The 57,266-nt window shown below is 47.7% G+C and carries 57 protein-coding genes and 2 tRNA genes (2 of these 59 cut by a window edge); 31 read left to right on the forward strand and 28 right to left on the reverse strand.

Going from position 1 to position 57,266, the window contains the following annotated elements; translation table 11 throughout:
• From AC27N8_RS26610 to AC27N8_RS26630, 5 genes are all read right to left on the reverse strand, one after another.
• On the reverse strand, positions 1–672 hold the 5' portion of the coding sequence (locus AC27N8_RS26610; protein WP_487071098.1) for a carbohydrate kinase family protein. Its footprint begins 627 nt before the window's first position; the window shows 672 of its 1,299 coding nt (coding positions 1–672); it begins with the start codon at positions 670–672; the stop codon falls past the left edge of the window.
• Between the two features lie 203 nt (positions 673–875).
• On the reverse strand, positions 876–1,034 hold the full coding sequence (locus AC27N8_RS26615; protein WP_487071100.1) for a hypothetical protein: 159 nt from the start codon (positions 1,032–1,034) through the stop codon (positions 876–878).
• A 30-nt stretch (positions 1,035–1,064) separates the two neighbouring features.
• The gene (locus AC27N8_RS26620) at positions 1,065–1,421 is read right to left on the reverse strand and encodes a hypothetical protein (protein ID WP_487071102.1); all 357 of its coding nucleotides are present in this window, start codon (positions 1,419–1,421) and stop codon (positions 1,065–1,067) included.
• 414 nt (positions 1,422–1,835) lie between these two features.
• Positions 1,836–2,381: a transposase gene (locus tag AC27N8_RS26625; protein WP_487071104.1), complete on the reverse strand. Its 546-nt coding sequence runs from the start codon at positions 2,379–2,381 to the stop codon at positions 1,836–1,838.
• Positions 2,382–2,468: 87 nt separating this feature from the next.
• On the reverse strand, positions 2,469–3,452 hold the full coding sequence (locus tag AC27N8_RS26630) for a toll/interleukin-1 receptor domain-containing protein (RefSeq protein ID WP_487071106.1): 984 nt from the start codon (positions 3,450–3,452) through the stop codon (positions 2,469–2,471).
• 598 nt (positions 3,453–4,050) lie between these two features.
• On the opposite strand from AC27N8_RS26630, the gene AC27N8_RS26635 reads away from it, so the two are divergent.
• Positions 4,051–4,596 (forward strand): hypothetical protein, encoded by a 546-nt coding sequence (locus tag AC27N8_RS26635; protein WP_487071108.1) that lies wholly within the window; start codon positions 4,051–4,053, stop codon positions 4,594–4,596.
• A 25-nt stretch (positions 4,597–4,621) separates the two neighbouring features.
• Positions 4,622–5,677: a hypothetical protein gene (locus AC27N8_RS26640; RefSeq protein WP_487071110.1), complete on the forward strand. Its 1,056-nt coding sequence runs from the start codon at positions 4,622–4,624 to the stop codon at positions 5,675–5,677.
• 104 nt (positions 5,678–5,781) lie between these two features.
• Here the strand turns inward: AC27N8_RS26640 and AC27N8_RS26645 are convergent, their stop codons facing one another.
• Positions 5,782–6,309 (reverse strand): GNAT family N-acetyltransferase, encoded by a 528-nt coding sequence (locus tag AC27N8_RS26645; protein ID WP_487071112.1) that lies wholly within the window; start codon positions 6,307–6,309, stop codon positions 5,782–5,784.
• Between the two features lie 186 nt (positions 6,310–6,495).
• On the opposite strand from AC27N8_RS26645, the gene AC27N8_RS26650 reads away from it, so the two are divergent.
• From AC27N8_RS26650 to AC27N8_RS26665, 4 genes are all read left to right on the forward strand, one after another.
• Positions 6,496–6,900, forward strand: a complete 405-nt coding sequence (locus AC27N8_RS26650) for an MBL fold metallo-hydrolase (protein ID WP_487071114.1) — start codon at positions 6,496–6,498, stop codon at positions 6,898–6,900.
• An 83-nt stretch (positions 6,901–6,983) separates the two neighbouring features.
• The gene (locus tag AC27N8_RS26655) at positions 6,984–8,591 is read left to right on the forward strand and encodes an ISL3 family transposase (RefSeq protein ID WP_487067938.1); all 1,608 of its coding nucleotides are present in this window, start codon (positions 6,984–6,986) and stop codon (positions 8,589–8,591) included.
• Between the two features lie 38 nt (positions 8,592–8,629).
• Positions 8,630–9,088, forward strand: a complete 459-nt coding sequence (locus AC27N8_RS26660; protein WP_487067937.1) for an NUDIX hydrolase — start codon at positions 8,630–8,632, stop codon at positions 9,086–9,088.
• 60 nt (positions 9,089–9,148) lie between these two features.
• The gene (locus AC27N8_RS26665; RefSeq protein ID WP_487071116.1) at positions 9,149–9,523 is read left to right on the forward strand and encodes an MBL fold metallo-hydrolase; all 375 of its coding nucleotides are present in this window, start codon (positions 9,149–9,151) and stop codon (positions 9,521–9,523) included.
• A gap of 32 nt (positions 9,524–9,555) precedes the next feature.
• On the opposite strand, the gene AC27N8_RS26670 is transcribed toward AC27N8_RS26665, so the two are convergent.
• From AC27N8_RS26670 to AC27N8_RS26685, 4 genes are all read right to left on the reverse strand, one after another.
• Positions 9,556–10,263: an ABC transporter ATP-binding protein gene (locus AC27N8_RS26670; protein ID WP_487071118.1), complete on the reverse strand. Its 708-nt coding sequence runs from the start codon at positions 10,261–10,263 to the stop codon at positions 9,556–9,558.
• A 5-nt stretch (positions 10,264–10,268) separates the two neighbouring features.
• A complete protein-coding gene (locus AC27N8_RS26675) occupies positions 10,269–11,267 on the reverse strand; it encodes an ABC transporter ATP-binding protein (protein WP_487071120.1) in 999 nt (332 codons plus the stop codon).
• 301 nt (positions 11,268–11,568) lie between these two features.
• Positions 11,569–13,725, reverse strand: coding sequence for a branched-chain amino acid ABC transporter substrate-binding protein (locus tag AC27N8_RS26680; RefSeq protein WP_487071122.1), 2,157 nt, complete (start codon positions 13,723–13,725; stop codon positions 11,569–11,571).
• On the reverse strand, positions 13,697–14,296 hold the full coding sequence (locus AC27N8_RS26685) for an RNA polymerase sigma factor (RefSeq protein ID WP_487071124.1): 600 nt from the start codon (positions 14,294–14,296) through the stop codon (positions 13,697–13,699). The genes AC27N8_RS26680 and AC27N8_RS26685 overlap by 29 nt, the downstream gene beginning before the upstream one ends.
• 527 nt (positions 14,297–14,823) lie before the next feature.
• Between AC27N8_RS26685 and AC27N8_RS26690 the strand changes: the two genes are divergently transcribed.
• The 3 genes from AC27N8_RS26690 to AC27N8_RS26700 are packed head-to-tail and all read left to right on the forward strand — an operon-like array spanning position 14,824 to position 17,543.
• Complete coding sequence (locus AC27N8_RS26690) at positions 14,824–15,183, forward strand: DUF2089 family protein (RefSeq protein WP_487071126.1); 360 nt, start codon at positions 14,824–14,826, stop codon at positions 15,181–15,183.
• Positions 15,184–15,187: 4 nt separating this feature from the next.
• A complete protein-coding gene (locus tag AC27N8_RS26695; RefSeq protein ID WP_487071128.1) occupies positions 15,188–15,562 on the forward strand; it encodes an SHOCT-like domain-containing protein in 375 nt (124 codons plus the stop codon).
• Between the two features lie 40 nt (positions 15,563–15,602).
• The gene (locus AC27N8_RS26700) at positions 15,603–17,543 is read left to right on the forward strand and encodes an SHOCT-like domain-containing protein (protein WP_487071130.1); all 1,941 of its coding nucleotides are present in this window, start codon (positions 15,603–15,605) and stop codon (positions 17,541–17,543) included.
• Positions 17,544–17,754: 211 nt separating this feature from the next.
• On the opposite strand, the gene AC27N8_RS26705 is transcribed toward AC27N8_RS26700, so the two are convergent.
• From AC27N8_RS26705 to AC27N8_RS26725, 5 genes are all read right to left on the reverse strand, one after another.
• Positions 17,755–18,984: a cysteine desulfurase-like protein gene (locus AC27N8_RS26705; RefSeq protein WP_487071132.1), complete on the reverse strand. Its 1,230-nt coding sequence runs from the start codon at positions 18,982–18,984 to the stop codon at positions 17,755–17,757.
• A gap of 125 nt (positions 18,985–19,109) precedes the next feature.
• On the reverse strand, positions 19,110–20,021 hold the full coding sequence (locus tag AC27N8_RS26710; protein ID WP_487071134.1) for a carbohydrate ABC transporter permease: 912 nt from the start codon (positions 20,019–20,021) through the stop codon (positions 19,110–19,112).
• A 15-nt stretch (positions 20,022–20,036) separates the two neighbouring features.
• Positions 20,037–20,975, reverse strand: coding sequence for a carbohydrate ABC transporter permease (locus AC27N8_RS26715; RefSeq protein ID WP_487071136.1), 939 nt, complete (start codon positions 20,973–20,975; stop codon positions 20,037–20,039).
• A gap of 171 nt (positions 20,976–21,146) precedes the next feature.
• Positions 21,147–22,499, reverse strand: a complete 1,353-nt coding sequence (locus AC27N8_RS26720) for an ABC transporter substrate-binding protein (protein WP_487071138.1) — start codon at positions 22,497–22,499, stop codon at positions 21,147–21,149.
• 202 nt (positions 22,500–22,701) lie between these two features.
• Positions 22,702–23,706, reverse strand: a complete 1,005-nt coding sequence (locus tag AC27N8_RS26725) for a LacI family DNA-binding transcriptional regulator (protein ID WP_487071140.1) — start codon at positions 23,704–23,706, stop codon at positions 22,702–22,704.
• Between the two features lie 210 nt (positions 23,707–23,916).
• On the opposite strand from AC27N8_RS26725, the gene AC27N8_RS26730 reads away from it, so the two are divergent.
• On the forward strand, positions 23,917–24,870 hold the full coding sequence (locus AC27N8_RS26730) for an aldo/keto reductase (protein ID WP_487071142.1): 954 nt from the start codon (positions 23,917–23,919) through the stop codon (positions 24,868–24,870).
• A gap of 174 nt (positions 24,871–25,044) precedes the next feature.
• Entirely contained in the window at positions 25,045–25,254 is a 210-nt protein-coding gene (locus AC27N8_RS26735) for a TOBE domain-containing protein (protein WP_487071144.1), read from the forward strand.
• A 4-nt stretch (positions 25,255–25,258) separates the two neighbouring features.
• Here AC27N8_RS26735 and AC27N8_RS26740 read toward each other — a convergent pair whose 3' ends face one another.
• On the reverse strand, positions 25,259–26,128 hold the full coding sequence (locus AC27N8_RS26740) for a hypothetical protein (RefSeq protein ID WP_487071146.1): 870 nt from the start codon (positions 26,126–26,128) through the stop codon (positions 25,259–25,261).
• A 214-nt stretch (positions 26,129–26,342) separates the two neighbouring features.
• Between AC27N8_RS26740 and AC27N8_RS26745 the strand changes: the two genes are divergently transcribed.
• The 4 genes from AC27N8_RS26745 (at position 26,343) to AC27N8_RS26760 (ending at position 31,208) form a co-directional block, all read left to right on the forward strand.
• Positions 26,343–28,256, forward strand: coding sequence for a protein kinase domain-containing protein (locus tag AC27N8_RS26745; protein ID WP_487071148.1), 1,914 nt, complete (start codon positions 26,343–26,345; stop codon positions 28,254–28,256).
• A gap of 314 nt (positions 28,257–28,570) precedes the next feature.
• Complete coding sequence (locus AC27N8_RS26750; protein ID WP_487071150.1) at positions 28,571–29,212, forward strand: sigma-70 family RNA polymerase sigma factor; 642 nt, start codon at positions 28,571–28,573, stop codon at positions 29,210–29,212.
• 19 nt (positions 29,213–29,231) lie between these two features.
• On the forward strand, positions 29,232–30,020 hold the full coding sequence (locus tag AC27N8_RS26755; RefSeq protein ID WP_487071152.1) for an anti-sigma factor family protein: 789 nt from the start codon (positions 29,232–29,234) through the stop codon (positions 30,018–30,020).
• A 156-nt stretch (positions 30,021–30,176) separates the two neighbouring features.
• Complete coding sequence (locus AC27N8_RS26760; protein WP_487071154.1) at positions 30,177–31,208, forward strand: hypothetical protein; 1,032 nt, start codon at positions 30,177–30,179, stop codon at positions 31,206–31,208.
• An 81-nt stretch (positions 31,209–31,289) separates the two neighbouring features.
• On the opposite strand, the gene AC27N8_RS26765 is transcribed toward AC27N8_RS26760, so the two are convergent.
• Positions 31,290–32,837, reverse strand: a complete 1,548-nt coding sequence (locus AC27N8_RS26765) for a S1C family serine protease (protein WP_487071156.1) — start codon at positions 32,835–32,837, stop codon at positions 31,290–31,292.
• Positions 32,838–33,191: 354 nt separating this feature from the next.
• Between AC27N8_RS26765 and AC27N8_RS26770 the strand changes: the two genes are divergently transcribed.
• On the forward strand, positions 33,192–34,295 hold the full coding sequence (locus AC27N8_RS26770; protein WP_487071158.1) for a tetratricopeptide repeat protein: 1,104 nt from the start codon (positions 33,192–33,194) through the stop codon (positions 34,293–34,295).
• A 58-nt stretch (positions 34,296–34,353) separates the two neighbouring features.
• Here the strand turns inward: AC27N8_RS26770 and AC27N8_RS26775 are convergent, their stop codons facing one another.
• From AC27N8_RS26775 to AC27N8_RS26785, 3 genes are all read right to left on the reverse strand, one after another.
• Positions 34,354–35,799 carry an HD domain-containing protein gene (locus AC27N8_RS26775; RefSeq protein WP_487071160.1) on the reverse strand — a complete coding sequence of 482 codons (1,446 nt, stop codon included), beginning with the start codon at positions 35,797–35,799 and terminating at the stop codon, positions 34,354–34,356.
• A gap of 82 nt (positions 35,800–35,881) precedes the next feature.
• Positions 35,882–37,198 (reverse strand): hypothetical protein, encoded by a 1,317-nt coding sequence (locus AC27N8_RS26780; protein WP_487071162.1) that lies wholly within the window; start codon positions 37,196–37,198, stop codon positions 35,882–35,884.
• A gap of 234 nt (positions 37,199–37,432) precedes the next feature.
• On the reverse strand, positions 37,433–38,149 hold the full coding sequence (locus AC27N8_RS26785; protein WP_487071164.1) for a class I SAM-dependent methyltransferase: 717 nt from the start codon (positions 38,147–38,149) through the stop codon (positions 37,433–37,435).
• Between the two features lie 158 nt (positions 38,150–38,307).
• On the opposite strand from AC27N8_RS26785, the gene AC27N8_RS26790 reads away from it, so the two are divergent.
• Positions 38,308–38,907 carry a TetR/AcrR family transcriptional regulator gene (locus AC27N8_RS26790; protein ID WP_487071166.1) on the forward strand — a complete coding sequence of 200 codons (600 nt, stop codon included), beginning with the start codon at positions 38,308–38,310 and terminating at the stop codon, positions 38,905–38,907.
• Between the two features lie 830 nt (positions 38,908–39,737).
• On the opposite strand, the gene add is transcribed toward AC27N8_RS26790, so the two are convergent.
• The gene (gene add / locus AC27N8_RS26795; protein WP_487071168.1) at positions 39,738–40,838 is read right to left on the reverse strand and encodes an adenosine deaminase; all 1,101 of its coding nucleotides are present in this window, start codon (positions 40,836–40,838) and stop codon (positions 39,738–39,740) included.
• A gap of 400 nt (positions 40,839–41,238) precedes the next feature.
• Between add and pabB the strand changes: the two genes are divergently transcribed.
• Both pabB and AC27N8_RS26805 read left to right on the forward strand, forming a co-directional pair.
• Positions 41,239–42,777: an aminodeoxychorismate synthase component I gene (gene pabB, locus AC27N8_RS26800; protein ID WP_487071170.1), complete on the forward strand. Its 1,539-nt coding sequence runs from the start codon at positions 41,239–41,241 to the stop codon at positions 42,775–42,777.
• Positions 42,774–43,514, forward strand: a complete 741-nt coding sequence (locus tag AC27N8_RS26805; protein ID WP_487071172.1) for an aminotransferase class IV — start codon at positions 42,774–42,776, stop codon at positions 43,512–43,514. The genes pabB and AC27N8_RS26805 overlap by 4 nt, the downstream gene beginning before the upstream one ends.
• A 75-nt stretch (positions 43,515–43,589) precedes the next feature.
• Here AC27N8_RS26805 and AC27N8_RS26810 read toward each other — a convergent pair.
• Positions 43,590–43,661 (reverse strand) — tRNA-Arg (locus tag AC27N8_RS26810).
• A gap of 389 nt (positions 43,662–44,050) precedes the next feature.
• Here AC27N8_RS26810 and AC27N8_RS26815 point away from each other — a divergent pair.
• From AC27N8_RS26815 to AC27N8_RS26825, 3 genes are read left to right on the forward strand one after another with little or no spacing between them, the layout of a single operon-like run.
• Complete coding sequence (locus AC27N8_RS26815) at positions 44,051–45,232, forward strand: dsDNA nuclease domain-containing protein (RefSeq protein ID WP_487071174.1); 1,182 nt, start codon at positions 44,051–44,053, stop codon at positions 45,230–45,232.
• 13 nt (positions 45,233–45,245) lie between these two features.
• Positions 45,246–45,806, forward strand: a complete 561-nt coding sequence (locus tag AC27N8_RS26820; protein ID WP_487071176.1) for a hypothetical protein — start codon at positions 45,246–45,248, stop codon at positions 45,804–45,806.
• A 10-nt stretch (positions 45,807–45,816) separates the two neighbouring features.
• Positions 45,817–47,736 (forward strand): hypothetical protein, encoded by a 1,920-nt coding sequence (locus AC27N8_RS26825; protein ID WP_487071178.1) that lies wholly within the window; start codon positions 45,817–45,819, stop codon positions 47,734–47,736.
• A gap of 142 nt (positions 47,737–47,878) precedes the next feature.
• Here the strand turns inward: AC27N8_RS26825 and AC27N8_RS26830 are convergent, their stop codons facing one another.
• From AC27N8_RS26830 to AC27N8_RS26845, 4 genes are read right to left on the reverse strand one after another with little or no spacing between them, the layout of a single operon-like run.
• Positions 47,879–48,352, reverse strand: a complete 474-nt coding sequence (locus AC27N8_RS26830; protein ID WP_487071180.1) for a hypothetical protein — start codon at positions 48,350–48,352, stop codon at positions 47,879–47,881.
• Complete coding sequence (locus tag AC27N8_RS26835) at positions 48,312–48,590, reverse strand: hypothetical protein (protein WP_487071182.1); 279 nt, start codon at positions 48,588–48,590, stop codon at positions 48,312–48,314. Before AC27N8_RS26835 ends, AC27N8_RS26830 begins: the two co-directional genes overlap by 41 nt.
• Positions 48,591–48,629: 39 nt before the next feature.
• Positions 48,630–48,806, reverse strand: a complete 177-nt coding sequence (locus AC27N8_RS26840) for a hypothetical protein (protein ID WP_487071184.1) — start codon at positions 48,804–48,806, stop codon at positions 48,630–48,632.
• The gene (locus AC27N8_RS26845) at positions 48,794–48,928 is read right to left on the reverse strand and encodes a hypothetical protein (RefSeq protein ID WP_487071186.1); all 135 of its coding nucleotides are present in this window, start codon (positions 48,926–48,928) and stop codon (positions 48,794–48,796) included. Before AC27N8_RS26845 ends, AC27N8_RS26840 begins: the two co-directional genes overlap by 13 nt.
• A 319-nt stretch (positions 48,929–49,247) precedes the next feature.
• Here AC27N8_RS26845 and AC27N8_RS26850 point away from each other — a divergent pair, with 319 nt between their 5' ends.
• The 3 genes from AC27N8_RS26850 (at position 49,248) to AC27N8_RS26860 (ending at position 51,568) form a co-directional block, all read left to right on the forward strand.
• Positions 49,248–50,336 (forward strand): pentapeptide repeat-containing protein, encoded by a 1,089-nt coding sequence (locus AC27N8_RS26850; protein WP_487071188.1) that lies wholly within the window; start codon positions 49,248–49,250, stop codon positions 50,334–50,336.
• Between the two features lie 295 nt (positions 50,337–50,631).
• Positions 50,632–51,351 carry a YdcF family protein gene (locus AC27N8_RS26855; protein ID WP_487071190.1) on the forward strand — a complete coding sequence of 240 codons (720 nt, stop codon included), beginning with the start codon at positions 50,632–50,634 and terminating at the stop codon, positions 51,349–51,351.
• A gap of 46 nt (positions 51,352–51,397) precedes the next feature.
• Positions 51,398–51,568 (forward strand): hypothetical protein, encoded by a 171-nt coding sequence (locus tag AC27N8_RS26860; RefSeq protein ID WP_487071192.1) that lies wholly within the window; start codon positions 51,398–51,400, stop codon positions 51,566–51,568.
• A gap of 100 nt (positions 51,569–51,668) precedes the next feature.
• Here the strand turns inward: AC27N8_RS26860 and AC27N8_RS26865 are convergent.
• Together AC27N8_RS26865 and AC27N8_RS26870 are read right to left on the reverse strand one after the other, a co-directional pair.
• Positions 51,669–51,744, reverse strand: a tRNA-Arg gene (locus AC27N8_RS26865).
• A gap of 99 nt (positions 51,745–51,843) precedes the next feature.
• Positions 51,844–52,317: an NUDIX domain-containing protein gene (locus tag AC27N8_RS26870; protein ID WP_487071194.1), complete on the reverse strand. Its 474-nt coding sequence runs from the start codon at positions 52,315–52,317 to the stop codon at positions 51,844–51,846.
• Positions 52,318–52,659: 342 nt separating this feature from the next.
• Here AC27N8_RS26870 and AC27N8_RS26875 point away from each other — a divergent pair, with 342 nt between their 5' ends.
• From AC27N8_RS26875 to sufB, 6 genes are all read left to right on the forward strand, one after another.
• The gene (locus AC27N8_RS26875) at positions 52,660–53,355 is read left to right on the forward strand and encodes an alpha/beta hydrolase (protein WP_487071196.1); all 696 of its coding nucleotides are present in this window, start codon (positions 52,660–52,662) and stop codon (positions 53,353–53,355) included.
• Positions 53,356–53,513: 158 nt separating this feature from the next.
• Entirely contained in the window at positions 53,514–54,287 is a 774-nt protein-coding gene (locus tag AC27N8_RS26880; RefSeq protein WP_487071198.1) for a class I SAM-dependent methyltransferase, read from the forward strand.
• Between the two features lie 142 nt (positions 54,288–54,429).
• A complete protein-coding gene (locus AC27N8_RS26885; protein ID WP_487071200.1) occupies positions 54,430–55,044 on the forward strand; it encodes a TetR/AcrR family transcriptional regulator in 615 nt (204 codons plus the stop codon).
• A 90-nt stretch (positions 55,045–55,134) separates the two neighbouring features.
• Complete coding sequence (locus tag AC27N8_RS26890) at positions 55,135–56,340, forward strand: alpha/beta hydrolase family protein (protein WP_487071202.1); 1,206 nt, start codon at positions 55,135–55,137, stop codon at positions 56,338–56,340.
• A gap of 84 nt (positions 56,341–56,424) precedes the next feature.
• Complete coding sequence (locus AC27N8_RS26895; RefSeq protein ID WP_487071204.1) at positions 56,425–56,565, forward strand: hypothetical protein; 141 nt, start codon at positions 56,425–56,427, stop codon at positions 56,563–56,565.
• Positions 56,566–56,731: 166 nt separating this feature from the next.
• Positions 56,732–57,266 carry the start of a Fe-S cluster assembly protein SufB gene (gene sufB, locus AC27N8_RS26900; protein WP_487071206.1) on the forward strand. 866 nt of this gene lie beyond the right edge of the window, so the window shows 535 of its 1,401 coding nt (coding positions 1–535); it begins with the start codon at positions 56,732–56,734; the stop codon falls past the right edge of the window.

The raw sequence follows: 57,266 nt of genomic DNA on the forward strand, positions 1-57,266 counted from the left end.
GACATATGGAAGGGTCGCACTCAAAATCTGACGCCAATCAACACGACTGGCCTCACTATCAGGATCAGGTAGAGAGAAATCCAGCGAAGTCGTCACACCGCAGGCTTTGGCACGTCTAAAGAGATCCACCAGCTCTGCTCCCGCGTCCTGATACATATGGGCCATCAAAGGAGGATAGCCAAAGTGAAAAAGACCAGAAGTCTCCAGAAAATCGTAGCGTATATCATCGGCTCCGAAGGTATCATTGCTGTTGGGAGCGTGAATGATGATACGATCAGTTTTGGGCAGATTGATAATCACCGAATACGAGCTTGCTTCGCCAGGAGCAATCACCATCCCCGAAGCCAGACCGTGTCCAAACGACTCAATTACCTCAAGTGTCGCCTGTCCAAACAGATCATCGCCCACCTTGCCCATCAAGCGCGTACCAATACCAAGCTTATGTAATGCCAGGCCGGTATTCGAGACTGGACCACCGGTCGCGAGAATGGCCTTTCCTGCTTCGATCAAGCGTCCAGGAGCAAAAGATATATCATCACCTCTGAGCGTAGGAATAATATCCAGGCAGATATGCCCGGCCACAACTGCCTCCACCTCCTCCGCCGCCTCCAGTGGCTGCTGCGTCAACTCTATCTTACCCGCATCATCAGAGTTCTGCTCTAAATCGTCCATGCTCGATTGCCCTCAATGTACTTTCATTTGAGCTTCAGCGTATTGTACAAATCTCCTTAAAGGATAGGCAGATTGTACCACAACGCCGTAGAGCAATGACAAAAGTCCTATATCTAGCATACACCATCGCCCCTATCCTGATCCGCATCACATACCGCCACAGTATAATCCCCTCCAAAGGCAAGCAGAGTACAGATCGGGGCTTACTGCATCATCTCGGGATACTGAACCTGCATCCCCTCCTGGGGATTAAGATGATCCTGATAAGGCATTGCTGGCTCGTCCCCTCGATATGATGATCCTCCCGGCCTCTGCGGCTGATAACCCTCCTGATAGCCAGCCGCTTGACTGAACGGCCTCACTGGCTCCTCCTGAGCTTGCTTGGGGGCAGCTCATGTATTGCCAAAGGTGAATATAGGGGTGCTCAGGTTGTACAGAAATAAGAGGATGTCATCAATCTTGATAAAGAGCGCAGCTGAGACTAAAAAGCTCAACACAAATGGAAGTGGTGTGTTAAAGAACCCGCTGATGGCCATGCCCGCAAACCAGACAACACTGTGGAGACCACCATAGATGGCGTTCGGTTTTAATCTGGCCCATGTCACGCACAAAGTAAATAAAGCCAGACTTATACAGCCTATTAATAGAGTAGAAAAAGATAATTCGCCTATGAGGCCTATAAATAGGCAAAAGAAACTAAATGTAATGCCAAATACCGCCGCTCGGATGGCCTGTAAGCGATTGTACATATTTTGCACTCCTCTTGATATTAGAAGGATTTTTTGGGTTTTTAGTGATGCTTGACAAAAAAGTTGATATATCTGTATATAGATTACGTCTTGTGCATGGATTTGTTGCATCGTATCCAAAAAGTCCCGCTCATCTCGATGATGATTATCTCCAAAGCTCGCTATTTGGAAATCGTAACCTCAAATTAACGCAGAGATACCTGTTTAATTAATAAATAACCTAAATGTAGCACAGGGGTTTTACGCCCCTGTGAGCTTCCATTGCGTTAAAGTCCCTCCATTGATCATATTGCCAGGAAGGCGCTGGGAGCCGAACATGGTACATGAGTGGCACGGGTAACTCACAGGGGCGTAAAACCCCTGTGCTACATTTAGGTTATTTACGATTTTAAAATTAATAAATTTAGAAGGTATTTATTTTTGAGGAGGAAAGGGGATATGCCCACACGAATCATATTTGCATACATGTTTTTCTACTTTTTGCTTATTCTTTATCTCAGCTTTATGAGGATTATTTAGCATGTAGGCTCGTTGGGCATATAGATCCTTTTCATGGCGGATGACGTGATCATAGAAGCGTTTTTGCCATATCTTGCCTGGATAATTTTCTCCGGTTGCTTTGAGGTGTTTTAACCATGCCTTGATTACTAATGATTTATAATCACCCATGATGTTGATGATACTCTGGATATTTTCTACCTGATAATTATTCCAGATGATACAGTGCAAATGGTCTGGCATTATGACAAATGTATCTAATGTGACGCTTGCAAAACGTTGGGGGAGTTGTTCCCATTCCTGTGTGAGAATGGCATTCAACGCTGGTACATGCAAAATTTCCAGGTAGCGATCCAACGCACAAATGGTGATAGCGTATGCTCCCGTAGATCGATAGTCATAATTGGCAAGGCGTATGGATTGATAGGGCTTAAATGTTGGCTGTTTGTGGTTGTTTGGCAATGTGTTTTGTTCCTCTCTTTGATATGACTAATGGCTACATATTATTTCTATAGCCCCATTGTGAGAGGAAAGCGGAAAGGTCAAAGACTAATCATGTTTGGCATAAATGAGAGAAGCAAATTGTCGTTCAATCACATCTTTGATTTCTTTCGTTATTTGAAGATAAGCGTGATCGGCACGCCCCCAATGTTTATCCGTTATTGGTAATCCATTACGAGGCAATGCTTGAATTGCACCCAATGGCGTATCTTGCCAAAGAATAGGGCGGAGAATAATTGGAATAACGCAGGCTTCACCTCGCTTGTGCCTTTCAATTGCTCGCTGCATTTCGATCTCATAACAGAACTGTGAAGCTATGAAGTCTGAGCTGATAAGAAGTAAGATGATATTAGCTGTATTGAGATGAAGGGCAATTTCATTTTGCCAATCTGCTCCCGGATCAATTTTACCATCAAACCAGCTATTGATTTCATATACCCTTTTGAGGCTGCTTAAGTGGTTATCTAATTCTTTTTGAAATTTTTTATCTTTGCGAGCGTAACAGTAGATAACTTTAAGTGACTTCTCGGGGGAATGTGTCTCTCTGTTTTGATCGGGAGTGTTTGTTGTATTTGCAATCTTCGATGTATTCTGCTCTACTGTGTTCGTTTCCTCTGTCTGAGAGATTGTTCCTGCTGGGCTAACCCGTTGTAAAACAAAATGAGCTGGTTGTGAGCCTGTATAACTGACATAACGAAAACGTCCCTCGTATTTAAATCCGTACTGTTCATACTCATTTTTATGTTTACGATAAAATACAAGAATTTCAACGCCATTTTTTTCATGCTCAATGATAATCTTATCTTTAAGTCCTTTGGTTTGCCCATCCCAGAAAAGAATATCTCCTTCAAGAAGATCAGTATATTGAGTTTTATCGTTTGTCTTTTCTTCAGTTATAAAGAGTAAAATAGCATGATAATGTGGCAAAGGGAATATTCCTGTATTTATTGTTGCATCCTGGGTCTCAAATATTTTACCTATATCTCTTCGACTATAAATATTGCCTTCACATAACTTTTCTGATGAGAACATAGATATTTGTCCCTTATAAATGTTGTACTTAATAATAGCTAGCCATTTATGCTTGATTTGTGGCTTTATTTTACTATACATTTATCTGATTTTCTATAGGTTTTTTTAATCTTTCAGGTAATCAAGCATGGAATTTTTATCTATTTAAAAAATACTTGGGTGACATAGAGAGAGAAAGAAGTAGAAAATTGCTTCTATCACCAAGTTCTGTTCGAAGCGGGGTAACAGATGCTAATACATTGTGTTCTACTATGGGAGTGCTGTTCAAGCGCTCTTCTTGTTCTTTCTACTCTGATGTAGCTCTCTATTTATACAATTTCAATTGAATATTTTTAGATTGTGGCTTTTTTCCTGAAATGGTAATAGGTACCAAAGTAAGCCATCTGTTGAGTTATTCCTATTTTCTTTCGCTTCTGTGATTATTCGTGTATACTTTTCCTATCTAAAATTGCCCAATGTGCAGGAAGATGAGAAAATGGGGGGGCTTTTTCTTCTCATGGATGAGATAGGTTTGGGATAGGATATCCCGGATAGGTTGTGATATTAGTCTGTGAGCCACTTAATAACATGTGCCAGCGGGGGAATGAGGATCTGATAATTGCGTGATCGAAAGACCTATTTTCTGGATCTGTCAACGTTGCTGACATATCTCTGTGATCAATCGTGTGAGTTGACCACTGAATTAAATGTGTCTGGAAAGGTAGCCAGAGGGTCTATTGTGCTTAAATACGGCAAGATTGTGCAGTGTGTGCTTCTTCTTCCAGATGGCGTCCAAATGACGGGGGAAACGGCGTTTCGACGGATTGAGGCCTGTAATCAATGGCAGGTGGCACTGGAACCGCATGAGGACAAATATAATCTGTCCTCTCCAACACAATTTTCGCCAAGATCCGCGCCATATATTTCTATGTCGCCATCTTTTGCGGGCAGCGCCTGGTATGCAGCTCCGCTGCGACAGAAGAGACCACTCGATACGTCCCTTTTGCAAAATGTTCCGTTAAAGGAGCGTTTACTTCTCCGCTCTGTATTCACGATGATCAATGGGCGGCGTAGTAGCGAGGATATCAAAGTGCAGTTGCGCCTGTCTCCCAAAGAGATCAATGACGCTTTGGCTCGTTTACGTGAGCTCGATTTGATTGAATAAGAGTCTCTTGAGAAAGGAAAATGTAATGAAAAGTCTTCTTGGATGGTGGTATCGTGTTTCTCTTCCCACGCGTCTACCGTCAGATGCACCGGCTGCCCGCGAGCAGGAGCGCTATGCTCAGCTGACGGCGCGTCTGCTTTTGCTGATTATTTGTATCTTTATACCGCTCGCGCCACTCATGATATTTTTTTCGACGAAGAGTCCTTCAGCGCGACCCGATGGCATCAGCGTGATCATTTTGCTCATTATTTCCTGGTTTATGGGCCGTGCGGGACGGCAGAGACTTTCCGCCGCTTGTATTATTGCTATTACTTTTCTGGTCGTCGCTGGCCCATTGATTACCAGCCCACTCAACTCAGAGCTTGTTCCGCTCTTTAGCGTTTTTACCATCTCGATTATTCTAGCAGGAGCTTTAATGCCACCTGTTGCCGCACTCATTGCTGGTTTGTGTAGTAGCCTGTTTATTATTGCCATTGGTACACTCAACCTGAATACCAAGACCTATTATAGTACCGGGGGGCAGATCCAATATCAGACCATGAATACCGTCGCCATCGCGATCGTGCTGCCAATTATTATCCAGATCATGGTTGCCGTGATTGTCTATGCTATCGTGCGTAATCTGCTGACGGCCATCCGCCGCGCTGACCGTGCCGAAGAGATTGTCGCTCTGCAAACAGAAATTGCGGACCATGAGCAAGAGCGTCTACTGCAACAAAGTCAGTTAGAAGATGGCCTGGAGCGTATCGCCGAAGCGCATGCACGCGTTGCCAATGGGGATTATACCGCCCGTGTCTCATTGAATGAGGGTGATGTACTCTGGTCGATTGCCATCCCGCTCAACAATCTGCTCAATCGACTACAATCCTGGAAAAACGATTCGGATAACCTGCGTATCACGCATCAAGCAGCCGCTTATATTGCGGAGCGTATCCGTTCGGCTGCTCAGACGGGACAAAACCGGGATCTGCCACTGACAAAGACCGCCGTGGATCCAATCGTAGTAGAAATCAACAAAATTATCTCAAGTAGCCAGCCCATACCCACGCGTACCACCACTACGACCACCAGACCTAACTAAACCACTTCTCAATGGAGAGATGAATAGCAGCGCAGTATCTTTCATCTCTCCATCGAAAACATCCAGGTTCTTCTACGAAAGTGCCCTTCTCGTAAATTCCTCAATCAGGCGATATCAATCCAATAGCGTAGCTTTTTGACCGGAGAGCCTTCGACATAAACAGCGTTCTCAAATTGCCCTCCATTGTATTCGATGACTTTTTTTGAGCCAATATTTGTTTCGTCGCAGGTGACAAGAGCGCGTGTAATTCCTATCTCCCGTGCTTTCTGGAGTCCCAGCGCCAGGATCTGCTTCCCATATCCCTGACATCTCCATGAGGGGCGAATCTGGTAGCCGATATGTCCGGCGACCTTGAGCAAGAAGTCGTTGAGCTCGTGGCGTACAGTGAGGTTGCCAACATAAATCCCTGTCTGCGGATCACCTTCGATGAGCCAATAACGCGTGGCGGGGACGTAATCTGGAGGCTGTATGGAACGATCGTATGATCGGTTCAGGCTCCTGACATAGCTATCAAAATCGGCTGTGACATAACGCAGAGAATACTGCACAAATTCGCCATCCTGTTGAAACTCATGCAACGCTTCCAGGAAACTAGCTTTATACTGAGTAGTTGGCTTTGTCAGAAACATCATCAAATCCTCTCGATTTGCCTACAGAGACCCATCATCTGAGATCAAAAAAGCTCTACATGCCATCGCGCCTGTATCTGCATACCTTGATAGCTACGCGCTGAGATATGTCTACGCAGTAGTAATGATACACTTTCCACAAGATAAATCAATTGTTAATTTAGTACACCGCGAGGTAGATATTTTAGCATGAGTAGCATTACTTTATTGGGTACAGGGACGTGTCAGATTGAGCATGAGCGACGAGCCTCCAGTGTGCTCATACAGTTGGAGACGACTGCAATCCTCTTTGATTGCGGTCATGGCGTCGCGCAGAGACTTCTGGAGGCAGGTATCCAGCATCATCAACTCAACCACATCGTCGTCTCGCACTTTCATCCTGATCATATCTCCGACCTGATTGCGATCCTGCAAGCGGGAGCCTGGTCGCAGCGAAATCCGCGTCAGAGCGATCTGCACATCTACGGGCCGCTCGGAGTCCAAAAGCTGCTGGGCGGTCTCATGGATATCTTTGGCGCTGCAAGCTTCCAGCAATCACATTATCGTGTGCGGCTCTTGGACACATTCGGTGTGCCGGTCGGCTTGGCTTTGTGATATACTAGCAGTAGTTCTCATCATTTGAGTCATCTGGAGGCGTTTCCATCGATCTTTCCTTTGTTTTTGCATTTCCTTCAACAGTGAGCCTTGAGACCATCGAGATCCAGAATCAGACCATCATTGTCCATCTTTCTGCAACTTCGCCAACAGCTCTTTGCCCACGATGTGGAACGCCCGGCTTTCGGGTTCATAGTCGCTATGTGCGCACCATTGGCGATGTCGCGTTTGGCGGGCGAAGCCTCATGCTCAAGTTACGGGTGCGCAAGTGGATCTGCCGTGAGGTCTCCTGTTCCCAAAGGATCTTTGCCGAGCGCTTCCCAGAGGTGGTCCAGCGCTATGCTCGGATGACCGATCGGCTCATCGAGGCTCTTCAATCGCTAGGAGTGACCACTAATGGAGCCGATGCTGCGCGGATCGCCTCGTCCTTTGGAATACCCACGACCGCCAAAACCATCATCCGTCGCGTCTTGCAGCTTCCCCTACCCAGCGAAAGCTCGGTGCACAAGGTCGGTATCGATGAGTGGGCGTGGAAGAAAGGCCATACGTACGGAACGATCCTCGTGGACCTGGAAAAGAGACGAGTCGTGCAGTTGTTAGCAGACCGTTCGGTGGAAACGAGTAAAACGTGGTTGCGCACGCACCCCGAAATTGATCTGGTCTCACGCGATCGCGGTAAAATCTTCCGTGACGCTGCCACTGAGGGCGCTCCTCAGGCCAAACAGGTGACCGATCGTTTTCACTTGCAAAAGAACTTTGCTGAAGCTTTGGAGAAGTTCTTTCGCAAGCAGGAAAGTGTGCTCAAAAAGGCGACGCAACGCAGCACAGGAAAGGCACGTCCTGCTGAAAGGGTTGTGGTGCCGGAAAAAGTCGCACAAGAGCGCCGTGCTCGTCATCGCCAGCAAGTGAGTCTTCATAAGCGGATCTGGAAATTGTATCGAGAAGGATATCACCAAGAGCAGATTGCCCACGCAGTTGGAGTCAGTTCGAGCACGGTCTATCGCGCTCTTGAACAAGAAACACCTCCACCTCCGCGACGACGATCTCGCTCTGCTTCCATTGTTGACCCTTACCTTTCTTACCTGACTTCACGATGGAACCAGGGATGCCATAACGTCTCCCAGTTGTACAAGGAAATTGTCGATCAGGGATATACAGGGACACAGAGAACCCTTCAGATGCGGTTGCTCCCCTTTCGTCCCAAAGGAGCACACCCTGTCTCGAAACAGACCATCATCTGGGACAAGCCTCCATCGTCTAGAGGGGTTGCACTAATGATGGTGAGACCCACACAAAGCCGCACGAGGGAACAAACGGCCTATCTGGATCAGCTCATCCACAGCAATGAGACCATCGCTGTCGTGTTCAAGCTTGCGCAGGACTTTGGCCGCCTGCTCCGAAAACGTGAGGGGCAGGTGCGACTGGAGCAATGGAAAGCCGCCGTGCGGGCCAGCGGGATTGTTGAACTGATTGCATTTGTCGATGGGCTCGCCGATGACGCAGAGGCCGTTGCTAATGGATGCAATCTGGTCTGGAGCAATGGGATGGTTGAGGGGTTCGTCAATAAAGTAAAATGGATCAAACGTAGTTCGTATGGGCAAGCTGGATTTCCACTGCTGCAACGGCGTGTGCTGCTTCATCCAACGCAGAAGCATGTATTCCGTTCAAAAACAACGGCGGAAGTGGCCTGAGAAGATACCATCTATGAGGGACGCACCCTCAAAACGACATGGAGTGCTTCACGAACGCTTCCCCATGCGCACTCATCACTCAGGCCAGTGGCCTCTGCTTCACCAATGATGGATTGATCATTCTAATCGCAGGAGAAGAGGGAACCTGGTCCCTTCCTGGTGGTCATCCAGAGCGAGGAGAGACCATTGAGCAAACATTGGTGCGCGAAGTACGAGAAGAGGCTTGTGCCATTGTCGAGCATCTTGCCTATCTGGGTGCACAGCAAGTTGACGATCCTTCAGCCCCCTCTGGGCTGACTCGATATTATCAGACGCGCTTCTGGGCACGGGTCCATCTGGAACCGTTTCATCCCCAGTTTGAAACACTTCGTCGAACACTCGCCACCCCAAAAGACTTTTTGTCACTGTTATCGTGGGGACAGACGAAAATAGCGCAATCACTGTTCAACATCGCGACTGAGCAAGAACGCTCGTTCTCTTCTGCTCTCTCACGGTAACTGTTCTGTCTTCCCAAGAAAAAGGTCGAAAGGCACACCGAATATGTCCCAGAACCTCGTGTGCTTGTCCACGAGATCACTGAAGAGCGGATCGTCATCGCAGGATTCCCCTTCGAGTTTCTCAGCCTGCCACCTGCTGGCAATCATGGATTACGCTTTGACTGGCATGGCAAGACGTATGCGATCACCGGCGACTCTTATTTTCATCAGGAGGAGATCGACTTCTTACGTCATGTTGATCTTGGCATCATCGATGCTGGCCACATCAGCGATCAAGAGATCGTTGAGCTCGCGTGTGCCACGCAGGCGCAGCGGCTCATCTGCTCTCATCTTTATCGAGATATCGATCAGGATCAGATACAGGAGCAGGCCCGGCGTGCAGGATATACTGGCACCTTGCACGTCGGATATGATCTGCTCTCGTTCCTGCTATAAATAATGTTTATTTGAATGTCTGGAGCGTTTTTCTATGCCGTGGGAGGGTTTTCGGAGAGCGTACCGTCCTGGATCTGGAGCAGACGATCGGCGGCGCTGAAGACGACTGGATCATGGGTGGCGATGAGCAGGCCGATGCTGCTTTGATGCGAGATGGTGCGTAACAGTGCTGTTATATCGCGACCTGTGAGCGAGTCGAGGTTGCCGGTTGGCTCGTCGGCGATGATGAAGCGTGGCTGATGGACCAGGGCTCGTGCCAGCGCGACTCGTTGCTGCTCGCCTCCTGACAGTTCCATGCCACGGTGTTTGCCTCGCTTGGCCAGACCCACTTTTTCGAGTGCGTCGAGTGCTTGCCGATTGCGCTGAGCGGACGGCATACGTGACAGGCGCAAGGGGATCTCAACGTTCTCCAGAGCGGTCAACGAGGGGAAAAGATGAGCGTTTTGGAACATCATACCGACGCTCTCGCGGCGTAAGCGAGCGCGTTCCGTTTCGTTCATAGAGGCCAGATCATGACCGAGGACGAGCACTTTGCCTGTGGTTGGGCTATCCAGGCCGATCAGGATGTTGAGCAGCGTGGTCTTCCCGGAGCCTGAGCGACCGCGTAAGGCGACAAATTCTCCAGAGCGGATCAGTAGATCGATACCGCGCAGGGCGCGGACGATACCTTCTCCCGATGGATAATCTCGTGTGATATTATGCGCTTCGACGATGGTTTCGGTGGCAACTACTGGATGCATCTCGCTTACTCCTCGCTGGAACTCTCAGCATATGTGGTTGGATCGGATTTCGTGATCTGTGTCGCTGTACCATTCCCATTGATACCGTTTCCGTTTCCCCCATTCTGAGTGGGCCACAGCTCGATATGATCGGCCAGCACGCGTACTTCTGCGCGGCCATGAAAAGAGAGCGTCTCAATGGCATCTTTGGGGAGCTGCAAGCGGCCCGCACGATCGATCAGGACCGACTCACGATGAGTCATGCTCGATAGTCCGATCACGGCGCTCCCGCTGGACATGTGAGCCTCAAGCTTTTCCAATGTCGTATCGCGGCGCACCGTTTCAGTACTGGTGCGTCCATCACGGATCGCGATGGTGCGATCCACTGCAGCTGCGATAGCGGCATCATGGGTCACAGTGATAATTGTCAGGCCCAGTTCCTGATTGAGACGACGAAAGAGCGCAAAAATCTCTCCTGACGTGACCGAATCCAGCTCGCCGGTTGGTTCATCTGCCAGCAAGATCCTGGGATTGTTCGCGAGCGCTACGGCGATCGCCGTGCGCTGCTGCTCGCCACCCGAGAGTTGTCCAGGCATCTTTTTTGCCTTCTCTGCCAGTCCCACCAGATCTAAGAGCTCCCGAGCGCGTCGTGTCCGTTGACGGGAACTCACGCCGCTCAGCATCTGAGGAAGCTCAATATTCGCCAGCGCACTCAACTCTGGTAGCAGATTACGACCGCTCTGCTGCCAGAGTTGTCCAACCACGTGACGACGATAATTGATGCGTTGTCCCTGTCCAATATGGGTCAGATCATTGCCATCGACGAAGCAGCCGCCAGCGCTTGGAGAATCCAGGCCACTCAAAATATTGAGCAACGTACTCTTGCCCGAGCCCGATGCTCCCACGATCGCCAGCACCTCACCGGGTGCCACCTCCAGATCAAGTCCCTGCAACGCCACCACCTCCAGATCGGCAACTTTGTAGATTTTTACCAGATTATCGCATACCACGATAGGATCCTGCATACTTATACTCACTCCTTATGTCTCGCCCAAAAGCCAGATAAAATAATCTTATATGATAATGAATGATACCCCGTCAAGAATCATTGCACTGGAGATGATGTAGCGGCGCGGCTCCGCCGTGCTGTCTGTGACACGTATGATTCGGCCTGGGGGTGTCTCTCAATGGAACCCCATGGGCAATGTGGTCGTACGAGCTACAGACAGCACGGCGGAGCCGCGCCGCTACGTCGGTGAGCGTTGACGCCGGGGCGAAAGGGGGTTTCTCCCTATCTCTATAATATTTCGTGCCAAGCGTACGATGTTACTGATGCAGAGAAGTATCTATCGTTGGATGGCCATTATCATTACCTCTGAGAATCAGAATCGGTTTGTCGATGGCATTTCCATTGCTATCGAAGTGGATGGTACCGCTTACTCCCTGGACGGTAATCTGTCGTAACATCGTCTGCATATTGCGTGCCGTTAGTGCTTGCTTGCCTTCTTTCTGTAGCTGTTCGCTGGCCTGAATCAGTACCGATGTGGCGTCATAACCCAGAATAACATCGGCGTCGGTGGCGTTATAGCCGTACGATTCTGCGCGATACTGGCCCAAGGGGTCAAAGGCTTTGCTATAGTCGGCAAAAAACTGCTGATGGAGAGGTTGGGCTTGCTGTTCGGATGCGAAGGCTGTAAAGCGTAGACGACCATAATTTTTAAATGCATCGAGCGAATAATCTCCCTGGACATCGAGGGCATCTCCGCCAAGGACCAGGAGGCATTGTGCCTGGGTTTGACATGGTGGGAGATGGGTGAGTACTGAACTGGCTTCGTTGACATAGCCAGCGAAGTAGATCAGGTCGGGCTTTTGTTGGAGGACGAACTCCATCTGATCCGCGATGCTGCTGGGCATGCCAATGATGTAAATAAATGGGGCGTGGATAATCTGATGTGTGCTATCCTGATAGTGCTTTATAAAAGCTTGAGCCAGGCTATTGCTGTACGAATCCTCCGGATCGGTGAAGATCACGACGCGTTTAGCTTTAATGACCTCTTTGGCGTATTGGGCCGCCAGTGCCGCCTGCCGTGTATCGGTTGGAGCTACGCGGAAGAAGTCGTTTGAGATGCCTGTAAGCTTATCGCTTGAGGCGGTCGGAGAGACCATGGGGATGCCTGCGGCTTGCAGTATCTTTAATGCGGCTATTGCGCTTGAGCTGGTTGACCATCCCATCACTCCCACGATTGAGGGATCTTTATGCGCCGCCTGTACCACCTGTTGCGCGACGATCTGCGGGCTTGCTGGATCAATATCGGTTGCGGCAACCATCAAGCGTAGCAGTGTTTGTCCGGACTTTAATGCCTGATCATTGTATTCTTTTTGTGCGACGTAGGCTCCTTGAAGCACATCGCGGGCACCGCCGATGTGTTGTTGCGAAAATATAGTGCCTACAACCAGGATGTATGAGGGGCGATGGGTTTGAGTTACTGACAGGTTTTCGCGATAGATTAAAAGCTCAGCGTCGCTGCTATCGAGCGTAAGGGCTTGCTTCCAGAGCGCTTGAGCACCTTTGATATCGCCTGTTGTCATTTTGCTGGCGGATTCGCGTTTAATATCACCGTCGGGTCGACTGGTGTCAAATACCTTACTGCCATTGATGCTGATGCCGATCGGGGCTCCGGTTGGATCATTGCCTCCAAGCGGTGCGCTGGATGTGTTTGGAGGGAGCAGCCAGCTGAGGGTGACAATACAGATGATTAATAGTAAACAGAGGGTGGCGATCCAGACCCAGCGATCGCGCCAGCTCAGTCGACGCGGGCGCTTCTGATAGCGCTGGGGTTTGGAGGTAAGCATATCAGGAGTCATGGCCGCCATGGGTAATGAGAGTTCGCGCCAGGAGAGGACGGATTGATTGTCGATGCTGTTTGAGGATGTTGCTTGCCAATACTCCTGTGTGGCGCTGCGCAAGCGATAATGGTGATTCAGTGTGCCACACAGGATGAGTGTAAATGCCAGGATCAGGAGCAATATCGCTACTGGCATCAGATGGATCTCAAGCTCGGTTGCAAAAATATCGCCGCTGAGAAGCAGAAGCAGAATTGCCAGACCCGATCCCTGCAAGATCAAAGATAAGCCACGAGCCAGAGCCTGCGTAACTTGTCCTGAGAGCTTTTGGAGTCTCTCCCAGAAAGAGTAGAAGCGTCCTCTCACCCGCAGGCCGGCCGGAAGCCGTGGGGCTTTGGCTGTGATTGGCATATTTTCAGCCAGCAAGAAGCCATAGAAATAGCTATCCACCACGCGATACTGCTTTACCAGTTGCTGACAGCGCGGACAAGAGCGCAGATGATACTCAAAGGAGCTCCGATCATCTGTTGAGAGATGCTCTACCCGTGTCAACGCCAACGTGTCCGCCCATCGATCACACATCATATGCATAAATGCATCCTCCTGCGGATCATGCTCTGCTTCGTTTTGACGTGACATGGCTTCGCTCCTCCTCCTCTGAAGAATACAGACCCTCGCGCAGCTTGACCCGCGCCTTACTGATATATGCTTTTACCGTATCAGCCCCCAACTGTAAACGGATAGCAACTTCTGGCATTGTCAGGTTCTCCATATAATACAAATACAGACACTCGCGCTGCTTCGCAGGCATCGCGTCCCACATTTCGCGGATATGCATTTCTGCCAGCACGAGGCTCTCCACCTGAGGAGCCCCATCGGCCAGGTCAAAATCAGGATCGAGTGGCGTGGGAAGCTTATGGCGTTTGAGCTTCCGCAGATAATCGAAGGCGACGTTACGAGCAATCGTATACAACCAACTCTCGAAGCGCAAGCAATCCTGTAACGTCGACAGCTTGCGCCACGCTTTCTCAAATGTATCCTGGACCAGTTCTTCAGCCATCTCCACACTTACGTGCAGATCTCGCAGGAAGAAATGACAAATCTTGCGATAAAATAAGCAAAACAATTGATCGGCCGCCTGTTGATTTCCACGACGAGCCTCACTCACCAACCACTCAAGAGGGATATCATCAGGAAGATGCGGATACATTGCCGGACTCCCTTCACTGTACAGAAACAGAGCGATGATCAACACATGCATCATCTACGATAGATGAGCGGTCCTGATGCTATCAAACGTCTCTTTTTTGTGAGTATTTCAACATTTATATATAAACATACATAGCGTGATCCAAAATTCCAAATCCCCACACTCCCAGCAATAGAAAGTTATCATTGTACCTGATTTTCTAAGACGTAAACACAGGCATAAAATGAATACCATCTTCACCAAAATATATACTCCCTTATAAAAGACGTCCTATCATGCTTGAATTCTCCTATCCATCCTCTGCCATCAGCGCTCTTTTGCCTGCTGCTGAAGATGACTCATCGATGAGAATGACAATTATCTACAAATATTTGTGAATATTCGCCATTTATATGTTGATTTTTGCGGATAGTTATGGTAACATGATGTCTATAGAGAAAAATGTGCTGGATGGTATGGCAAATTTTGTTCGTAGGTTATTGCGGATATGGAATTTTTAAGTCAATGATTACAGGAGAAGAATGCATATGCATCCATTAATCACCCGAGATCCCGTAAGCGGAGAAGAGCTTATCGTGACGCGCCTGGAATGTCCGGCGAGCGGGATCAAGATTGAGGGCAGCTTTAGTCTTGGTTGGATTGGTCGCTTGACACGTGAGCAGCTGGATTTTGTAGAGCAGCTGGTGAAATATCGTGGCAATATCCAGAAACTGGCTGCCGAGCGCAACGTGGCCTATAACACGGCGCGGAGTCGTCTCGATGATATTGTGACGGCTCTGGGCGGCACGCCCGAGTTTGATGGGCGCGTCGATCGACGCGTGGTGCTTGATAAGCTGGCTGCAAAAGAGATCAGCGTTGAAGAGGCAATGAAATTATTGAAAGGCTAGCTGTATGTCGCTATCTAAAGAGGAGCGCGATCGCATCTTATACTTGATAGAGGCTGGACAGGTGAGCGCAAGCGAAGCTTCTCAACTCTTTGATGCGCTCGATGTGGCTCCAGATCGACCATCTGAACCTGTACGTGAACGTACACTGCGTATTCGAGCCACCAGTCTGCATACCGACCAGCAGAAAAAAAATGTGATCGCCAGCATGCCGATACATCTACTTAAATTGAGCGTCCGTCTTGGAAGTTATCTGCTGCCGCAGTTGAACGCTGGCACGATCCAGGATGTATTACGCGCCGTTGAAGAGGGAAGTACCGGACGTCTCTTAGACATACAAGATATGGAACAAGGTGAGCGCTTAGAAGTCTTTGTAGAATAAATATACCGAAAACTCTATCTATTAATGAGGAGAAATATCAATGAGACAGACATTTGACGCTGGCGCGGTGCAACGTATCCAGATTAGTAACCTCGACGGCGAACTCCAGATTCATGGCTGGGATCAGCCCACGATAGAGCTCACTAGCTCCGACGAGATTGAGCAGCTTCAGCCACGGGACAACATTTTATTCATCGATGATTGTGATGAGGATCTGGTTATCAAGGTGCCCTACTCCACGATCATCAGCGCCTCAGACCTCAAAGAGAGCGTCGGGATTGATCATGTGCAGCAAGTTGAGATTCATAACGTCCATGACGATCTCGTGCTCAGAACCATTCAAGGCGACGTCACCATCGATCATATCAAAGGCGATGCTAATCTGAGCAATATTCAGGGGACTGTCTCTATTAACGATGTTGATGGAGATCTGAGCGCGAACGATATTGCCGTCATGCAGGGAGGAAACAATTTGCGCGGAGATACCTCACTGACGGCAATTGGAACTGTTGATCTTCTCTCTGTTGGCCATGATCTCCAATTGAAGAATATTGAGCAGGCCACGCTTGGTAGTGTCGGAAACGACCTTAATGTTCAGGACATTAACACGCTGAAATGTGACAACGTCGGAGATGATTGTCAGATCGCCGGACTGCGTGAGAGTGTAATTGTGCTGAGTAACGTCGGCAAAGACCTGTTAGTGCGTTCCGTTAGCCAACTGACTGTCCGGCATGTCGGTCATGACTTCCGTGTCACGAATAGCGAGCAGGCGGAGATAGCCATCAGGAGCGTGGGAAAAGACCTGACCATCCAGGGAGCTACCAAAGTCGCTGTTGAGCACGTTGGTAGCGATGCCAACATCCGAGCGATCCAGGAAAGTGTCCGCATCGAAACCGTTGGTAGCGATCTCGTTCTGACAGATATTGGTGGCGAGGTTCGCTTTAGTACTGTCGGAGGCGATGCTGTCCTTAAAAATGTGCGCGGACAAGTGGATGCCGGTAAGATCGGAGGCGATGTGCACTTGCAGGCAGAATTTGCTCCTGACAGTGTCTCACATCTCAATGTAGGTGGAGATGCCAGCATCATCCTGCCCTCGGAGCCCAACCTGACCATCCAGGCCTTTGTCGGAGGAGACATCAGTGGACGGGCCATCGTCTCCAGCCAGCTGGGCAATCGCGCCACTCTGACTTATGGCGAGGGAGTTGCTCGTCTGGAACTGATCGTCGGAGGCGATCTCGTCCTGCGTAGCGACAAAGGACCAAAGAACAGCAGCAATAGCAACATCTGGTGGGATGATTTCGGTCGCGAGATGGCCGAGTTTGGACGCGAAATGAGCAATATGGGACGCGATCTCGGCTCTGAATTGAGTGCCGCCTTCAGTGACGTGGCATCATCTATTCATATCAATCCCGACTATTACGCCGGAGATGAGCAATCGCGCAAGGCCAGAGAGAAAGCTGAGAAGCAGCGTCACAAAGCAGAAGAGCAGGCGCGTCATGCCGAAGAGAAAGCTCGACGAGCTCAAGATAAACATATGCGTCTCAATATTCGCATGAACGACCGTGAATGGCGTATGGACCCGGAACGCATCAATCGTATCGTCGAAGAAGCCCAGCGAGCCGCCACTGAGGGTGTCCAGGGAGCCATGGAAGCCGTCGAGCAAGCGCTGAAGAACATCAACTTGAATCGCCCTCCCATGCCGCCGACGACGCCGACACCGCCGACACCACCTACGTCACCGGTTCCGCCGATGCCGCCGACGCCACCCACATTTCCAGTTGATCCCTCGGACATTTATGCGAAACCATTTGACGAACGTTCACAGCCCGAAGTACCAGCTGCACCAGAAGAAGCTGCAGAGGATGTCCCATCAGAACCTGTCAACATCGAACAAGAACGAGAAGCCATCCTGCGCATGATCGCCGAAGGCCGCATCAGCCCCGAAGAAGGAGACATGCTCCTGGAGGCCCTTGGAAGCTGAGCGTAATATTGTAGCGGCGCGGCTCCGCCGTGCTGTCTGCGACTCGTATGACACTGTTGCCCATGGGGTTCCCTTGAGAGACGCACCCAGGCCGAATCATACGTGTCACAGACAGCACGGCGGAGCCGCGCCGCTACGTCGGTGAGCGTTGATGCCGTGGGCGAAAGGATTTTCTCTCTCTGTTCACGGTATTGTACGTAAATGTACGATATTACTTGAGGGCGTTAATCAGGTGTTCGATTTCGCTGAGCGTGTTGTAATGAGCGAGTCCAACGCGTACGACGCCGCCATGCTCATCGAGCCCGAGCCGCTCGATGGCTTCCAGGGCGTAGAAGTTGCCGTTCCAGACGTTGATGCGCTGTCGGGCCAGTCTGGCGGCGACCTGTTGTGGAGATGATCCTTCCAGCGTAAAGGCGTAGGTGGCGACGCGTGATGCGAGGTGCTGGGGATCTGTGATGCCGAAGATGTGTAATCCCGGAATGGATTGGAGCCCCTGCAGGAGTGCCAGGCTGAGCTGTTGTTCATATTCTCCGAGGACGCGCATGCCTTCTTTGAGTGCTTTGGCGCGTCCGGTGCTGTCTGAATTGTTGCTCACTCCGAAGGTGGTGCCTATCCAGCTAAGGTAGTCGAGGATTCCGACTATGCCGGCGATGGATTCGAAGCTCTGGGTGCCTGTTTCGAATTTGTCGGGTGTATGGTTACCGGAGGGACGTACTTTGTAGGCGGTAAGCTTTTCGAGCAGGTCATATTTGCCGTAGAGGATGCCTGTATGCGGCCCAAAGAATTTGTAGGCGGAACAGGCGAGGAAGTCGCAGCCGAGAGCCTGGACGTCGATACTTTTATGCGGTGCGTATTGGACGGCGTCGATGAAACAGAGAGCTCCAACGTTGTGGGCGAGCTGCACGGCCAGGCTGACGTCGTTGATGGTGCCGACCGCGTTCGAGGCGTAGCCAACTGCAACCAGTTTGGTGCGTGCTGTGATAGCTTGTGCGAGAGCCTGCATATCCAGTGTACAATCCTCGGGATGGAAATCGACCCAGCGTATCTGACATCCTCGATCTTCCGCGATCCAGAGCCAGGGAGCGATGTTTGCATCATGATCGAGGCGCGTAACGACCAGTTCGTCGCCGGGCTCCAGCAGGCGGGCGATGCTACGACTGATGTGGAAGGTTAAGGAGGTCATGTTCTGTCCAAAGATGATTTCTTCGGGGCGAGCCGCATGTAAAAAATCAGCCATGCCCTTGCGTGCCTCCAGAACAATGGCATCTGATTCCTGGCTGGTACGGAATTCGCCTCCATGATTGGCGTTCGTGTGCAGAAAATAATGTTGCATGCGCTCGATGACTTCCTGAGCCACCTGCGTGCCTCCGGGATTGTCAAAGAACACCTCACCTGAAGCAAGCGCCGGAAAATGGGTCCGAACCGTCTCGATATTGAGCATGCGAGGAGCCTCCTGGATATGCTATCTGACCAGTATTATGTTCTCTGTGTTGTGGGATAGCTCATTATATCACAAGCTCATTCACCGGATGCTTGCTTCAAGCAAAGATCTCATGACACGTTGGATTATCCTTTCACTGCCCCTGCCGTCAGTCCAGATACGATGCGCCTCTGGAAGATGAGCACCAGGATGACGAGCGGTACGGTGACTATGATGGCTGCCGCCGCCAGCTGTCCATAGTTGATGCTGTATTGACCATTGAAGAGCGAGATAGCAACTGTGACTGGTTGTGCATTTGTGTCGGTTGCCAGGTTTAAGCCGAAGAGGAAGTCGTTCCAGACGGCGATAAATGATAAGATGGCGGCCGCGAAGACGCCAGGAGCGGTCAGAGGTAGTACGACGTACCAGAGTGCTCCCAGGCGTGAGCAACCGTCAATGCGTGCAGATTCCTCCAGATCTGGCGGGAGATCTCTGAAGAACGAGGTGAGTAGCCAGACTGTGAGAGGCAAGCTCAGTACGATATCAGGAATGACGAGCGCCGTATACGTATTGTAGATGTAGAGTGGTCCGGTAAAGAGTACGAAGAGAGGGCCGACGATGGCGATGAACGGGAAGACGTTGACCGATAAAACTGTGGCGAGAATCAGGGTCTTGCCATGGAACTTGATGCGAGCAATCGCATAAGCACAGAGCGAACCAAAGATCAGGCAGAGCACGGTGGTGATGACCGCAATAATCACGCTATTGCGTAGATCAAGCACAAAGAAAGGCGAACTTGTAATATCCTGTATATAGTTGTCGAGCGTGAATGAATGTGGAAACAGGGTTGGTGGCGAGGCCGTTGCTTCGGTCGGACTCTTGATTGATGTCACGAAGGTCCAGTATAACGGTGCCAGCGCAATCACTACGATAACGACAATCGCAATAATACGCGCAATCTGTGCCCATTGTTCGCGCCGCCTGGCTGCAATCTGTCGAGCCTGATAGGCTTGCCTTGTTGTGGCTGTCAGGGCTTGAGGTTGTGCCTGGATGTCCATTTTGATCCTCCTCTACTAATCGTTATCCTGGAATACGCCACGCATCATGGAGATAAAGACGATGCTGATCAAGATGCCTATGACGAAGATGATCACCGCCTCCGCTACGCCGGGCGCAAAGTCGGCATTGGTTCCGGCGAACATATTGAAGTCGGATTGGGAGGCCATCGATGGGACCGAGCGCTTCCCAAAGGCATAAAACAGATCGAAGACACGGATCGCATCCAGCGAGCGGAACAGGAGCGCAATCAAGAGCGTATTGCGCACCATGGGGATGGTCACTTGCCAGAATTGTTGCCAGCGATTACTGCCATCGACGCGTGCAGCTTCGTACAGGTCGGCAGGGATAACCTGTAGGCCCGCCAGGATCAAGAGGGCCATAAATGGAGTTGTCTTCCAGACGTCGGTGACAATAGCAGCAATAATTACGCCCGAGGTCGTTTGAATCAGCGAACTTCCTGGGGCAAGCAGGTGCATCTGCTGCAGAAGATAGGAGATGATGCCTGTTTGATCGTTATACATCAAGAGCCACATGTAGGCCGAGACGATGGTGGGAAAGGCCCAGGGGACCAGAATCGCTGCTCGCACCAGCCCTCTGCCAGGAAATGTTTTATTGATCAACAGAGCGATCGCCATGCCAAAGAGCGTCTCCAGGGCAACGCTGACGACACTAAAGATCAGGGTGCCTGCAATGGAGCCACGAAAGGCGCTATCCTGCCACGCTGCTACATAGTTATCAAAGCCTGTGAATGTTCCGCCGGATGCCGCCAGAGGATTATTCAAAAAACTGAGGTAGATCGAATAGAGAATAGGATAGACGGCTACGGCGAGGATGAGTATAAAGGTTGGTAGTACCAGCATATAGGGCAAGAAGCCGCTCTCGGTTCTAAAGCGCTCAAAGATGGATGGGGCTTTTTCCGTCTTGACGCTCTTGTCAATTACTGATGTTGCCATGATCCAGCTCTCCTTTGTGTTTCTCGCGTGCACAAATAGAATAGACGAGGCGTTTTCTATCTGCGATCAAATGTTGCTGCACTTTGCACTGGCCAGACGCTGTGATTATCCCGACAGCAAGAACCAGTTATCCACGCTGATAGATAGTTCTCGCTGTCGCCAGGATCTGGATTATGAAACAAGGCCTTTTAGATCAGAGGTGAGCGCCGTGAGTGCTGCTGTCGGTGTGACTTGCTTCTTCAACGCTGCAAAAAGATGGAGTTGGATAGCGTTGGAGACGTCAGGATAACGTGGTGAGACCGGTCGTGGTTTGGCATTTTGCAGCACCGGTTTAAGTTTGGTGAAAAGCGGCTGAGCTTTCAAGACATCTGCATCGTCATAGATACTTTGCAGGCAGCCAGTTAGCGAGGCTTTGACAGCGAGCGTCTTCTGGGCATCTGCGCTCAGGAGATACTTGATAAACTCCCATGAGGCATCGCTATTGGATGAATAGGCATTGGTGGCCAGATTCCATCCTCCTGTACACGAGTGTCCGGTGGTATTGCTGCCGCTCGCTGGCATTGTGGTGACATCAAATTTATTATCGATCGCCACACCTGCGGTGTTCCCGAGCGCGTATGCATACGGCCAGTTGCGCATGAAGGCGGAGTTTCCATTCTGCCAGACCAGACGACCATCGTCCTCTTGATAGGTGGTGACTGCCGCAGGAGAGATGCCACCAACCCAACTGACCATCTCAGTCAGAGCGGCCTGCGCCTCAGGGCTATTGACCGTGACTGTTTTGGCGTTGTTGGGATCAAGGATGGTGCCGCCGTAGCCATAGAGGACCTCGACGAAGTTGCAGACAAGACCTTCATACTGTGCACCTTGCCAGACATATCCATACTTCGTTTTTGACATCGCGTTTTTCCCCATTGTCGTCAGCTCCTCCCAGGTGGTGGGCGGCGTTGGAATGAGGTCTTTGCGATAGTAGAGGAGTCCGATGTCGGTACGGAGTGGGGCGGCGACAAGCTGTCCCTGATAAGTACAGCTCTCGATCGGACCTGAGAGGTATTTTGCACGCTCGCTTGCTGGCCATTGGCTATCCTTAATTGCCTGCGTCCAGCTGTTGGCCGCAAATTCGGCTGGATAGACAACGTCGATCGACATCACATCGATGGCGTGGTTACGTGCGCGTAGCATATTCACATACTTGGTCAGTAAGTCGTTGGTGCTGGCTGGCCCCTGGTTCCAGGTGACGTGAATGCCTTTCTGTTTGCCAATGGAGTTGTTAAATGTCGTTGTAAGGGTTTGATAGATCGAGGGGTTGGTCGAGTCTTTCTCACTTTGCCAGACGAGATTGACGGAAGCTCCATTGCCTCCATTGCTATTCGATGAACCACCGCAGGCCTCTAATAATGAGATTGCTGCCGTACTCGATAGTCCGACCGTGACAGCCCGTTCGAGAAAGGTTCGGCGTGTGATACGCCCCGAACGGATTTTGACAATAATCTCATCCAATACATCACGTTTCTCCGGGGTCATACGAGTCCTCCTTTAGACATGGACCAATAATTTCATCATCGTAGATAAAAAATCTTGCAATGCCGTTGAATAGACCTGGTATCGCACTGTGCGCGTTCATGGAAACGTTTCTATATGAACAATTAACAATAACATACGAATGCCTGAGTTGTAAAGGATTGCTGCGGGAATTATTAATGTAGAGGATGATCAATGCGTTCGATTAGGGATGGATTGATCCAGTTGTACGACGCTCTATCAAGCGTGTGGGGAGACGTACCAGAGTAGGTGTACTGCGGGGATCATTTATCTGTTCAAGCAGCGCTGCGACTCCGAGTTCACCCATCTGCTGGATCGGCTGCTGGACTGTGCTCAAGCCAAGGACCTCACTCAATTCTATCCCATCAAAGCCCATTACTGAGAGTTTTTCTGGTATCGCAATTTGCAGGAGTCGTGCCGTTTCCAGGACTCCGCTTGCTTGCACATCGGAGGCCGCAAAGATGGCTGTAGGTGGATTATCACGCTGAAGCAAGAGTCGCGCCGCTTTTTGAGCCTCCTGACGATTCCAGGCTGTTGCTATCAGCAGATCAGGATCAAAGACGACCTTCGCTTCACTCATGGCGCGATGGAAGCCGATCAGGCGATCGTTGGCCTGATTAAAAGTGAAATTATCATCACGGATGCCATTGATAAATCCAATCCGTCGATGGCCTTGCGCGATCAAAAATTTTACCGCATGATAAGAACCATCCATATTATCGACCACCAACGAGCTTATCTGTGGATGATACGCGTCCACCAGCACCGTGGGCAGATGGTTCTCGCGCCAGCGTCGTAGAAATGTCTCTGTGGGAGTCAGGGAGACAATCAGTAAGCCATCCACTTTTTGATGCATTGGCACCTCTGAGAAGTAATGATCGCGCTGCGTGGGCGTCTCGACATTGTATAAGATCAGCTCTTTTTCGGCACGAGTCAGCGCGATCTGGATACTCTGGAGCACTTCGATTTGAAATGGATGCGTAAAAAATGGCACAATTATTCCAATCGCTCCGGTACGCTTTGAGATCATACTGCGAGCAATCGGGTTCGGCTTGTAGTGCAATTGAGCAACTACATTCATGACACGTGTTCGCATCTCCGGGCTGACGCCGGGATGGTTGTTGATGACACGCGATACGGTTCCCACTCCGACGCCAGCGACGCGTGCCACATCCTTGATTGTTGACATAACAGGCGATCTCTCTTCCTCTGGCTGCATAGGTATTTTTTACCTCATGGAAACGTTCCCAGGCTCCAGTGGCATCAGCATAGCACAATTTTTTGAACGATGTAAAGTAGCGGCAAGCTCAAGTAAAGACTGTCTCGTGATGGCTGAGTGATACGTATCATAAGAAAGAAGTGTATATAATTACCATGGAGATAGATGAAAGGGGACCTTATGCAGACGCGCCAATTTGGAAAAACAGATATGCAGATTACGCCCATTGGGATCGGAGCCTGGGCCATCGGAGGTGGTAACGGATCATTTGGCTGGGGCGATCAGGATGATAAGCAGTCTATTGAGACGATTAAGCGTGGTTTAGGGCTGGGCATTAATTGGATCGATACTGCTGCCGTTTATGGTCTTGGTCATTCTGAAGAGGTGGTTGGAGAGGCGATTAGAGGTCGTGAGAAGCCGTATATTTTCACCAAATGCTCGATGGTTTGGGATGAGAAGCGCAAAGTAGGCAATTCGCTCAAAGCGGACTCAATCGAGCGCGAGTGCGAAGCGAGCCTGAAACGACTTGGTATCGACACGATTGACCTGTATCAGATCCACTGGCCTAATCCCGATCCCGACATTGAAGAGGGATGGGAAGCTTTAACGAAACTGAAAAAAGCTGGAAAAGTTCGTCATATTGGAGTCTCCAACTTCAACGTTGAGCAGCTCAAGCGAGCCGAAAAGATTGCTCCCGTCGAGACGTTGCAACCACCCTACTCGCTTATCAACTCGGACGTCCAGAAAGAGATCCTCCCTTACTGCGAGCAGCAGAACATTGGGGTGATCGTCTATTCGCCGATGGCCTCCGGCCTGCTTACCGGTCGCATGACCAAAGAGCGTATCGCCGCGATGCCCGATAACGACTGGCGTAAAGAGAGTTCAGCTTTTAAAGAGCCAGCTGTCGATCGCAACCTGAAATTAGCCGAGCTGCTGGGAGAGATTGCCTTCCCGCATAACCTCACCGCAGGAGCTGTTGCCATTGCCTGGACCCTACAGAATCCCGCTGTCACTGCCGCCATCGTCGGATCGCGCAGCCCCGAGCAGATCCAGGAGTTGCTGGCTGCCGCCGAGTTCCGTCTCACCGAGACAGAGCAGGAGCAGATCAATAGCTTTATGTCTAAGAACTTCTAGTGCAGTATCCTACGGTGGAGAGGATGACATTCATTGTAGAGTGTCATCCTCTCTTTTTGTGCCATGGTCAGACGTTTTGTCGCGCTGAGTACAATCAAAGAGAAATCCTATTTGTTCCATCATCTTCCCAGAGCATTTGTAAAAAGAAGAATCAGCATAAAGAGGAGTTATCAGATGCAAATCAGTGCACGTAATCAGCTCAAAGGAATTGTACAATCGGTCAAACTTGGCAGTGTGATGGCCGAAATCATTGTCACGCTCACCGATGGTCAGGAATTGGTCTCCGCCATCACACGCACTTCTGCCGAATCGCTTAAGCTGAAGCAAGGAGATCACATCGTCGCTGTCATCAAATCCACCGAAGTCATGCTTGGACGAGAATAGCTTTTTACCACCAAACTATTTTTTCGTCGCGTAAGTCATAGAGCGGTTTTCCTGTACGTGCTACTATGATCTGCTGGATGGCGGCCAGATCAGCAAGATATTTGTCGTAAGGCACGTTGGGCTTGAGCATCGTCAACCGGGTTAATATCTTGCGGGGAGGGCCAAGTTGAAACCATCGTGCCACTCCATGATCGCTGGTGACTTCGAACTGGATCGTTGAAAAGCGTTTGGCATTGCCCCACATGGCAAAACTATGAACTTCATTCCAGGGGATCTGTGTCGTCTTTCGATAAAACGTTGTTGTGATGCCTTGCTCATCGAGTGTAACTTCTTGAGCAAAGAGGGGTCGCATAATGAGCATGACAAAGAAGTCCACCAGAAATGTAAAGAACAAAAAGGCGACTACGATTCCGAGAATGATCGGAATGGTTGTCGTGTGTATATCTTGTGTTGGCGCATGTCCGTTTGTGGTGGTCTGTAGAGCGACGAACAATCCGATGAATGAGATAATTGCCAATGAAACGCAAAAGATACCGTTAAATTCAAGCATATACTTGATGCTGACATGTAATCCAGCTTGTGCAGGCAATGGTGCTGCTTGAGCATCTGGCACTGGTTGGGGCTGAGCCAGAAATGCTGGATCACCCGATGATGCTCGTTGACGTCGTTCCTCTGTCCGTTGATGCTTGCGCTTAAAGGCAAAGAAAGCCAGAATGAGAAGGATACCGAAGAAGATCAGATATCCCAGTAGAAAGTAGTTGGGTCTGCCTGCTACCATCGTCAAAATCACTTGTAACAGCAATGAAAGAAAAACAATACCTTCGCAAATGAAGAAAACCCAATAGACGCGTCGCATGGGGTCATTCTTATGCATATTATGTCCTTTCACTCTATAATAGAGAATACGATTATAGAACTTATCATTACGCTAATAAATTAATGTCTATTTATGTTACGTGAAAGGGCATGTACTGGATTCTAAAAGAGATATATATAACTGGAATTTTTCTTTATCGCGGTTGTATTAATATATGTATGCGTAACCTGGCACTCTGCTGGTCGTATATGGATTGAAGGAGGATAGAAATTTGGCTTGCTGTCTCAATCCACGTGGACGACATGATAATCCGGACGGAACCATCTGTTGTCGGGACTGTGCTTTCCTGGTGCAGGGGGCGCAGATTGGTATCTATGAAGTGATCAGTTTTATCGGGGCTGGTAGCTTTGGACAGGTTTATAAGGTCCGCGAACCCAATCCGCTTAGCCGGATTCTGGCGCTCAAGGTGCTGCGCATGGATCAATCGAATCCGAAGTCGCAGGCCAGTTTTTTTCAAGAAGCGCGTCGCATTGCCACCATGCAGCATCCCAACATTCTCCCGATCTACAACTTTGGTCAGATCGCCGATAGCAAACAGCCGTACTTTGTGATGGAGTATGCTCCGCGCACGATTCGTGACCTTTTTCGTACGAGCAATGGTCAGCAGCGTCAGACGTTTGTGGAAGATCTGGTTCCGTATGTCGATCAGATTGCGGCGGCACTCAAGTACGTACATGATAATGGATTGGTCCATCAAGATGTGAAGCCGGGCAATCTGCTGGTCGGGCATAGTGGACAGATCTTGTTGGCCGATTTCGGGACGGCTTATTATCTGGGCACGCAGACGCATGCCTCGCTTGGTGAGATCACGGGGACAGCCGCATACATGCCTCCCGAACAATGGCGTGGTGCTCCACGTCGCGACTCCGACCAGTATGCGCTGGCGATCTGTTGCTATGAGCTGTTGACTGGTCGGACTCCTTTTGTGCATGCTCAATTGGAGCAGATGTGGAAGGCTCAACTCAATGAGCTCCCACCACCTCCGCAGCGCTGGAACGCTCGCGTGCCAGTTGAAGTCTCTGCCGTGCTCCAGCGAGCGCTCTCCAAAGATTATCGTCAGCGCTACGGGAGTATTATCGAGTTCGCCGAACAGTATAGTCAGGCCGTACATGTGGCGCAACAGCGCTATCTCTGTCAGCGCTGCGGACAGCAGAATCGGACGGGTGCTCAGCGCTGCGCTTTCTGTGGGGCCGAGCATGATGATCGCTATTGCCAATATTGTGACGCTCCCGTGCGCTTTGGACAGCGTTGCTGCTCACGCTGTGGACGCCTGACGCTCTCTCCCGAAACTCTGCATGCCAGTCCATTGATTGGTATCACTGTACACCAGAACCGCTATACCATCACGCGCATCCTGAAGCAGACTGAGGCGACTGGCATCATGACCGCCGTGGCGCGAGATGCCCAACAGAATGGAGCATTTGTCGTGCTCAAGCGCTGGGAATGTGCTGATTATCCGCTCGCGCAGCGTGCTAAGGAGGTGGCTTATTATGATCGAGCGACAGAACCTCTGGCCCGCCTGCGTCATCCGCTGCTACCGCGCATCATCGATCGTTTCGCCGAAGGGAAGCATTACTACGCCGTCATGAATTATATCGATAGCGAAAGCCTCGAAGAGCGTATTGCCAAACTTCTGCGTCCGCTCGCCGAGCGAGAAATCATCAGCTATCTTAACAGCCTGCTCAATATCCTGATCGCCCTTGAGCAGCAGCCAGTGCCCATCCGTCATGATGACATCTCGCCGGCCAACATCCTCATCGAAGCGCAGCGCCAGCGTGTCTTTCTAACAGGCTTTCAGATCCAGCCGCCACCGTCGTCCAACGAGCCCAATACGCAACGACGCGGGAAGAGAACGACGCGCAAGCTTGCTATCTCGCCTTATCTACCGATCAAGGATCAGATCTATGATCAACGTACCAGCATCTATGCGCTGGCTGCCAGTATGTATCATGCGCTGAGCAACGTCGCGCCGCCGCATTATCCCGCCTATCCTCCTATCCGCCTGCTCAATCCAGCCATATCGCCCGCACTGGAAAGAATCCTGGCGCGAGCGCTCGATGAAGATGCCGGAGGACGCTATCGCGGCTACAAAGAGATGCAGCAGGATGTGCAGCGCTTGCTTTGATCTTCTGAGAAGAGTGCGGCACCTGACGACGTATATCATTCAAGATGCTCGTGGAGACAAGGACACCGTAGCGTCGCACGCTCGCGTGCGATGTCCCACTCGACGTATGATCTAGCTGACCAGCGTGGTGCGCCGAGATCCTGCTGGCTCGTACGAGAAACTGGGGCATCGCACGCGAGCGTGCGACGCTACAGGGTCTTCGCTGCGCTCGACCTTGTTCCCTATGAAGCACACCTGTAGATGAATGGAGTATGGTCGAGGACTGAAAAATATGTTACACTGACGCAAATAGCGATAAGTGAGGCCCTCTCTAAATGAATAAGCTTGCACGCGACGATGAGGAGAATCTCATTGCCCGTAGCCAGCATGATGATGTTGAAGCCTTCAACCTACTCATAGAGCAGTATCAACGCATTGTGTACAGTACGGTGTTTCGTCTGTTGGGTGATCCCGATGTGGCGGCCGATGTGACTCAGGATGCGTTTATTGCCGCTTTCAGGGCTATTCGCACCTATCGTGGAGGCTCATCATTTCGTGCATGGCTCTTACGCATTGGCTCCAACCTTGCCTGTGACCATTGGAGGCGTGTACAGCGTCGTCCGGCCACCTCACTTGAAGCGCTCACCAACGAAGATGACCTCCATGCCTATAGTCCTCTTGACACCCTGGCGATGGTCGGTCCAGAAAGCAATCCCGAGGAACGCATGCTGGCGCTCGAGCTTCATGATCTGATCCAACGCGGTCTTGAGCAACTCCCACTTGAACAACGGACAGCGATTATTCTCTGTGATGTTCAGGGATTATCTTACGAGGAGGCTGCACAGGTGGCAGAGACGAATCTGGGCACTATTCGTTCGCGTATCTCGCGTGGGAGGGCACGTCTACGCACTTATTTGCAGGCCCACAAGGAACTTTTACCGCATACGTATCGTCTCTCCAATAAGGACGATAAATAATATACAATGGAGTCTACCCGTGTCACCACTTGATCGGCATCTGACAACTGAACAGCTTTCGGCGTTGCTCGACAATCAGCTCTTGCCCGAGGAATCGGAGGAGAGCTATCAAGCACATCTGCAAACCTGTGAGCAGTGTCAACAAGAGCTGACCGAGTTACATCAAACGGTACTCCTCCTGCAGGAATTGCCACAACCACCATTGCCGCGCTCATTCACCTTACCGGCTACCTTCTCTTTGACATCGGCAGCATCCGACGCGACAACACAAGAAGAGCCAGATGCAGAGCCTGTGGATCAGACGCTTCCCAAACCCATTCTCCCGATCAGTAGCAGGAATCCCAGGCAATTTACGATGGTGTCGACGCGTCGCAGACCACTTCGCACGGCTATGCGTCTGGTTAGTGGCCTGGTTGCCGTGATTGGCATCTGTTTCGTGCTCACTGCCCTTCTAGGAGCTCTGGCGCTATCATCATCTCATATCAGTAGCACAGCAACGTCTTCTGCGCCTTCAACCAGTACTCCTACCTCTGTGCAGGGATTTAACGGCCCACATGAAGTCATGACTCCTCATGTAAATAAGGTTCCTACGACCACGCCGTCTATTCAATCCGCTCCGTCTCTTGATAAACATGACGAGACTCCATCCGTAATTGTGTCAACATTCTTATTCTTTGATATAAGCACTGGTGTTGGGCAATTCAGGCTAGGTATTTTGTTGGTGGTGCTGGGTGTGATTGGCTCCTTCTTCTTTAAGAAGCGTAAAACGCGCTACGGGCGGCAAGTAGTATCTTCTGATCAAAAGTAGATGGTCTCTAAATGGCGCATGCGGATGTCTCAACATTTCGTTTGTGCTATATTCTGTATTGGATACTTTGGATGGGATACAGTAATCTGTCCTATCGCAAGCTAATTGATATCAGACAATTGATGAGGGAAGACCTTCCATTCAGAAAACGAGACGATGGTGAACACAACGTTATTGCTGCTCCCGCCTTTGATCAATGTACTGGTCACCGGGATATTTGCATTTGTCATCCTGCGACAATATATTCGCCGACGACGTAGCTACCAACTCTACTGGTCGATTGCGCTATGTATGGCTTTTATTGCCACACTGGCCTATATGAGCATGATTATCGTCGGACCAACAACGACTCCGGGCACGTATCTCTTCCGCCTCTACTATGCCTTTGGCGGAACGATTATGCCATCCTGGCTGGGGTTGGGGAGCGTGGGACTCCTTGGCAAGCCACGTCTGACCCGTATTTGTGCTGGCTTTTTAATGCTGTTGAGCACTGTGGCGGCTATATTTGTGCTGGATGCCGCTATCGATATGCTGAAGCTGAGTCAGATCGCTGGAGAACCTGGAACAGGCACGCTTCTGACTGGTCCCTGGCTGCTCATGACCATTCTGCTCAATACTCTGGGTGTAGTGGCTGTGGCGGGAGTGGCGCTCTTCTCAGGTATACAACTCCTGCGCCGCCAGACGAGTATGGGAGGCATCAAGACTGGCCGCGTGCTCTGGGCAAATATATTTATCTTTGCCGGAGCAATCCTCAACGCTGCCGCTGGAAGTATGGCCCGTTTCCTGGGCATCGATAACATCTTCTGGCTGATCATGGCAATCGGCTGGATTGTTCTTTTCGGAGGAGTTGTGCTGGCTGGTCGTCGCTCAAGCATCGCGCCGCTCCAGTCTCCTATTGTCAGGCCGGTTCGAGAGAAAGGGACTCTGCGTCCACCGATGCTCTGGGCGAATATCTGTATCCTCTCTGGAGCAGTTCTGAATGCCGGAGCAGGCAGCATCGCGCACTTTTCTGGCGCTGATGTCCTCTTCTGGCTGCTGCTCATCTTTGGCTGGATTATCCTGCTGGTGGGGGTAGGGCTGGCCAATCGCCGTATCAGTCCCAGCCAGACTGGTGCCAGATCAGGCGTCCCATTGCCTTCAGCCGATCAGCATGTGGATCGGGAGACCGAAGAAGCTAATAGTAAGTAGGCACCACAAGAAAGGACGCCTCTTGACGAGACGCCCTTTCCTGGTCAGGTAAAGGTTTACGAGAAGGTATTGCTTAAACCCTTAACTCCCTGATGATAATTCACCGAGTGTGGCCTGTACGCTGATTTGCTTTGCTCCTCGATAGACCTGTACGGTGACAGTCTGACCAGGATTGTCTGCAAACAGCACATTTTGGAGATCTGGGAGATCAGTGATCTGAGAATTGTCAATCTGGACAATCACATCGCCAGCTTGTAAGCCCGCTTTTTGTGCGGCTCCGCCGTTGACGAGCTTTTCGATCAGGACACCATGATCGACTGATAGCGTATCTTGCCTCTGCACCTGGGCAGTTACAGAAATTGGCTGGATACCGATGGCGGCGCGGCCTGTATGTGTGACTTTGCCATCTTTAATCAATTGCGTTGCAATCAAGGATACTTGTTTGGATGGAATTGCAAAGCCAACGCCATTGGCAGGTGCATTGAATTCTGGATCGACAGCGGTCAGCGTGGGGATGCCGACAAGATTCCCATCCAGATCAACCAGCGCTCCACCGCTGTTACCAGGATTAATCGGTGCATCGGTTTGAATCGCGTTGGGGATAGTGACACCATTATCCTCGCTGACGTTTCTTCCCAGTGCACTCACGATGCCGTTGGTGACCGTCTGGGTATTGCCAAGCGGATTCCCAATGGCCAGCACGTTCTGCCCTACGACCAGTTTGGTTGAGTCTGCCAGGGGGATGACGGCCATGTTCTTTGGTGGTGTGATCTTGACCAGAGCCAGATCGTCGGCAGGATCAGTGCCAATAACCTGCACGTTTTTGTAGGTTGTTCCATCGGCGAGCGCGACTGTGATGGTGGTTGCTCCGGTTACGACGTGGTTATTGGTGATAATGTACCCACGCGTATCGATGATTACGCCCGAACCAAGCGCTTCACCGCTCGACGTTTCTACCGTGATCTGGACGACCGCTGGTCGTGTCTTTGCCACAACGGCTTCCTGTACTGCCTGGAGGTTTGTTCCAGTCAGCTTGGGAATGGTGACCTGTGAACTCGATCCTGTCTGTAATGTGCCGTTATTGGCAACCGACGAGTTTGTCGCTGCTGTGGGGGCATGTCCAAACTGCCAGCCAGCAAATAGTCCTACACCCAGGACGACCAGTAATACCAGGGTCAGTGCTGTGATCGCAAGCGCACGTGAGCCGCCGCCTCTGCCTGTACGCTGCGGCTGCGGCGCGAGCGGTCCACCATTGCCTGCGTAGGGAACATAGCCTCCCTGAGCGTAGCTTTGTCCTGTGCTATTGCTTGTCCCACTCACCGTTTGATCGTCGGGTTTGGGTTGGGCTTGCGCTGTGTAAGCGGATGGCTGATAGCTGTTGCTCTGTGGACGCGATGGTGATGATGCATAAGGACTTGGCTGATACGCTTGAGGTTCCATATACTCGCGATAATATTGTCCATTTTGAGCGCCGCCACCCTGTTGAGGAGGATAACTCCTATTCTGGGCCGGTGGCGCATATGGATGTGGTTGCTCCTCTTCAGGTCGAGCCGATTGTGGAGCGGGTTGATACGGTTCGGTTTTATCATCCTGATAATAACCGGAAGTATGATTATCTGAATTTTCCATGTGCGATACCCTCCTCGGTACCAATTAAAATCCCCCCACTGCCTATCACATGCCGTAGCATAATCTTTTATAGTAACATGTGAGCCATCCCATGGCACAATATGGAATGCTTATAAACTTATCTTGTCTATACTGTATCTTACTACCATAAAAAATCTTTGCTAGATTTGTAAAAAAATTGTATGGAAACCTTCCTCTCTAATAGATATCATTTATTAACCCAGCAAGCAAGTTTTTCCATCGGTATCCTACTATTATATTAACAACAGCCATTTTATTCAAAGGGGTTGCTCATAGGTGCCGATAATGAGATAATGGGAAAATAAATCGTGTAGGAGATGGAGTGGACTGAAATTGGACGAGTCTAAGATACATGAGAGGGGACAGGATGTAGCATCCCTTTCTTCGCAACAAACAAAAACTACTATACAGCAAGAGGTCGTAGAGCAGAGTGATCAAACCTCTGATCGCGGGCAGACTCGTCATTGTGCCTTGATGTATGTGCAGGCGAAAGATTGGGGACAGGCTTTTCCGTTACTGATGGAAATGGCTCGTGTCGACGATCAGGATAGCGAAGTCTTGCTTGCTCTGGCAATCACATTGGACGCGCTCAATCAATTCGAACTCCTCTACGACGTTGCCCTGCGGATTATCTCGCTTGAGCCCAATTCAGCGTATGGATTGGCCTATAAAGCTCGGGCTCTGCAAAAACTGAACCGTATCTCAGAGGCCAAAATCGCCAACGATCAAGCGCTCCTCCTCAACACCAATCTGGGACTGGCCTGGATCAATCGCTGCGGACTTCAATTGCTACAAGAGAAATTCTCAGATGCCTTACGCAGCTCTCAGAGAGCTATCGAGCTCGCCTCAGATGATGCCCGCGCCTGGGCTAATTATGGTGTTGCGCTCCTTAACTTCAATCGCCTGGCTGAAGCCCTCGATGCTTTTGATAGAAGCCTTGAACTGGATTCATATCAACTCTTTGCTCTCCAAATGAAAGGTGACATCCTGTGCCGCATCGGACGCATGCGTGAACTGATTCCTTTGCTGAACCGAGCCAGGAAAATCCAGCCACGAGATATCAGAACACTCACGCTGGGTCTCCATGCGTTTCGCGCCCTGGAGATGTTTGAAGAACTCAAAGATTGGTCCTTCTGTCTGATCGAAATCACCCCTGAGAATCCTCTGGCCTGGGAAAACTACATGCGTAGCCTGCGCAGCCTGGGACAGTTCTCAGAGGCCAATGATGCTGTTGATCATCTGATTGCTTTAGATCTCTCCAATGTCCGCTTCGTGACTATTAAAGCGGACACCCTTTATCGCCTGGAGCGCTATCGCGAAGCCGTCACGATCGCCGAACGAGCCATGCGCCTCAATCAGGATTATCCTCCGGCGCGACGCATCTACGAGAAATCCCTGCGCATGATGTATCAGCGCAAAGAGAAGAAAAAGGTCTAGGGTTTAGCTATCAAGATAGGAATACAGATGCAGTGGAAGTGTCTCATCTCCTTGATGATCAGACCAATCCCTCGAGCAGACGCAGCAGGACGTCGCCCGCATGCTCGCGCACACTTGTCCGGACACGCTCCGTGGTCAGCACGCGTATGCGTCGTTGATGGCGTTCGTAGCGTGCCAGATCATCGGATTGCAGGCCGGTGACCTCAACCCACTTCATCAGAGGCTTCATCCCAATCGGTGGATGCTCGAAAGCTACCCAGACATCCATCTCCCACCGCTCAGGCCGAGGGATATCAAAGAGCACCTCATAATCAGTAATCTCCAGATTGAGGGCCAGAGCCAACTCGGCTGCCAACTTCTGCTCGATATGTCGACGCCGCATCGGGTCCCAGAACAGCGCCTCAAGCCTGCGGAATAGACTCCCAGCCGGAGGACTGATCTCTAACGCTACCTTATAGGGTCGGCGTAACTCAAGGTCCAGCGCCAGCCTCTGAGAACTTTCGGGCATCGTGTCAGAAGCCAGTAGTGTTAGCAGGCCAGCATCTGTCAGACCCATCAAGCGTTCAGCCGTCAGAGCCTGAGCTGTCAAAGCATCGAAGACCGCTCGCACCAGCATCATCTGAAACGCTCGACTCGTATGATGCCAGTAAATATTGTCAAACATCTCCTGGCGCGCATGTAACAGCGAATGCAGGGGACTGATCCCCTTATTCGTCACAACCATACAGCGCTCGCCGTGCACGTCACTGTACGTCCGCAGAGAGCCAAGCAGCCTCGACACGTCCACGCCACCATACGGCACATTGCAGGCACGAGCATCCCGGGGTAGATAATCCAACTTATCGATATCCAACGCCCCACTCAGCAGATGTCGCAACAACTCATCATCAGGTGGCAGCGGCCGCGACGTCGGCGGATCGATAAAATCGGCCACTCGCTCAGGCGATAGATGATAATCTCGCTCAATGATCGTCGCCAGCTCACTTTTTTCAATGATTGAGCGCCCGACCCGCTCGTGGTGGATAATCGAGTAGCCAAGATCCTCGATCGTATGCGAAAAAGGATAATGTCCAATATCATGCAGCAAAGCAGCCACCACCAGCGTCTGAATGCTACTGATCGAAATTCCATCCAGCCCACCATGCGTTCCGCATTGTAGTAGCGATCTTAAGGCTCGTACCGCCAGATGATAACAGCCAAGACTGTGCTCGTAGCGCGAATGAGTGGCACCCGGCCAGATCCTGTACACAAAACCCAACTGCTTCACCTGCTGCAAACGCAGAAACTCCTGCGTATTGATCAGCTTTAGTTCACGCGGACCCAACGGAATCAAATCGTAGAGACTATCACGTACTGTCCCCACTGGCTGCTCGTCTGGTAGCAACGGATAGCCTCCCGTGTCTGCCGACTTGATCGTATGTAGATAGATGGCTCTATCTGCTAAAGGGTCCTCAATCACAGGATCTACGTTGCCTTGTAAATAATCTTCTTGATCTTCTTGCATACACCCATTCTATCAAACCCCCACCAACAATGTCTATGATAGATAGTTAATCAGGCTTTAAGACTTACTGCATGCGCCCATTTCATTCCAATGGTTGCTCACGAGCTTTTTTTAAATCTTCTAACATCACTACTATTTTATCTTGAACTTGCCGCTTTATCAGAATAATCTTCTCTTCTTCTGGAACATCCTTTTGTTGTTCCGATAATTGGCCTGATGCTCTTTGAAAAATTCTTGTAACTAATGGGTGAAATTCTTTCCTGCGTTCTGCTGTATTTTTAATGTCTAAAATATTATGTAACTCCTGCATATCAATATTTGAAGTAATGAGTTTGTCTATATCTGCAGCTTTATTTCTTTCTATCGTGGCAACTACATCTGCTTCAAGCCTCTTTGTCTTTACGGACTTAAATTTGTCCATGGGGAGTCCAACCGCGTGCGCATCAGGTGAGATGGGCTGAAAATGACCCGACCAATTGTCCCATTCAACAAGCTTTTTATCTGCATCAATTATGATATTACCAGCATACAACACCTCCTCGCCGGGTCTAACCAACGAAGTATGGCCCTTGCTACTGTCGGAGTTGACTTTACGGAGAAGTAAGAGGTCTGGATTGTTCACGGGTACGACAAATTCATATGTCCCTTTATCTAACTCCGTAGGCTGGTCTTTGCTCATTGCTTCAATCTTTACCTTAAATATCTTATTCTGATTTTCAAGCCGCTGGCTGTCACCGATAGCTTCATACGTTCGTGAATAAGATCCGAGAACTCTTTCCGAGATTGATGGACTCGCGTTGTTCTTTTTTTCCTGTAGCGAGCGTATGTGCTGGTCCAACGAAGGGCGCCCTTTGCGGTGAGACATTCTTTGATGAGACATTCCTTCTATTGACGTTATGCTTTCTGTACTCGGCATCGTACCTTGAAGATGTGGATGACGTGCTTTACCGCCAGGTATGGGTATAGGTTCAGACTGCTGCATAGGTATAGGTTCTGTCCGTTGTTGCGTCGGTTCAGGCAGCGTGTTTCTTTCTAGTTCTGAAAGGATTTCTCTTCGACCGTCTGTGGTTCTTTGACCACCTTGTTTGCGAGTTGGATTTTCACGAGGAGTAGATGAAGATGCTTCTTGGGGAGCAATTATTGAGATTCTTCTTCTTTTAGCTCTATTTGTTGAATTGGATGTTTCTGGTTGGCCGGCTGGACTTTCACGAGGAGCGGATGAAGGCAGTGCTTGATCATTTTTGTTGCTGTTTTTCCTTTTAGCGCGATCGGCTGAATTGGATGTTTCTGCGAGGCCACGTTTCGGTTGAGGCTCTCTAAAAGGAGACCATGTGGTGCTTGGAACCTGTCTTTTACGTACCATAAACTCCATGATTTCATGTTTGTCACCAAAGTGCATAATCATCCCCTCATGTATTATTAACTACAGCGTTATTATTATAGCGGAAATTTCTAAGGATTTTTAGGAGGATAGAGGGAATGTTTCTCTATAGGGGAAGGAGCTATTTACCGGGCAAGAGACTGAAAAGAGAGAATGACATGGCTGTGATTATCAGGCGTTGAAATCCACCACATGTATACATATTATCTCAGCACAGAGGAAACCTGCGCTGAGATAATGCATCTGGATGCACTACTGCGGTAGTGTTTTTTGCTCTGTTGTCAAAATTTTTTGCATCAGTACAAAGCTAGAGTTTTGATGGCTCGTTGACAAACCACGGGTCTGGAACGGTATTTCTCCGCTTTCGATGTGAGAAAAGCCACTTTCCTTCAGGTGAATCGGGAGATTTTGGATGTTAAATTCCCCTTCTCCGGGCCGTCCGTGAGCAGCTTGATGTCCTTCCGAGGGCTTGAAGTCGACCACCAGTAAACGCCCCTCCGGTTTGAGTACGCGGATAATTTCGAGTAGTCCTTGATGCTTCAGATCATCTGGTATATGGTGCAGCATAAAGGTACTTAATACAGCATCAAACGATTGATCGGGAAAGGGGATCTGTTCAATCCCTCCCAACTGGAATTCAATGGCCAGACGCGCCCGCGCCCCTTTGCGCCGCGCCCCAGACAGCAAGCTCGCCGAGGGATCGACTCCACAGACGCGACCCGTCTTTCCAACACGCCTTTTGGCAAGGAGTGCCAGCGTTCCCGTACCACATCCCACATCCAACACAGCCTCGCCCGGCTGCAATCGAGCCAGATCGAGCATCATTTGTCGGGACGCTCTTTCTTTGCCACGGTAGGCAAACCAGACCATCAGGTCATAGCGCCAGGCAGGCATATTGGTGAAGGCCTCTTGCGCCTGATGTGCAGCATGCTCGTCCTGACTCCCATGATTATGCTTAAACGAATGCATAAAACTTGCTCCTTTCAAAGAAACAGACTATTCTGTAATAGAGACAGTGCTCGGTATCTATTAAAAGGGAGTGGTTCCTTCCGGTCAAGCATCAATCTGAGCAAAATACTCACTACCGCACACATGACTGAAATTGTACAGGAAAGAGAGGGTTTTCTGTGAAACAGGACAAGCAAGATCGTCGTTCCCTGCGTACGCGTCACCTGATACATTCTGCGTTCATGGATCTTCTGGTCGAGAAACGCTATGAGTCGATCACGGTGCGCGATATTTTGGAACGGGCCAATATTGGTAGTTCAACATTTTACGCCCATTATTATGATAAGGATGATGTACATGCAGATTTGATTGCATATCTCGTCGAGCACCTATTGACATCGATGTCTACGAAAACTCATGAGGAGGGAATTATTCCGAGCCTGGCGCTCTTTCAACATATTCAGGAGCATTCCCAGCATGTCCAATTTCAAGCACTTGTGCGCGGCCATGCAGAAGAGAAAGTCTGGGAGATGCTACAGAGTACCTTATGTAGTATCATTGAGCAGAAGCTCACGCGTGCCTATGCAGAAAAACATCCGCCTGCAATCCCTCTGACAGTCGTAGCCCAGTATCTGGCTGGAGCCTTCCTCAATCTGCTCAAATGGTGGATCGCATCTGACATGCCCTATGCACCAGAACGCATGAATGAGATCTTTCAAACACTATCTTTACCTGGCTTGCAAACAGCTCTTTCATCGACCGCAGCATCGAATAATTGACAAATAGCAGAAAGGCAAAATTATGCCCCTTTATAAAAAAGTTATGCTATTAATTGGTGTCTCAATCATTGGAATTATACTAATAACGGCGTCAAATGTATTCTTTGGTTTTTCATTGCGAAACGCTTTTTATGATGCAGTGATACAAATACTTTCTGCTATTATAGCTACTGTTTTCGTACTCTTTGTTCTTAGTTTTGTGAAAAGAAAAAAAAAGCATAAACAACAGAGTACGAAGCCCAACTGATGCAAAAATAATTCACATAATGCTACATCTAAGTATAGACTGTTTTTGTCAGGTAATATCAGGATATCTTCATGGATGAGGTAGAAATATGGAACCACGACATAGATATGCCTATAAGGATGCCTCCCTCACGACTCTTTCCTATGGACAAAGGGAGAATAGGCGTAGTCCTCATAAAGGATTGTACATTTTAAACGGCATCTTTCAGATCATTCTCATCGCCCTATCGATGCTCTATTTTTTGAGCGCCCTCAATACCTGGGCTTACAGTTTACTCATTAATGCTGTATTTCTTAACCTTTTTATGTTTATTATGCTGTGGATACTACCCCGAAAATTGATAACTGGACGAAGAGTGATTTATAGCATCTCTGTTTTTATCACTATCTTCCTTGCATTTTATATATCGCTCATATTGTTGACATCGAATGCACCAGGAGCACTTTTAATTGTCTGGGTTGTCGTTATAGCATTCGATGCAGCCCTTTATTTGCTTGCCAGAATAATTCCTTCCATAACTCTTGAGGAGAGTCGGGCACAGAATAATCGTATAAATCTCTGAGTACATCGATCGTCGTTCGGATCAACAATCTATATGGTGGTTATCTGTGTGGATTTGCTCTAATTGCTCACTTGAGCGCAAAAATTTCATTTGTGCACGGAACTGCTCTTCCATGGTGCATTTCTCCTCAGTAGGTATGAAACTGTGACGTATTCCATTGAGGAGAATGTCGTCGATGACGTCGAGCGAGAAGTCGAAGGAGTCGTAGAGCGTCGAGATGTTATCTATAAGTGTTGTGTGGAACAGGGCCGGATCGTCTGAATTGACCGAAAATGGGACGCCCGCAGCGTAGAAATGCGGCAGGGGGTGTTCAGCCATACTGCCATAGACTCCCAGGCAAATGTTGCTATGGGGGCAGATCTCTAAAGGAATCTGCTGCTGGGCAAGATGGGCGACGAGACTCTCATCTTCAATTGAGCGTACGCCGTGACCGATGCGTTCCGCTCCCAGGGTATGTATTGCTTCCCACACACTGGATGGACCAACTGTCTCGCCCGCGTGTGGAGTGCTATGCAGGCCCTCGGAGCGTGCTTTGTCAAACCAGGGGGCGAACTGTTCGGCTGGATAATTTACTTCGAAGCCTCCTAATCCCAGTGCTACGACACCGTCAGACATACCCTCTAATGCTACCGCGGTTGTATAGTCCGCTCGTTGCTTACGCATGTTTGGATCTTTGATATCGCGTACAATGTCGAAGACCCAGCGTATTACGACACCAAAGTCGGCTTGAGCGCGTACGCGTCCTGCGTTGAGACCTCTGAAGTAGACGTCATGTGGCACGCCCAGCGAATATCCGTGCATGCTGGGGGAGAATGTTACCTCGGCATAGCGCACATTCTGACGTGCCATCTCGGCGCCAAACTCGTAGGCGATCAATTCATAGTCCTCGTCTGTCTTGAGGCAACGCGCAATTGTCGAGAATATCTCGACGAAGTGGGGAAAATCACGGTAAATAAACCATTGACGCGCTTCTTCGACGGTCGTGACCGGCAAGGTGACCCTATTGCGTTGTGCCAGTGTTATAACGGTCTCTGGACGAATGGCACCCTCCAGATGAACATGTAGTTCAGCCTTAGGCGCTCGTTGTAAATAAGATCTGATGTGTTGTTGTGTGAGTTCCATCTCTACTTCCTTCTAACTCATCCAATCGACGAAACATAATGAGAAAGGACTGCATAATGCCCGACTTCCTCAAAAGGAGAGGTATGATTTTTCATAAACGCGTGAAGATTATCCTGTTCTGATTTATGTATCTTCTCTGTTTCGCGATGATTACAATGATAGCCTTCTATCGTATACAAATATACCACGTTCTTAATGTAGAGATAATTGAGACATAAGGGAGAAATTATCTATTTGGGCAGTACATGATCGGTGTTGATGTTGGTTTGCCGAAAAGGGAGTATGATATGAATACAAAGAAAAAGGTGTTATGTGAAAATGCAAAAAAAAGTATCAAAATATGGTGATGTTTTGCTGAGACATTTTCGAAATATTGCTGTGAGATGGGGACAAGGACAATATGAATAAACCACGTATTTCCGACAATTATGAATACACAACTGATTCCTCCCTCTTTAAGATCGATGTTCGCAAATGTGAAACTTTCTTAGATCCAGAAATTGTTTTTCTCCACCTCTTTGGAGATGAGCCCTATGCATTTTGGCTTGACAGTAGTATGGTAGAAGAAGGTTTATCACGTTTTTCCTTTATGGGAACAAACACTGGATGCTTTAGCAAAGTACTGAAATATGATACAGAGGCAAGAATTTTGGAGGTTATCAGTAAGAATAGTGTAGAAAAACAAAATATAAGCATATTTGATTATATGGAGCGAGAATTAGCGTATAAACTTGCCTCAGTTCCAGGCCTGCCTTTTGATTTTCAGTGTGGGTTTGTCGGTTATTTTGGTTATGAGTTAAAAGCAGAGTGTCAAGCGTCTTCTGTTCATCAATCTTCTCTCCCTGATGCGATGCTCTTTTTTGCTGATCGAATCATTGCTTTTGACCATAGTGAGAAGACTATGTACTTTCTTTGCCTCTCTTCCCTGCAAGATACACAAATAGCCGAAGATTGGTTTAATTCTATCGAGTCACGACTGGAAACTCTCACTTCCACATCCTCAAGGAAGCCAATGATCTCTCGTCATGAGAATATTCCGCTGCAATTTCATCTAACGAGATCCTTTCAGACTTATTTGAATGATATAGAAACATGTAAAGCTCATCTAATAAATGGAGATACATATGAAGTATGTTTAACAAATAGCCTGGAGACCATTCCACTCACTGATCCTTTGACTTGCTATTGCCATCTGCGTTCTTTAAATCCAGCTCCATATGCGGCCTTCCTCCGATTTAACGATGTGACTATTTTATCATCTTCGCCTGAATGCTTCCTGCAAATTGACCAGGAACGAAGAGTAACTTCTAAGCCGATTAAGGGAACAAGTCCGCGTGGACAAATACCTGAAGACGATGCGTTTCTACGAGAAAATCTCTCCCGAAGCGAAAAAAATCGGGCAGAGAATCTCATGATTGTGGACTTGCTGCGTAATGATCTTGGCCGTGTCTGTGAAATTGGAAGTATCTGTGTCCCTGAATTAATGCATGTGGAAACATATAGTACTGTCCATCAACTTGTATCTACTATTCAAGGAATGCTGCGAGATGATATTAGTCCTATTGAGTGTTTTCGTGCGGCATTTCCTGGCGGATCAATGACTGGTGCTCCGAAGTTGCGCACAATGCAAATTATCGATGCATTAGAAACACAGGCCCGGGGAGTGTATTCTGGCGCAATAGGTTTTTTTGGCCTCAATCAAACGGCTGATTTAAGCGTCGTTATCAGAACTTTAGTTAGCACAACCGAAAAATCCTCAATTGGTGTTGGAGGCGCAATTGTAATCCAGTCCGATCCAGAAGAAGAGTTTGATGAAATGCTCCTCAAGGCGTATGCCCTTATTAAGGCGATTCTGCATGCAGAAAAAGGAGAACAATCTCCTGATCAGTACGTTGTTTTTGGTAATCGCCCTGCCTGGGAAAAGGACACAGTGAAATGAGAAATGACAGGGACAATCCATATAGCCTTCAACCTTTTAATAAGCAAGGTGAGCATGCTGTAAAAGCTCATGTTTTGGCAGAGCAAGCTTCTGAAGTTGTTCTTCTGGAAGCGATATTATGGGATCAGGCATATTGCGATTTTGATAAACATATAGAACGTATGAACAATTCTGCCAGATACTTTGGCTATCCTTTTGATAGAAAGTGTATTGAAGATGCGCTGGGCTACCTTGATAAAAATCTTATTCAGGGATGTATGTATAAAGTCAGGCTGAAACTTACAGCTACCGGAAAAGTAGAATGTGAAGCTATACAGCTGCAACCAGAAGCTATTACTACTGCTCCCTCGATGGTTGCCTTGAGCCCAATACGAACTCACACCTGCAATCGCATGTTGTATCACAAAACCACTGATCGCGCACTCTATGATCAAGCCAGTCGTTTTGCAAACGAAAATGGATACAGCGATGTGATTTTTTTGAACGAAAGAGAAGAAGTGACAGAAGGAGCAATAAGCAATATCTTTATACAAAAATCGAACTATCTATTTACCCCTCCTGTTAGTTGTGGTTTGTTAAATGGTATTTATCGACAGCGATTGCTTGAGAGGCACATAGAGGCAAAGGAAAAAGTTCTTTTTGTCAAAGATTTAATAGAGGCGGATAAAATTTTCATTTGTAACGCGATACGAGGTTTGCGACAGGTGCATCTGAATATACAGGAAATGCAATTTTAAAAGGAGTTGCACACGCCTCTCTTTTTTATTTGTCATAGAGGGAGGACGGACTTGTGTAGGTCACAATAAAAGAGGTGGTGCGCCCAGCTGGGATCGAACCAGCGACCAACCGCTTAGAAGGCGGTTGCTTACTAAATCAATGAACGCTTGCTATAAAAGCGCTTCAGAAGACAATTCATACAATCAAACGAAATGGTACGCTCAAATGAGGCAGATGGTTATATATATCTGCCTCATTTTAAATCCTTAAAAGGCTGTTGTTTAGTGCTAGTGATGAAAGTATATCACTGAAAATGAGATTTTGCATATAGCTATCAAATACCTATTGGAAATAACCATATAGAAAAATTCCTTATCAAAGGCTTATAAATTAATAGCTATTCTTGAATAAGTGATCATAAACATACCACGGGTTTATCTTCCAATGTTTTACCTGCTTGAAATTTATCTATTTGTTAGCTAGAATTAGTTATCATACCTTTGGACGAAAAACATTTTGTAAATGGCAGATGACTAGATATCGAAACGAGATGTAAATGTCAAATATAAAGGATGCAGTGTTAAGAGAATTGGGAGATGAGGGAGCCGATACTTTTGCAAGGTACTATGCTCAAATTGAATATTCAGCTTATTGGTGTATAAGAATGCTTCTCCATTCTGAAAAGATTATAAATGTAGTACCTGAAACTTATGATGATTTGGTTATAATTCGTCAAAATTTTTATGAATTACATCAGGTTAAAACAAGAATGGAGCAAGTGGGCCCTTGGACGTTCACTGAAATTCTGCCTATCGTTTGTCGTCAATATAGTATGCGGAATAAAATTGACGCCGATTGTCATTTTCATTTTATTTCTAATCATGTCTCTGATGAAAAACCAAATAAGGTTTTTGGTGGTTCCCTGTGCCATTTGAAACTTTTACTCGATATCAAGCATGCAGGACAGAATTATACCCTTAAAGAGCAAGAAGAAATGAGCCTTTTTGAGGAAACCTTATCTGCAAAAATACAGGAAATTATGAACAAAAAATTCCATGAGGACATAGACAAAAAAACTGCCATATGCTTACTTCATAATACATATATAGAAACTGATTCTAGGCTAATTTATACACCTAATAATATAGAAGAGTTAGGAAATGCTTTTGAACATATTTATCCTGGGCAGCCATCTCATACAGTTACTCAACTTAGAGAAATATGTGAAAGTATTTTGTTTGTCATAATAAAAAAATTAATTGACAGATCTCCCTCTAATGACCGTTCTATTGGCCGTGATGAAATTTTAAATTGCCGTAGTAAAATGATTAATATACCAAGTGCATTAGATTTAGATAAATTACCAGGAAGAACTATTTTAGACAAAAAAGTGCTACGTGGCGGATTCCACATTACTGAATTACCACGTTTCCATAGGCAAAAGGCTTTGGCTGAATATTTCAAACGTACATATTCGGAGATTAGTAGTAATAAAGAGATTGAAAAATTTATAGACGAATTATTAGAACTTCAAGGAGAATGCCGAGACGATGTATGCCGTATTCAAAAGGTACTAGAAAATTCAGGCCCGCAAATACTTGCAATGCTAAAACCAAAGTTAGATAGTATCATACATACGAAAACCTTTCCTGGTCAAGAAGTAGACAGGTTACTATGTTTGGGATTGCTCTGGAGTGAAACACAAAACTGTAATGCATACTGGCACGAACTGGCATGAAAGGTCTTAAAGTATGTCATCTTCATTAATCGCGGAAAACATTGCATATCATGCGAGCCGGCTGCTTTTATTGATTTCACTTTGTGGCAAAAGTGAAAAAACTACCGAGAAGTTACCGGGTATTGAAGGACGTACATTGTTAGCTAAATTAGATTTCTTTTTGCGCTATCCATTTTATTTAAGATGTGCAGCTAAAATTTTAAACAAAGATATTTCAGACGCAGATTTAGGTTTAACAACTTTAGGCGAGGAAAATTCGATTGAAGCTCAAATGGTCCGTTTTCTTTATGGACCTTGGGATCATGTATATTATTTAGCACTAGCATATCTGGTTGGAAAAGAACTAATTATTATTGAGAAAAGTCAGATACGTGATACTGAAATATTCAGAATTACTCAAAAGGGTCAGCATATTGGAGATGAGATTATCAATGACCCCAATTATGTCGATTTAGCAGCAAGAGCAAAAACTACTCACTTCTTGTTTAATAAGTACAATGGTAATCGTTTAAAAATTTTTATTTATGATAACTTCCCTGAAGTAGTTAGTAGAAAGATCGGCGAGCATATTTAAGGAGAGCAACATGTCTTCACCGTACCTGTTTATATCCAGATTAGTGGTAGAGGGAGAGTTACATTGTGATATACCCTTTAAGCGTGGTTTAAATGTTATTCAAGCATATTCTGATGATCCAAGAGCAACAAATAATGCTGGGAAGTCCACTTTGGTAGAGCTTATTCAACATGGTTTAGGAAAACAGCAAGGGCCAAAAGCTACTTGGTACCTAAACACTATTATAGATCAAGTAAATACTCTTTATCTCGAAATAGGTGCAAATAATAAAACTTATACTATTGAAAGATCTTTGCGTAATCTTACAGCCGCAGTTACTATTAGAGAGGCTCCTTATAGTAAAGAGATAAAAAAGATTAGAGGAGACAAAGTAACAATTGGTAACTTATCTGATTGGTTTTTAAATACTCTTAATATCCCTGAAGTCTCTGTATCAACAGCTAAAGGGAAGTTAGAAAAACTTAGCTTTCCCACTCTCATGAGAGCATTCGTATTAAACCAAAATTTAAGTTTTGCTACAATATTAAATAAAGTTCTTCCTGAGACAAGAATTCCAGATATCATAGGATTTTTAACAGGCATTATTCCTTTGATACGCTATAATTTAGAGGAAAGATTAGCCATAGCCAAAAGTGAAGAACAAAGATTAGACGCTTACTACAAATCAATAAATAAGTTTTTAAGCGAAAATAGTGAAATATCTGTTGAAAATTTAGAAGAGCAAATGAGTATTTCCAGAGATAAGTTGATATTTGTACGAGAAGAACAACTAACGATCCAACGTAATATTGGTGAAAATATCCATAATCAAATAAATGAGCAACAATCGGGAAGGATAGATAATTTAAGAGATCAATTGCTTAGAATCAAACAAGAAATTGCTGAAAAAGAAAGATACTTGGCAGGAGTTAAACAAGAACAAAATCGTCTTAATGAGCTTTTAAATTCACTTAGAACAGATCGTAAAAAAGTATTACGCCTAAAAACCTCTAGCTTTATCCTCAATAGTGTAGATTTTGGAGCTTGTCCGCGTTGTTTACAACCTGTTACTTCTGAAATGCTTACCAAAGAGGATTATGGACGCTGTTGTTTATGTAGTAGACCTCTTACAAATACCTCAGATTCCATCCCCCTGACAGCTCCCAGAGTAGAAGATATTGATTTACAAATTGATGAAGTGGAAACTGTACTTCTTGATGGCTCTAAGGAAGAAGAAAGTTTACGAACAAATTTAAATATACTCTATAAATATGAAGCTGAGATAGGAATTAACCTTGATGCTGAAACCAAAGTCTTTGTTTCTCCAACAGTAGATCTTTTATTAAATTATACTTATAAGGTTGCTCATTCTGAAGCTGAGCTAGCAAAAATTCAAACTTTTTATGATCAAGTTCAGGCAATGAATAATATCCATGTAGAATTAGAGAATGCTCATATAGAAAGAAAGGCTGTTGAGCATGAACTTAAACAGATTCGTAAAGAGAATAATGAAGAACGCCTAGAAGTATTTCGGCAAATTTTTGAAGATATTTTAAATGATGTAGATTTTCCGGACCTACGTACTTGTAATATCGATCCACAAAAATTTATGCCGACAATTAATAACAGTTTTTATAAAAATTTTGGAGGGGCATATACTAGCTTGGCCGTCGTTTGTTATCATTTAGCCATGTTAGAATTAGCTCGCAGAGTAGACACCTTTTTTCCATCGTTACTTGTTATCGATTCACCAAATGTTAACGATATGAATGAAACTACTGAAAATAATTTATTGCGCTATTTCGTGGATCTCGCTAATGAATATAATAGTGATAAATCTGAAAATTGGCAAATTATACTTACAACTAGAAATATGGTTGAAGAATTGGTTCCATTTGTAAGAGCAAAAATAAGCAGACAAGGTGATCATATGTTGCTTCATAGAAGTTAAATATGAATAATTGAAGGTGTTTTTCTTTAATATTTCTTCAGTAATATTATATCCTTTACTCATCATAACGTTTTATTGGCTGAGCAAAGCAGTGGGTACTTGATCAGAAGCAAAGTTGGAGTAGGGTGCAAGTTTATCAGCCTTACATCTTAGACTTATTGTTACAATCATCGGTAAATGCCATGGAGTCATCCATACGAACTAAGGCTTCTTCCAAGTTGTATTGTACCCGCTTTTTATGAACATCCTGCGAAAAATTCCGTTTCTTTTCTTGGAGATAGGTTTGAACAGCTGAATAGATAAAGTGAACAGTTAGTGAGATATCTGGCTCAGTATTATCACTGCCTTGCTTCCGCCAAGCTTCTGTAGTGATCAGACACCCAGCAATTTGTGCCACCATCCGACGCATGTTCACTTCTCGCTTGCGGCTACGCACATAAGGCACTATGTCAGTTGGAGCAGGCAGAATAGGTTGCTCAACAATTGAAGAGATTGAAGTTGTTGAGAGATCAATCTTATCTAGGTCAGATTGAAGCGCCGGCAATTGCCCATAGACCGACACATAGGCGTCCAGGTCAATGCAATATTTCTTCTCGTTCCTGCTGTTTTCGCTCATAATTCGACGCTTCCAGAGGCTCAGGAACAAACGCCGCTTGAATCACTTCCGAATCTGGATGCACCGGCCAGCGTGAACGGTTCGTATCCTCGACTGGAATAATATAGCGCAGCCACCCATCAGGCAAACCATCCAGACCACCACCAATATGACCAACGGCATAGGACCAGAGGCCAGGAAGGTGAGACTCTAGATCATAGGCATCATCAATGCCGTGAAAGTTTTCCTCTTGTTTCATCTCACTCAATGCTGAACGCTTGAAACGTATTTCAATGCGTTAGACCTTGACATGAGGTAGCAGACAAAAGCCTTGTTTTTCGGCCTCTTGTTCCCAGATCTCCCACATCCATGACTTCTCAGGAGACTTATATTTAATCTCATGCGTCTTGTCATAGATTAAGGCTGAGACGGCAGCTATCCGAGCACCAAAGGGCAGGCCAGTCAGACGCCCCACCGTTGCTTTATTGCGTCAGGACCGTCAAGCGTCAATTTGCCAACATCGGCAGGCATCTGGCCCGTGAGTTGCGCACGCGTGACAAAGTGTTGCTTCACATCATGAATAGAATCAAGATCCACTTAAAGCCCTCGCCACCTTTTTGTGTCATCTTGAGATTGGAGCCACCGAATACAAAATGCGATGGATCGGTCGTTTTTGATCTTGTGAGATTTTCTTTATTTGTTCCAATTCAGTTTTCAGAACAGCAGGAAGGTCATGACGTTCTATTTGATATTTTCCATTCGTTGGATAGACATTTAAGATCAATGTATAGCGCGGACGCTTAGAAGCTTGATATCACTTTTTATAGACCTCCACTTTCTCGTAATAGATGCATGTGATTTTATTCATCACTATTCGTTTTTCTTTAATAATAACCGAAGAGAGGATAAACAGAATATGGCAGACCAGCAACAAATAGAAAAAATTCAAGCTGGGGTGAATGGCTGGAATACTTGGAGAGATCAACAACCAAAAGAGGCAATTAACTTTAGTGGTGCTGACTTCAGCTTTGTCGATCTCAGCTTTGTCGATCTCAGCAGTGCCGATCTCCGCGGTACCGACTTCGGAGATGCCAACCTTAGTAATGCCAACCTTAGTAATGCCAATCTTGGAAATGCCTATTTTTGTGTAGCCAACCTTAGCAATGCCAACCTCAGTAATGCCAACCTTGGAGATGCTAACCTTGGAGATGCTAACCTCAGTAATGCCAACCTCAGTAATGCCAACCTTAGCGGTGCTCGTCTCATCTATGCCAACCTTAGCAATGCCGATTTCAGCAATGCTGACCTTAGTGGTGCCAACCTCAACGATACCAACCTCAACAATACCAACCTCAGCAATGCCTTCATGGGGGGGACTGATCTTGGAGGGATTGACTTGCGTCGCGTGAAAGGTCTGGAAACCATTCAACACCTTGGGCCATCGAATCTGAGTATCAATACTATCTATCAGTCGGAAGGCAGCATTCCAGAAATCTTTGTACGAGGAACTGGAGTACCTGATACATTCATTGAATATATGCATGCCTTGGCACAAAATCCTATCCAATACTACACGTGCTTCATTAGTTATTCAAACAGGGATCAGGACTTTGCTGAACGGTTGTATAACGACCTGCAAGGAAATGGAATTCGCTGTTGGTTTGACAAAAAGGATGTGAAACCAGGAGACTTTTATCATGATCTGATTGACGAATCGATCAAAAAGTCTGAAAAGGTATTGCTGATCCTCTCCAAACACTCTGTAAAAAGCAAATGGGTAGAGATGGAAGTCGAACGTGCATGGGAACGAGAAGTACAGCCAACAGAACAAGGCAGACCGTGGGTGATTTTCCCGATCCGACTGGACGACACTGTGATGCAAACAAAAACAAAATGGGCCAGTCAACTTCGCTACTTACGTCACATTAGCAATTTTACTGATTGGAAAGACCACAATATTTATCAGAAATGCTTCCAACAATTGTTGCATGATTTGAAGAAATAACAGCCATAGATCAAATATTAAAAAGTGGCATTTGTATCACAACATTACTTTTAAAAAGACCTACAGTTATTCGTGGTAGAGCAGGACTCATCGCGCAGAGAGCCGAAGCGTATTATGGTTTAGGGTTTATCGACATCTCTATAGCTAATGCTGAAGAAGCGCTAGCCCTGGCAAGGTCAGTAGGATCAAGCAAAACTATTACTCGTATTATAAATTTGTATAATACTTTGAAGCAATCACCCTGGAGAAAGGAACGTAGTGTTGCCCATCTAGGAGCAATGCTTTCAATATAGTAATGCGTAAAAACATAGTAAAAACTGTCGGCATCAGCATTATTGCGTTGATGCCGATCACCATATGGCTCATACTGTTTATTAAAGGCAAACAATTTGCATTAAGAGATCGCCTTAAAAAAGCAGATGCAATTATTGTTCTTGCAGGCACCAGAGGAAACATTAAATTCCTTGACGGCAAAATCCATGTTGGAGTACAGCTTTATAAAAAAGGATGGGCTCCACATCTGATTGCGTCAGGAAAGTTTAGCGTAAAAATCACAGATACACCTTTACTTATCCCTCTCGCTGAGTTGGAAGAAGCAGCTGACAATGGACGGATAGGATATAAAGATGTAGCAGGAGCGGCAGAAAAATGGGATGTTGGCCTGGGGGCAATATATATACGTGACCAGGCGATCTGCCAAGGAGTGCCAGCCGAAGCTATTTTGCTAGAAGATCAATCGTTACATACAAGAGAAAGCGCCGAGTATGTTCTGGAGATCTTGAAACAAAATAACTTCCGACGGGTCATACTTGTTACATCACCATTTCATCAGCTGAGAGCCTATCTCACATTTGCTAAAGTGTTTCTGCCTTATGGTATTGAAACCATCAACTATTATGCTGATACAGGTGAATGGCATCCTGCGACCTGGTTCCTCTCAAAAGAACACCGCCAGTTAGTAAAAAGTGAACGCGACCGTATCAAGATCTATAGGGAGAAGGGCGACCTTCTGTAAAATTAATAGACAGAACTGAAGCATAGTGTTGTTGAAGGAGTTGGATATGCCTCGATCTTCGAATAAAAGGAAATCTGCAAAGAACTCAGATGATACGAAACTTATGCCTGATGATCGCCAGCCAGCCCAACAGCCTCCTCGGAAAGAAATTTTACGAGTTGCAGAGGAAATGATTAAAAAGTATCATGCTGATCTAGAGTATCTAAAAGATAAATAATGTTCAAAAATTTGATGGAGAGATGATACAAAGTTTATCATCTCTCTTTTTTATTCGTTATAGAGGGAGGATGGACTTGTGTAGGCCACAATAAAAGAGGTGGTGCGCCCAGCTGGGATCGAACCAGCGACCAACCGCTTAGAAGGCGGTTGCTCTATCCACTGAGCTATGAGCGCATGGGTACGGGATCGGGTAGATCCTACGTTGCCCTGATAATAACAGGATTTATTGTTGGTTGTCAAGGCAAAAATGCTCGGAATCGAGGACATTTCCTTTCAATTTGTGTGATCTTCGGGCTGTGCGAGTGCGAGTCGGATAATTTCTCGCTGTGAACGCATCATGCCGTTTGGTAGTTCGTCGACAGGGAAGAAGCGAGCCTCCATGACTTCGCGATTATCGAGCTGTTCCTGTCCGCCGAGGAAGCGTCCGCGATAGCTGGCCTCGAGTCGCAGTCGGTAGCCGCTAACGATGCGGATCAAAGAGGTGGCCTGTATCATATAGCCAGTCTCCTCGCGTACTTCGCGGCAGAGAGTATCCTCGAGGCGCTCGCGACTATTGGCGTAGCCGCCCGGAAGTCCCCAGACGCCCTGCATCCAGAAGCGATGGCGCAGCAGTAGGATGCGTCCCTGATCGTCGAAGATAACGCCGGAGACGCCGACGATAAATTTGTTGTGCATAAACCAGAGCAGATACCATTGAGGCTTTCCCCGAATGAGCCTCCACAGGCGGAGCAGTAGCCGATTGACCATAGGTGAGTAAGCTTCCTACTATTCTTTTGTCTGAGCTGGCGGATGAGAATCATCTACCTGAACAATTCCAATTGAAGTCTCTGCCATCTATTGTCACACAACTTTGGAGGTCTTGCAAAGGGTGGCGAAGCAAGCGCGCATGTAGCTATCAAGATAGAGTATACCGAATTGGAGCTCGGTGCTGCTTGTGGATGAAAGAGCAGAAAAAAGGATATTTTCTCTCTTTTTTATGTATTGTAGTGCTTGCTATACTGTGAACAATCTGGTTAAGATAGAGCAGAAGATTGTATATTTGTGTTTGTTTCGCGTGTTTTTTGGGGGAATTGAAAGAAGGATAAACATATGAGTGTAAAAAATGTGGTTTTAGTCCATGGTGCATGGGCAGATGGCTCCAGCTGGAGTAGCGTGATCGCACGGTTGCAAAAAGCGGACTACACTGTTACGGCTGTACAAATCCCTTTGACAACGCTTCCTGAGGATGTGACCACGGTTCGTAATGTCTTGAGTGCTCAAACAGTTCCCACGCTTCTGGTTGCGCATTCCTTTGGTGGTGCTGTTATCACTTCACTTGGTACGGACGCTCCGAACGTTGTGGGATTGGTTTATGTGTCGGCGTTCGTTCCAGATGAGGGTGATACGATGAAGGCATTGGTTACCGCTGAACCGCAGCCCGCTGGAGCTGTCGCGGCTCGTCCTGATGCACAGGGCTTTTTCTGGTTGGATCGTGAAGGATTTGTGAAGTACTTTGCCCCCGATGTAGATCCTGTCCAGGCACGCGTGCTGGCGGCGGCACAGAAGCCTCTGGCTGGCGGTAGCTTTCTAAGCGAGGTACCTTTTGGTGTTCCGGCCTGGAAAGCGTTGCCATCCTGGTATCTGGTTACCGAGCAGGATCAGATGATTCCTCCCGTTGCCCAGCATTTTATGGCGCAGCGTGCCGGTGCCACGGTTTCCTCAGTTGCCTCAAGCCATGTATCGATGATTTCTCACCCTGATGTTGTCACCGATCTTATCGTTAAGGCGGCTGAAGAGGTAAACTAGTGCTTCTCTCTTGCTGATGTTTTCGTCACGGCAGTCTGCACCCGATGATACAGGCTACCATGGCGAATTTATGCTGCTGGAATTCCATAAGATGTTTGTTGTATGATAAGGAGAAAAGTGCATACGGATCATATAAGTATCAAAGCAAGGAAAGCTTCATGGCATACCTTTTTAGAGATACTAATACGGCAGCGCGCAGACTTCAAATTCTGGCTGATGTCTTTGCTGTATCAAGTCGCGCCTTTCTACAAGACGTCGTCAGGGTAGCGCCGCAGCTGGCTGTTGATCTGGGTTGTGGACCGGGCTACACAACGCACCTTATCGCAGATACCACGCATTGCCTGCGAGCCATTGGTCTTGATAGCTCTAAGCATTTTATCTCCCTGGCTGCAAGTAGTGCCAATGAGCGTGTTTCGTTTGTTCTTCATGACGTCATCCAGACCCCTTTTCCCACAGGGCAGAGTGATCTCATCTCCTGCCGTATGCTTTTAACACACCTCCAGGGTCCCCAATCTGCGATCGAACGCTGGGGAACACAACTTCTTCCCCAGGGGCTGCTGCTCCTGGAGGAAATTGAATGGATCAGGACAGATCACACTCTTTTTCAAAGCCATCTGTCTATCGTTGCCGCGATGCTGGAGCAGCAGGCGAATCAACTTTACATTGGACCACTGCTGGATAAACAGCAGCCACCACATGGATTGAGACGCAGCCTGAGCCGTGTTTATCGTCTGCCTGTCAGGACATCGCAAGCTGCCGCTATGTTTTCATTAAACATCCCAGCCTGGAAAAATCTGCCCTTTATCCAGAAGCATTATTCGGCCAGCGTGATCGATCAAATGGAGCGTGATCTGCATACATTGGCAGAAACTTCTCGGGGTGAAGGCGAAATCGAGTGGGGCATGCGTCAGATTGTATATGAGCGCATCTAGCGTCGAGTATGCGATAAGTACTCCCTGCCATGGATGTGATCAAGTTTCTCTGTTTTTCCTTGACAAGTCGTGCGTAATCTTCTATACTCAAATTACGATAGTTGGTAAACGTTCACTAACTATATTGGAGACATAAAAACTATTGGGATCTTCTCATGAAGGACGGATGCGCGGGAGCGAGCGCCGAGCATTGATTCTGTCGCAAGCAAAAAAGGTCTTTGCTCATCAGGGATACACTCTGGCAAGTATGGGAGAGCTGGCTCGCGCCAGCAATGTAACTGAGGCGATGCTTTATAAACATTTTGAGAGCAAAAAGCAGTTGTATCTCACCGTATTGAGCGAGGTGAAGAAACATTTTTTGTCCGTTTTTTTTGAACGTGTCCGAGAGAAAGCCAGACATGATCTCATGGAGACCTTATCCACAGTGGTTTTAGAGTATCGTGCTGTTGCTCTCTCTGATCCTGACAGCCTCCAATTGCTGCTGATGGCCGCTGGCGAGTCCGATGATCCACTAGTAATCGAGATGGCGCAGGAGTATAGCTCTCAAACTTCGACGTTGATCTACGAACTGTTAAAAGAGGCTCAAGCACAAATGCTCTTGCCGCTTCATCTTGATCTGGCGGCCGCATCCTGGGGATATCTCAGCTTTTTGTTTGGTATTCAGCAGCGGGCGAAACTCCACATGATTGATCAGATCAGCGAGCAGACGCTGCGTGAAATGAATCGTCTCTGGCTTGTTGCTTTACAGAATGGGTGATAGGCTCTTTTTTTGTGTAAATAAGTAAGTGGTCGTTTACTTACCAATGTGCTAATGTTTGACATGTTGTTAGCAAGGAGAAAATTAAGCATGAAAATTATGTTTCAAGATCCAACTTTTTCTTTCGAATTTCTGCGTATGTTAAGTGCAGCCACCAATGGTGGATCTGATATCAACGAATGCTTTTTAACCGCTTCACGAATCACGGAGGGGGATTTTGAGAGCTGGTATCAGGAGTGGTATCGTACTGCTGAACGCATTCATCGTATCGCTGATGATTGCTCATCCGCTGGTCATGACATCAGTGCTCGCGAAGCGTATTTGCGAGCTTCTAATTATTATCGTTGTGCAGAATTTTTTCTGCATATAGATATTGGGAAGAACGATCCACGAGCGCTTAGCACCTATGAAAAGAGTATTCACTGTTTTCTTCAGGCGATACAGCGTTTCTCGTTTCCTTGTGAGGAGGTGCGCATCCCCTATGAAGGAACCTCTCTGCCAGGCTACTTTTATCGCGTCGATGATTCTGCTACGCCGCGTCCGACCCTGCTGCTGCATGGTGGTTACGACTCGACCGGCGAGGAACTCTACTTTGGGACAGTACCTGCTGCGCTGCAACGAGGATACAATTGCCTCATTTTTGAAGGTCCAGGACAGGGAGGTGTGATTCGCTTACAGCACCTGCCATTCCGTCCAGATTGGGAAAATGTCGTCACGCCAGTTGTCGAGTATGCGCTTACGCGTCCGGAGATTGATCCCGATTGTCTTATCCTGGAAGGCTGGAGCCTGGGAGGCTATCTTGCTCCACGAGCGGCTGCCTTCGAGCACCGTCTGGCGGCCTGTATTGCCATTGATGGCCTGTTCTCCTTTGGTCCATCGGTGTCCTATTCGGCATCATTTCAAGAAATGGGTTCTTTTCTATCGTCTCATCCGACGGAAGAAGAAATGACCCGGCAATTGACAGTAGCTATCCAGAACAATACAGGCATGAAGTGGGCTCTTGGCCAGGGCATGTGGACTATGCAGGCAGCTTCTTTGCTTGATTTATCGCAAAAGATGGCTTTATATACGATGGAGGGGATTGCCGACAAGGTTACTTGTCCGACCCTGGTCTGCAATGCGGAAAGCGATCACTTTTTTGCCGGCCAGCCGCAGATGCTCTATGATGCGCTGACATGTTCAAAGACATATCTTTCTTTCAGCGCTGAGGATGCTGCCGAGGAGCATTGCCACGAGGGTGCCACTTTTTTACTGAACCAGCGTGTCTTTGACTGGCTGGATGAGACGCTGCGCTAGATGATTACTCTGTCAAAGACCATTGTGCCGTGGTCCGACCGGTCAGGATGACGCTTTGCAATTCGCTTGATCGCGACGTGCCAGATGTCAAGGTCAGCCGACGTAGCGGCGCGGCTCCGCCGTGCTGTCACTGGACGTACGACACCGTCCCACCTGCATCTAGAAGCAACGCCGACGAGAGATCCACCTAGAGAAGAAGTCTCAATGGCACGCCATGACCGTTGACAGAGTAGGATGGATGAGCGGAGCCTTCTGAGCTTATCGATATTGACAGAATACGCACGTGAGAGTATACTGTCAGTAAATCCGAGTCACCAAGTCAGGATTACCATGTAGAAAGCATGCGGCTTCCTACGACCTCAGATAGCATCAGCCAGCCATTGGAGTGAAGATGAGTCAAGCATTTGAATTGGAACAGGGTAACTACAGTGCTGGGTTCCATGTAAAAGAAAATTACACATATAAATCCGAGCGGGGTCTGACCCGAAAAGTCGTTGAGCAGATTTCCGAGATGAAGGGCGAGCCCAGCTGGATGCGGGATTTCCGTCTGAAAAGTCTCGATCTCTATGAGAAGCGTCCGATGCCAACCTGGGGTGCTGATCTGTCGGGTATCGACTTTAACAACATTTTCTATTACATCAAGCCAGTGGCCCAGCAGGGTAAGAGCTGGAATGATATTCCGCTAGAAATTAAGGACACCTTTGATCGTCTGGGTATTCCACAGGCCGAGCAGAAATATCTGGCTGGTGTGACCGCTCAGTACGAGAGTGAGGCCGTCTACCACAAGATGCGCGAGGATCTTGAGAAGTTGGGTGTTATCTTTACTGATATGGATACCGCTTTGCGTGAGTATCCCGACATCATCAAAGAGCACTTCGGCTCGATCATCCCGCCATCGGATAATAAATTCGCCTCGCTGAACAGCG

Source organism: Dictyobacter sp. Z7_2 (genome assembly GCF_057551105.1).

What these genes read in the sequence shown, in the direction of transcription:
- AC27N8_RS26735 (WP_487071144.1), top strand. Translation starts at nt 25,045, where the DNA reads ATGCAAATCAGTGCACGTAATCAGCTCAAAGGAATTGTACAATCGGTC.
- AC27N8_RS26720 (WP_487071138.1), bottom strand. Translation starts at nt 22,499, where the DNA reads ATGACCCCGGAGAAACGTGATGTATTGGATGAGATTATTGTCAAAATC.
- AC27N8_RS26860 (WP_487071192.1), top strand. Translation starts at nt 51,398, where the DNA reads ATGCCTCGATCTTCGAATAAAAGGAAATCTGCAAAGAACTCAGATGAT.
- AC27N8_RS26760 (WP_487071154.1), top strand. Translation starts at nt 30,177, where the DNA reads ATGGTGAACACAACGTTATTGCTGCTCCCGCCTTTGATCAATGTACTG.
- AC27N8_RS26630 (WP_487071106.1), bottom strand. Translation starts at nt 3,452, where the DNA reads ATGTTCTCATCAGAAAAGTTATGTGAAGGCAATATTTATAGTCGAAGA.
- AC27N8_RS26835 (WP_487071182.1), bottom strand. Translation starts at nt 48,590, where the DNA reads ATGAAACAAGAGGAAAACTTTCACGGCATTGATGATGCCTATGATCTA.
- AC27N8_RS26705 (WP_487071132.1), bottom strand. Translation starts at nt 18,984, where the DNA reads ATGCTCAATATCGAGACGGTTCGGACCCATTTTCCGGCGCTTGCTTCA.
- AC27N8_RS26895 (WP_487071204.1), top strand. Translation starts at nt 56,425, where the DNA reads ATGTCAAGGTCAGCCGACGTAGCGGCGCGGCTCCGCCGTGCTGTCACT.
- AC27N8_RS26670 (WP_487071118.1), bottom strand. Translation starts at nt 10,263, where the DNA reads ATGCATCCAGTAGTTGCCACCGAAACCATCGTCGAAGCGCATAATATC.
- AC27N8_RS26855 (WP_487071190.1), top strand. Translation starts at nt 50,632, where the DNA reads ATGCGTAAAAACATAGTAAAAACTGTCGGCATCAGCATTATTGCGTTG.
- AC27N8_RS26875 (WP_487071196.1), top strand. Translation starts at nt 52,660, where the DNA reads ATGAGTGTAAAAAATGTGGTTTTAGTCCATGGTGCATGGGCAGATGGC.
- AC27N8_RS26805 (WP_487071172.1), top strand. Translation starts at nt 42,774, where the DNA reads ATGAGAAATGACAGGGACAATCCATATAGCCTTCAACCTTTTAATAAG.
- add (WP_487071168.1), bottom strand. Translation starts at nt 40,838, where the DNA reads ATGGAACTCACACAACAACACATCAGATCTTATTTACAACGAGCGCCT.
- AC27N8_RS26700 (WP_487071130.1), top strand. Translation starts at nt 15,603, where the DNA reads ATGAGACAGACATTTGACGCTGGCGCGGTGCAACGTATCCAGATTAGT.
- AC27N8_RS26660 (WP_487067937.1), top strand. Translation starts at nt 8,630, where the DNA reads ATGGAGTGCTTCACGAACGCTTCCCCATGCGCACTCATCACTCAGGCC.
- AC27N8_RS26785 (WP_487071164.1), bottom strand. Translation starts at nt 38,149, where the DNA reads ATGCATTCGTTTAAGCATAATCATGGGAGTCAGGACGAGCATGCTGCA.
- AC27N8_RS26820 (WP_487071176.1), top strand. Translation starts at nt 45,246, where the DNA reads ATGTCATCTTCATTAATCGCGGAAAACATTGCATATCATGCGAGCCGG.
- AC27N8_RS26775 (WP_487071160.1), bottom strand. Translation starts at nt 35,799, where the DNA reads ATGCAAGAAGATCAAGAAGATTATTTACAAGGCAACGTAGATCCTGTG.
- AC27N8_RS26715 (WP_487071136.1), bottom strand. Translation starts at nt 20,975, where the DNA reads ATGGCAACATCAGTAATTGACAAGAGCGTCAAGACGGAAAAAGCCCCA.
- AC27N8_RS26825 (WP_487071178.1), top strand. Translation starts at nt 45,817, where the DNA reads ATGTCTTCACCGTACCTGTTTATATCCAGATTAGTGGTAGAGGGAGAG.
- AC27N8_RS26880 (WP_487071198.1), top strand. Translation starts at nt 53,514, where the DNA reads ATGGCATACCTTTTTAGAGATACTAATACGGCAGCGCGCAGACTTCAA.
- AC27N8_RS26645 (WP_487071112.1), bottom strand. Translation starts at nt 6,309, where the DNA reads ATGATGTTTCTGACAAAGCCAACTACTCAGTATAAAGCTAGTTTCCTG.
- AC27N8_RS26685 (WP_487071124.1), bottom strand. Translation starts at nt 14,296, where the DNA reads ATGTATCCGCATCTTCCTGATGATATCCCTCTTGAGTGGTTGGTGAGT.
- AC27N8_RS26730 (WP_487071142.1), top strand. Translation starts at nt 23,917, where the DNA reads ATGCAGACGCGCCAATTTGGAAAAACAGATATGCAGATTACGCCCATT.
- pabB (WP_487071170.1), top strand. Translation starts at nt 41,239, where the DNA reads ATGAATAAACCACGTATTTCCGACAATTATGAATACACAACTGATTCC.
- AC27N8_RS26725 (WP_487071140.1), bottom strand. Translation starts at nt 23,706, where the DNA reads ATGTCAACAATCAAGGATGTGGCACGCGTCGCTGGCGTCGGAGTGGGA.
- AC27N8_RS26780 (WP_487071162.1), bottom strand. Translation starts at nt 37,198, where the DNA reads ATGCACTTTGGTGACAAACATGAAATCATGGAGTTTATGGTACGTAAA.
- AC27N8_RS26870 (WP_487071194.1), bottom strand. Translation starts at nt 52,317, where the DNA reads ATGGTCAATCGGCTACTGCTCCGCCTGTGGAGGCTCATTCGGGGAAAG.
- AC27N8_RS26890 (WP_487071202.1), top strand. Translation starts at nt 55,135, where the DNA reads ATGAAAATTATGTTTCAAGATCCAACTTTTTCTTTCGAATTTCTGCGT.
- AC27N8_RS26640 (WP_487071110.1), top strand. Translation starts at nt 4,622, where the DNA reads ATGAAAAGTCTTCTTGGATGGTGGTATCGTGTTTCTCTTCCCACGCGT.
- AC27N8_RS26650 (WP_487071114.1), top strand. Translation starts at nt 6,496, where the DNA reads ATGAGTAGCATTACTTTATTGGGTACAGGGACGTGTCAGATTGAGCAT.
- AC27N8_RS26830 (WP_487071180.1), bottom strand. Translation starts at nt 48,352, where the DNA reads ATGAGCGAAAACAGCAGGAACGAGAAGAAATATTGCATTGACCTGGAC.
- AC27N8_RS26690 (WP_487071126.1), top strand. Translation starts at nt 14,824, where the DNA reads ATGCATCCATTAATCACCCGAGATCCCGTAAGCGGAGAAGAGCTTATC.
- AC27N8_RS26680 (WP_487071122.1), bottom strand. Translation starts at nt 13,725, where the DNA reads ATGTCACGTCAAAACGAAGCAGAGCATGATCCGCAGGAGGATGCATTT.
- AC27N8_RS26740 (WP_487071146.1), bottom strand. Translation starts at nt 26,128, where the DNA reads ATGCATAAGAATGACCCCATGCGACGCGTCTATTGGGTTTTCTTCATT.
- AC27N8_RS26815 (WP_487071174.1), top strand. Translation starts at nt 44,051, where the DNA reads ATGTCAAATATAAAGGATGCAGTGTTAAGAGAATTGGGAGATGAGGGA.
- AC27N8_RS26850 (WP_487071188.1), top strand. Translation starts at nt 49,248, where the DNA reads ATGGCAGACCAGCAACAAATAGAAAAAATTCAAGCTGGGGTGAATGGC.
- AC27N8_RS26750 (WP_487071150.1), top strand. Translation starts at nt 28,571, where the DNA reads ATGAATAAGCTTGCACGCGACGATGAGGAGAATCTCATTGCCCGTAGC.
- AC27N8_RS26710 (WP_487071134.1), bottom strand. Translation starts at nt 20,021, where the DNA reads ATGGACATCCAGGCACAACCTCAAGCCCTGACAGCCACAACAAGGCAA.
- AC27N8_RS26675 (WP_487071120.1), bottom strand. Translation starts at nt 11,267, where the DNA reads ATGCAGGATCCTATCGTGGTATGCGATAATCTGGTAAAAATCTACAAA.
- AC27N8_RS26765 (WP_487071156.1), bottom strand. Translation starts at nt 32,837, where the DNA reads ATGGAAAATTCAGATAATCATACTTCCGGTTATTATCAGGATGATAAA.
- AC27N8_RS26695 (WP_487071128.1), top strand. Translation starts at nt 15,188, where the DNA reads ATGTCGCTATCTAAAGAGGAGCGCGATCGCATCTTATACTTGATAGAG.
- AC27N8_RS26620 (WP_487071102.1), bottom strand. Translation starts at nt 1,421, where the DNA reads ATGTACAATCGCTTACAGGCCATCCGAGCGGCGGTATTTGGCATTACA.